The sequence below is a fragment of the Micromonospora sp. LOL_014 genome, from assembly GCF_048060245.1.
In the GTDB taxonomy this organism is placed as follows: Bacteria; Actinomycetota; Actinomycetes; order Mycobacteriales; family Micromonosporaceae; genus Micromonospora_E.
Map to the genome: position 1 here is coordinate 114,945 of NZ_JBHMIP010000001.1, position 57,319 is coordinate 172,263.

The 57,319-nt window shown below is 70.0% G+C and carries 52 protein-coding genes (2 of these 52 only partly in view); 34 read left to right on the top strand and 18 right to left on the bottom strand.

Going from position 1 to position 57,319, the window contains the following annotated elements; genetic code table 11:
- Positions 1–236: the 5' end (the start) of a TetR/AcrR family transcriptional regulator gene (locus ACFHW1_RS00510; protein ID WP_416551197.1), read on the bottom strand. The gene continues 370 nt to the left of window position 1, outside the view; only the first 236 of its 606 coding nucleotides appear in the window; it begins with the start codon at positions 234–236; its stop codon lies off the left edge, out of view.
- Between the two features lie 63 nt (positions 237–299).
- Here ACFHW1_RS00510 and ACFHW1_RS00515 point away from each other — a divergent pair, with 63 nt between their 5' ends.
- From ACFHW1_RS00515 to ACFHW1_RS00560, 10 genes are all read left to right on the top strand, one after another.
- On the top strand, positions 300–1,142 hold the full coding sequence (locus ACFHW1_RS00515; RefSeq protein WP_416551198.1) for a class I SAM-dependent methyltransferase: 843 nt from the start codon (positions 300–302) through the stop codon (positions 1,140–1,142).
- Positions 1,143–1,515: 373 nt separating this feature from the next.
- The gene (locus ACFHW1_RS00520) at positions 1,516–1,701 is read left to right on the top strand and encodes a hypothetical protein (RefSeq protein ID WP_416551199.1); all 186 of its coding nucleotides are present in this window, start codon (positions 1,516–1,518) and stop codon (positions 1,699–1,701) included.
- A gap of 41 nt (positions 1,702–1,742) precedes the next feature.
- A complete protein-coding gene (locus ACFHW1_RS00525) occupies positions 1,743–2,222 on the top strand; it encodes a sigma factor (RefSeq protein ID WP_416551200.1) in 480 nt (159 codons plus the stop codon).
- Positions 2,155–2,448 carry a hypothetical protein gene (locus ACFHW1_RS00530; protein WP_416551421.1) on the top strand — a complete coding sequence of 98 codons (294 nt, stop codon included), beginning with the start codon at positions 2,155–2,157 and terminating at the stop codon, positions 2,446–2,448. The genes ACFHW1_RS00525 and ACFHW1_RS00530 overlap by 68 nt, the downstream gene beginning before the upstream one ends.
- Positions 2,449–2,669: 221 nt before the next feature.
- A complete protein-coding gene (locus ACFHW1_RS00535) occupies positions 2,670–2,999 on the top strand; it encodes an ArsR/SmtB family transcription factor (RefSeq protein WP_278173557.1) in 330 nt (109 codons plus the stop codon).
- A complete protein-coding gene (locus ACFHW1_RS00540) occupies positions 2,999–3,703 on the top strand; it encodes a cation transporter (RefSeq protein ID WP_416551201.1) in 705 nt (234 codons plus the stop codon). The genes ACFHW1_RS00535 and ACFHW1_RS00540 overlap by 1 nt, the downstream gene beginning before the upstream one ends.
- 10 nt (positions 3,704–3,713) lie before the next feature.
- Positions 3,714–3,860: a hypothetical protein gene (locus ACFHW1_RS00545; RefSeq protein WP_416551202.1), complete on the top strand. Its 147-nt coding sequence runs from the start codon at positions 3,714–3,716 to the stop codon at positions 3,858–3,860.
- Between the two features lie 20 nt (positions 3,861–3,880).
- Positions 3,881–4,192: a methyltransferase family protein gene (locus ACFHW1_RS00550; protein ID WP_416551203.1), complete on the top strand. Its 312-nt coding sequence runs from the start codon at positions 3,881–3,883 to the stop codon at positions 4,190–4,192.
- A gap of 45 nt (positions 4,193–4,237) precedes the next feature.
- Positions 4,238–5,173, top strand: a complete 936-nt coding sequence (rsmI, locus tag ACFHW1_RS00555; protein WP_416551204.1) for a 16S rRNA (cytidine(1402)-2'-O)-methyltransferase — start codon at positions 4,238–4,240, stop codon at positions 5,171–5,173.
- 162 nt (positions 5,174–5,335) lie between these two features.
- The gene (locus ACFHW1_RS00560; RefSeq protein ID WP_416551205.1) at positions 5,336–7,600 is read left to right on the top strand and encodes a glycoside hydrolase family 9 protein; all 2,265 of its coding nucleotides are present in this window, start codon (positions 5,336–5,338) and stop codon (positions 7,598–7,600) included.
- Positions 7,601–7,647: 47 nt separating this feature from the next.
- Here ACFHW1_RS00560 and ACFHW1_RS00565 read toward each other — a convergent pair whose 3' ends face one another.
- Complete coding sequence (locus tag ACFHW1_RS00565; protein WP_416551206.1) at positions 7,648–10,062, bottom strand: M28 family peptidase; 2,415 nt, start codon at positions 10,060–10,062, stop codon at positions 7,648–7,650.
- Positions 10,063–10,270: 208 nt separating this feature from the next.
- Between ACFHW1_RS00565 and ACFHW1_RS00570 the strand changes: the two genes are divergently transcribed.
- Genes ACFHW1_RS00570 through ACFHW1_RS00585 form a run of 4 tightly spaced genes read left to right on the top strand, consistent with a single transcriptional unit; the run spans position 10,271 to position 14,375 of the window.
- Positions 10,271–11,497, top strand: a complete 1,227-nt coding sequence (locus ACFHW1_RS00570) for a PP2C family protein-serine/threonine phosphatase (protein WP_416551207.1) — start codon at positions 10,271–10,273, stop codon at positions 11,495–11,497.
- 23 nt (positions 11,498–11,520) lie between these two features.
- Positions 11,521–13,122, top strand: a complete 1,602-nt coding sequence (locus ACFHW1_RS00575) for a sensor histidine kinase (RefSeq protein ID WP_416551398.1) — start codon at positions 11,521–11,523, stop codon at positions 13,120–13,122.
- Entirely contained in the window at positions 13,122–13,571 is a 450-nt protein-coding gene (locus ACFHW1_RS00580) for a response regulator (RefSeq protein WP_416551208.1), read from the top strand. Before ACFHW1_RS00575 ends, ACFHW1_RS00580 begins: the two co-directional genes overlap by 1 nt.
- A gap of 3 nt (positions 13,572–13,574) precedes the next feature.
- Positions 13,575–14,375 (top strand): inositol monophosphatase family protein, encoded by an 801-nt coding sequence (locus tag ACFHW1_RS00585; RefSeq protein WP_416551209.1) that lies wholly within the window; start codon positions 13,575–13,577, stop codon positions 14,373–14,375.
- Here the strand turns inward: ACFHW1_RS00585 and ACFHW1_RS00590 are convergent, their stop codons facing one another.
- On the bottom strand, positions 14,376–14,705 hold the full coding sequence (locus tag ACFHW1_RS00590; protein WP_416551210.1) for a DUF2218 domain-containing protein: 330 nt from the start codon (positions 14,703–14,705) through the stop codon (positions 14,376–14,378).
- A 325-nt stretch (positions 14,706–15,030) separates the two neighbouring features.
- On the opposite strand from ACFHW1_RS00590, the gene ACFHW1_RS00595 reads away from it, so the two are divergent.
- The 3 genes from ACFHW1_RS00595 to ACFHW1_RS00605 all read left to right on the top strand — a co-directional run bounded on the left by ACFHW1_RS00595 (position 15,031) and on the right by ACFHW1_RS00605 (position 19,350).
- Positions 15,031–16,020: a coiled-coil domain-containing protein gene (locus ACFHW1_RS00595; RefSeq protein WP_416551211.1), complete on the top strand. Its 990-nt coding sequence runs from the start codon at positions 15,031–15,033 to the stop codon at positions 16,018–16,020.
- Positions 16,021–16,116: 96 nt separating this feature from the next.
- The gene (locus tag ACFHW1_RS00600; protein ID WP_416614608.1) at positions 16,117–17,694 is read left to right on the top strand and encodes a fused MFS/spermidine synthase; all 1,578 of its coding nucleotides are present in this window, start codon (positions 16,117–16,119) and stop codon (positions 17,692–17,694) included.
- 48 nt (positions 17,695–17,742) lie between these two features.
- Positions 17,743–19,350 (top strand): protein kinase domain-containing protein, encoded by a 1,608-nt coding sequence (locus ACFHW1_RS00605; protein ID WP_416614609.1) that lies wholly within the window; start codon positions 17,743–17,745, stop codon positions 19,348–19,350.
- A gap of 23 nt (positions 19,351–19,373) precedes the next feature.
- Here ACFHW1_RS00605 and ACFHW1_RS00610 read toward each other — a convergent pair whose 3' ends face one another.
- Together ACFHW1_RS00610 and ACFHW1_RS00615 are read right to left on the bottom strand one after the other, a co-directional pair.
- A complete protein-coding gene (locus ACFHW1_RS00610) occupies positions 19,374–20,048 on the bottom strand; it encodes a potassium channel family protein (protein WP_416614611.1) in 675 nt (224 codons plus the stop codon).
- Entirely contained in the window at positions 20,041–21,375 is a 1,335-nt protein-coding gene (locus ACFHW1_RS00615; RefSeq protein WP_416567828.1) for a TrkH family potassium uptake protein, read from the bottom strand. The genes ACFHW1_RS00610 and ACFHW1_RS00615 overlap by 8 nt, the downstream gene beginning before the upstream one ends.
- A gap of 169 nt (positions 21,376–21,544) precedes the next feature.
- Here ACFHW1_RS00615 and ACFHW1_RS00620 point away from each other — a divergent pair, with 169 nt between their 5' ends.
- Entirely contained in the window at positions 21,545–22,654 is a 1,110-nt protein-coding gene (locus tag ACFHW1_RS00620) for a glycerophosphodiester phosphodiesterase (RefSeq protein ID WP_416551216.1), read from the top strand.
- Between the two features lie 55 nt (positions 22,655–22,709).
- On the top strand, positions 22,710–24,971 hold the full coding sequence (locus ACFHW1_RS00625; protein ID WP_416614613.1) for a DEAD/DEAH box helicase: 2,262 nt from the start codon (positions 22,710–22,712) through the stop codon (positions 24,969–24,971).
- 35 nt (positions 24,972–25,006) lie between these two features.
- Here ACFHW1_RS00625 and ACFHW1_RS00630 read toward each other — a convergent pair whose 3' ends face one another.
- Positions 25,007–25,972, bottom strand: coding sequence for an NlpC/P60 family protein (locus tag ACFHW1_RS00630; protein WP_416551218.1), 966 nt, complete (start codon positions 25,970–25,972; stop codon positions 25,007–25,009).
- A gap of 125 nt (positions 25,973–26,097) precedes the next feature.
- On the opposite strand from ACFHW1_RS00630, the gene ACFHW1_RS00635 reads away from it, so the two are divergent.
- Positions 26,098–27,048, top strand: coding sequence for a hypothetical protein (locus ACFHW1_RS00635; RefSeq protein WP_416614614.1), 951 nt, complete (start codon positions 26,098–26,100; stop codon positions 27,046–27,048).
- On the opposite strand, the gene ACFHW1_RS00640 is transcribed toward ACFHW1_RS00635, so the two are convergent.
- From ACFHW1_RS00640 to ACFHW1_RS00655, 4 genes are all read right to left on the bottom strand, one after another.
- Entirely contained in the window at positions 27,035–28,219 is a 1,185-nt protein-coding gene (locus ACFHW1_RS00640) for a class I SAM-dependent methyltransferase (RefSeq protein WP_416551399.1), read from the bottom strand. The genes ACFHW1_RS00635 and ACFHW1_RS00640 overlap by 14 nt on opposite strands.
- Positions 28,216–29,940 carry a DEAD/DEAH box helicase gene (locus ACFHW1_RS00645; protein ID WP_416551220.1) on the bottom strand — a complete coding sequence of 575 codons (1,725 nt, stop codon included), beginning with the start codon at positions 29,938–29,940 and terminating at the stop codon, positions 28,216–28,218. Before ACFHW1_RS00645 ends, ACFHW1_RS00640 begins: the two co-directional genes overlap by 4 nt.
- Before the next feature lie 687 nt (positions 29,941–30,627).
- Positions 30,628–30,852, bottom strand: coding sequence for a DUF3107 domain-containing protein (locus ACFHW1_RS00650; RefSeq protein WP_278173586.1), 225 nt, complete (start codon positions 30,850–30,852; stop codon positions 30,628–30,630).
- 66 nt (positions 30,853–30,918) lie between these two features.
- Entirely contained in the window at positions 30,919–31,557 is a 639-nt protein-coding gene (locus ACFHW1_RS00655) for a TetR/AcrR family transcriptional regulator (RefSeq protein ID WP_278173588.1), read from the bottom strand.
- A gap of 236 nt (positions 31,558–31,793) precedes the next feature.
- Here ACFHW1_RS00655 and ACFHW1_RS00660 point away from each other — a divergent pair, with 236 nt between their 5' ends.
- From ACFHW1_RS00660 to ACFHW1_RS00680, 5 genes are all read left to right on the top strand, one after another.
- Complete coding sequence (locus tag ACFHW1_RS00660; protein ID WP_416551221.1) at positions 31,794–34,775, top strand: hypothetical protein; 2,982 nt, start codon at positions 31,794–31,796, stop codon at positions 34,773–34,775.
- Between the two features lie 144 nt (positions 34,776–34,919).
- Positions 34,920–35,837 carry a DUF3152 domain-containing protein gene (locus tag ACFHW1_RS00665; protein ID WP_416614615.1) on the top strand — a complete coding sequence of 306 codons (918 nt, stop codon included), beginning with the start codon at positions 34,920–34,922 and terminating at the stop codon, positions 35,835–35,837.
- A 208-nt stretch (positions 35,838–36,045) separates the two neighbouring features.
- Positions 36,046–36,936: a DUF3152 domain-containing protein gene (locus ACFHW1_RS00670; protein WP_416614616.1), complete on the top strand. Its 891-nt coding sequence runs from the start codon at positions 36,046–36,048 to the stop codon at positions 36,934–36,936.
- 145 nt (positions 36,937–37,081) lie between these two features.
- Positions 37,082–38,242, top strand: a complete 1,161-nt coding sequence (moeZ, locus tag ACFHW1_RS00675) for an adenylyltransferase/sulfurtransferase MoeZ (protein ID WP_416614618.1) — start codon at positions 37,082–37,084, stop codon at positions 38,240–38,242.
- 140 nt (positions 38,243–38,382) lie between these two features.
- Complete coding sequence (locus tag ACFHW1_RS00680; protein WP_416614619.1) at positions 38,383–39,198, top strand: prenyltransferase/squalene oxidase repeat-containing protein; 816 nt, start codon at positions 38,383–38,385, stop codon at positions 39,196–39,198.
- Between the two features lie 35 nt (positions 39,199–39,233).
- Here the strand turns inward: ACFHW1_RS00680 and ACFHW1_RS00685 are convergent, their stop codons facing one another.
- Entirely contained in the window at positions 39,234–40,478 is a 1,245-nt protein-coding gene (locus tag ACFHW1_RS00685) for a glutamate-5-semialdehyde dehydrogenase (protein ID WP_416614621.1), read from the bottom strand.
- A 47-nt stretch (positions 40,479–40,525) separates the two neighbouring features.
- Positions 40,526–41,635 carry a glutamate 5-kinase gene (gene proB, locus ACFHW1_RS00690; protein WP_416614623.1) on the bottom strand — a complete coding sequence of 370 codons (1,110 nt, stop codon included), beginning with the start codon at positions 41,633–41,635 and terminating at the stop codon, positions 40,526–40,528.
- A gap of 61 nt (positions 41,636–41,696) precedes the next feature.
- Between proB and ACFHW1_RS00695 the strand changes: the two genes are divergently transcribed.
- Positions 41,697–42,005 carry an MGMT family protein gene (locus ACFHW1_RS00695; RefSeq protein ID WP_416551227.1) on the top strand — a complete coding sequence of 103 codons (309 nt, stop codon included), beginning with the start codon at positions 41,697–41,699 and terminating at the stop codon, positions 42,003–42,005.
- 81 nt (positions 42,006–42,086) lie between these two features.
- On the opposite strand, the gene ACFHW1_RS00700 is transcribed toward ACFHW1_RS00695, so the two are convergent.
- The 3 genes from ACFHW1_RS00700 to ACFHW1_RS00710 form a co-directional block, all read right to left on the bottom strand.
- The gene (locus tag ACFHW1_RS00700; RefSeq protein ID WP_416614625.1) at positions 42,087–43,028 is read right to left on the bottom strand and encodes a DUF559 domain-containing protein; all 942 of its coding nucleotides are present in this window, start codon (positions 43,026–43,028) and stop codon (positions 42,087–42,089) included.
- A 236-nt stretch (positions 43,029–43,264) separates the two neighbouring features.
- The gene (locus tag ACFHW1_RS00705) at positions 43,265–45,229 is read right to left on the bottom strand and encodes a hypothetical protein (RefSeq protein ID WP_416614627.1); all 1,965 of its coding nucleotides are present in this window, start codon (positions 45,227–45,229) and stop codon (positions 43,265–43,267) included.
- Positions 45,226–45,660, bottom strand: a complete 435-nt coding sequence (locus ACFHW1_RS00710) for a DivIVA domain-containing protein (RefSeq protein ID WP_416614628.1) — start codon at positions 45,658–45,660, stop codon at positions 45,226–45,228. The genes ACFHW1_RS00705 and ACFHW1_RS00710 overlap by 4 nt, the downstream gene beginning before the upstream one ends.
- A gap of 466 nt (positions 45,661–46,126) precedes the next feature.
- Here ACFHW1_RS00710 and ACFHW1_RS00715 point away from each other — a divergent pair, with 466 nt between their 5' ends.
- A complete protein-coding gene (locus tag ACFHW1_RS00715) occupies positions 46,127–46,411 on the top strand; it encodes a winged helix-turn-helix domain-containing protein (RefSeq protein ID WP_281551929.1) in 285 nt (94 codons plus the stop codon).
- A 142-nt stretch (positions 46,412–46,553) separates the two neighbouring features.
- A complete protein-coding gene (locus tag ACFHW1_RS00720) occupies positions 46,554–47,399 on the top strand; it encodes an Eco29kI family restriction endonuclease (protein WP_416614630.1) in 846 nt (281 codons plus the stop codon).
- Positions 47,400–47,401: 2 nt separating this feature from the next.
- Here ACFHW1_RS00720 and ACFHW1_RS00725 read toward each other — a convergent pair whose 3' ends face one another.
- Together ACFHW1_RS00725 and ACFHW1_RS00730 are read right to left on the bottom strand one after the other, a co-directional pair.
- Positions 47,402–48,196: a very short patch repair endonuclease gene (locus ACFHW1_RS00725; RefSeq protein WP_416614631.1), complete on the bottom strand. Its 795-nt coding sequence runs from the start codon at positions 48,194–48,196 to the stop codon at positions 47,402–47,404.
- A complete protein-coding gene (locus tag ACFHW1_RS00730) occupies positions 48,193–49,482 on the bottom strand; it encodes a DNA cytosine methyltransferase (protein ID WP_416614632.1) in 1,290 nt (429 codons plus the stop codon). The genes ACFHW1_RS00725 and ACFHW1_RS00730 overlap by 4 nt, the downstream gene beginning before the upstream one ends.
- 145 nt (positions 49,483–49,627) lie before the next feature.
- On the opposite strand from ACFHW1_RS00730, the gene ACFHW1_RS00735 reads away from it, so the two are divergent.
- From ACFHW1_RS00735 to ACFHW1_RS00750, 4 genes are all read left to right on the top strand, one after another.
- Positions 49,628–50,050, top strand: a complete 423-nt coding sequence (locus tag ACFHW1_RS00735) for a DUF4259 domain-containing protein (protein ID WP_416614633.1) — start codon at positions 49,628–49,630, stop codon at positions 50,048–50,050.
- Between the two features lie 337 nt (positions 50,051–50,387).
- A complete protein-coding gene (locus tag ACFHW1_RS00740; RefSeq protein ID WP_416614634.1) occupies positions 50,388–51,812 on the top strand; it encodes an ATP-binding protein in 1,425 nt (474 codons plus the stop codon).
- An 8-nt stretch (positions 51,813–51,820) separates the two neighbouring features.
- Positions 51,821–52,801 (top strand): PD-(D/E)XK motif protein, encoded by a 981-nt coding sequence (locus ACFHW1_RS00745; protein ID WP_416614636.1) that lies wholly within the window; start codon positions 51,821–51,823, stop codon positions 52,799–52,801.
- Positions 52,798–55,686: a Z1 domain-containing protein gene (locus tag ACFHW1_RS00750; protein WP_416614638.1), complete on the top strand. Its 2,889-nt coding sequence runs from the start codon at positions 52,798–52,800 to the stop codon at positions 55,684–55,686. Before ACFHW1_RS00745 ends, ACFHW1_RS00750 begins: the two co-directional genes overlap by 4 nt.
- On the opposite strand, the gene ACFHW1_RS00755 is transcribed toward ACFHW1_RS00750, so the two are convergent.
- Positions 55,673–56,011 (bottom strand): hypothetical protein, encoded by a 339-nt coding sequence (locus tag ACFHW1_RS00755; RefSeq protein ID WP_416614639.1) that lies wholly within the window; start codon positions 56,009–56,011, stop codon positions 55,673–55,675. The genes ACFHW1_RS00750 and ACFHW1_RS00755 overlap by 14 nt on opposite strands.
- A gap of 96 nt (positions 56,012–56,107) precedes the next feature.
- Here ACFHW1_RS00755 and ACFHW1_RS00760 point away from each other — a divergent pair, with 96 nt between their 5' ends.
- Entirely contained in the window at positions 56,108–56,848 is a 741-nt protein-coding gene (locus ACFHW1_RS00760) for an HNH endonuclease (RefSeq protein ID WP_416614641.1), read from the top strand.
- Positions 56,849–56,972: 124 nt separating this feature from the next.
- A protein-coding gene (locus ACFHW1_RS00765) for an NADH-quinone oxidoreductase subunit B (protein WP_416551402.1) crosses the window boundary here: on the top strand, positions 56,973–57,319 show its 5' portion. 271 nt of this gene lie beyond the right edge of the window; 347 of the gene's 618 nt are visible here — the first part of the coding sequence; it begins with the start codon at positions 56,973–56,975; the stop codon falls past the right edge of the window.

Sequence of the window (57,319 nt, forward strand, 5' to 3'; positions counted from 1 at the left end):
GCTGCCTGCTGCAGGGCAGCGGCCTGGGTGTCGATCCGGGCCATCCGGTCCAGCACGAACTCGGTGACGAAGGTGTCGAAGTCGGCGAAGTAGCGGTGCAGGACGCCCTTGGCGACCCCCGCCTCGGTGGTGACCGCCCGGCTGGTCAGACCACTTGGCCCAGCTTGGAGAAGGACGCGTTCGGCGGCGTCGAACAACTGCTCGCGCGCGTCGTGGATGGCCACACCGGTTGGCACTGTGCGCTCCTCCGCTCGCCTGTCGGGCCGCCGCAATGGGCGATTGCCCACTAGAGTGGGCGCATGCCCACTTCATCGTCCGGGCGTCCACCGGATCCTCATCTTGCCAGGGGCGTCGCCGAATCGTTCGGCGTCGACGCACCGCGCTACGACCGGGCCAGACCTCGCTACCCCGACGCGCTGGTACGGCGGATCGTCGCCGCCAGTCCCGGATCCGAGGTGTTGAACGTCGGCTGCGGCACCGGCATCGAAGCCCGACAGTTCCAGCAGGCCGGCTGCACGGTGCTCGGGGTCGAACCCGACCCGCGAATGGCGGATTTCGCGCGGCGCGCCGGCACCGAGGTCGAAGTGGCGACATTCGAGAAGTGGCAGGCCGCCGGACGGACCTTCGACGCCGTCATCGCCGGAACGGCCTGGCACTGGGTCGACCCGGTCGCCGGGGCGACCAAAGCCGCCCGGGTCCTGCGCACCGGTGGTCTGCTGGCACCCTTCTGGCACGTGTTCCAGCTCCCGCCCCTCGTGGCGGAAGCCTTCACCGCCGCCTACCGGCGGGTGGTGCCCGACTCGCCGGTCACCTTCGAGCCGGACAAGCAAGGTGTCGACGCGTACCAGCCGCTGTTGACCAGAGCCGCCGACGGCATGCACGAGGTCGGCGGGTTCAGCACCCCCGAGCAGCTGCGCTTCGACTGGACGCAGCCGTACACCCGCGACGAGCTGTTCGATCTCATGCTGACCCAGGGCCTCCTCACCCGGCTGGCACCGGACGAACAGGCGGCGATGTTGGACGGCGTCGGACCCGCTGTCGACAAGGCCGGTGGCAGCGTGACGATGTCCGGCACGACCGTTGCCGTCGTCGCGGTGCGTACCCGCAGGGCCGCCGCAACAGCGGTCACGCCGGCAGAGTGAGCCGGGCGGTCGGTCGGGGTGCGGGCGGCCAGCAACGCGTTGGTGCCGCGCCAGACGGCCACCGCGTAGTCGGCCTCGGGCACCTGGCACAGCGGCCTGCCAGCGGGCGTGCTCAACCGCAGACCATGACGGCGGGTACGGCGTACGGCGAAACTCCAGCCGCCGCCGGCACCGGCCAACACGTACCTGGCGTCCGGGTGCGCCAACAGGGTTACGACGCCGTTGAGCATGTCTGCGGCGGCGAGATACACCATCGACAATCCGCGCGATCCGAGGTGGCGGGAACTGTAGGCCCCGCATCAACGGGTGCGTCGAACTGTACGGCGATCACACAACATGATCACGGTGTCCCGCCGTAGCTGACCCCACCGGCGTGCTCGCCAAGGACGAAGACCCGGTCGCCCTGCTCACCACACTCACCTCGATCGGCCGCTGCCGACGCGACGACAGGCCGGGTTCGGCCAGGACAAGCCAGCAACGTCATGCCCTTCCGATGCATGGCGGCGAGGACTGCCTGACCCCGGAGGGACCGGCGGTGGTCAACAAATCGGCTCGGTGACCGCGGTTGGAGTGGTAGGCACTCGGAGGGATACCAGAGCGATGACGTTCGAGGATTGTGTGGTGGCGCGTGGTCCAGCGCTGGTTCGCCTGGCGCGGCTGCTCACCGGTGACTCCCATCGCGCAGAGGACCTGGTACAGGAAGCCCTCGGCCGAGCGTACGCCCGATGGCGGTCGATCAGCCGGATGGACCGGCCGGACATCTATGTACGGCGCATCCTGGTGAACGTCAACTCGTCCTGGTGGCGACGCCGGTCCAGTCACGAAACACCGGTGACGTCGGAGCTGATGACCGCCGCGCTCGACCACTCGGCTGCGTGCCGGGTAAGCGGCGACATGGGCACCGCTGCCGCGAATCGTGTTGCCGTTCCAACTCGGCAACCTGCCGGACGGCACCCGGATGGTCCGCGCATCGGTGGGCTTCATCGACGGCCGGTACGCCGACGGAGGGGTCGTGCTGGAACGGGAAGGGAACGATCGGATGGAGGTGCAAGCTCAGTACGCGCTGGTCCGGTCGGGTAATGCTCGGCAGGCCAATCACGTGGTCGGTGAACGGCAGGCATTCCTGTACCCGGGCCGAGACGAGATGGAGTTGCTCGGTCTGCCGAACCTGGATCTCAGCGCCCGCATCGGCAAGGGCAACTACCAGGGCTTCAGCATCCAGGATGCCGACCTGATCCTTGATTCGGTGCAGGTGGCAACCAACGTGGGCAACCTCTCGACCTGGCCGCAGACCCTGATGCGCTGACGCCATGCCCCCTAGTGTGTACGCAATGTAACCCCAGGGATCGGAGGTACAGGTGCATCTTGATGCCAGAGGTGCATCAAGATGCACCTCTGGCATCAGGTCGGCGGAGACACCCTGCTCCCGGAGCAACCCGAGCGGCCAGGTCGGCCCAGGTCAGCCGGAGCGACCGGAGCAACGGTTCAGTCTTCGCTTTATTCATCAGCTGATGTACTGTCGCGGTCGTGGAGACGCTAACCTACGGGCAGGTGCTGGCGCGCTTCGGGCACGCCCTGTCCGACCCGGTCCGAGCCCGGCTGCTGCTGGCACTGCGCGACGGCCCGGGCTATCCCGCCGAGCTGGCCGACCTGCTCGGCACCAGCCGGCAGAACCTCTCCAACCACCTGGCCTGCCTGCGTGGCTGCGGCCTGGTCGTGGCGGTGCCCGAAGGCCGGCGGTCCCGCTACGAGCTGGCCGACCCCCGGCTCGCCCACGCCCTGGGCGACCTGCTCGGCCTGGTGCTGACCGTCGACCCGGCGGCCTGCCCGACCGCTGACACCGACGGCTGCTGCTGATGTCCGCCCAGCTGCCGCTCATCCCGATCGGCCCAACCCGACCGTCCGAACAGAACCAGCTGACCGGGCATGCCGGCCCGACCCGGCCGTCCGCCGCCCGGCAGGCGACGCTCGCCCGGCGAATCCGATGGTTCGTCGCCGCCACCATCGCCTACAACGTGATCGAGGCGATCGTCGCGATCAGCGCCGGCACCGTCGCCTCCTCCACCGCGCTCATCGGGTTCGGCCTCGACTCGGTGGTCGAGGTGGCCTCCGCCGCCGCGGTCGCCTGGCAGTTCACCGGCGCCGACCACAAACGCCGCGAACGCCGGGAACGCGCCGCGCTGCGGGTCATCGCCGTATCGTTCTTCGCCCTCGCCGGCTACGTCGGTGTCGAATCGGTACGGGCACTGCTGGGCGCACACCGCCCGGACCACTCCACGGTCGGGCTGGTCCTCGCCGCGCTCTCCCTGGCGGTCATGCCGGTGCTCTCCACCGCGCAGCGTCGCGCCGGCCGGGAGCTCGGCTCGGCGTCGGCTGTCGCCGACTCGAAACAGACCCTGCTCTGCACCTATCTGTCCGCCGTCCTGCTCGTCGGGCTGGCGGTCAACTCGCTGTTCGGCTGGTGGTGGGCCGACCCGGCAGCCGCCCTCGTCATCGCCGCCGTCGCCGTCAAGGAAGGCCGGGAGGCCTGGCGCGGCGACACCTGCTGCTGCACGTCCTAACGGAGGAACAGTGATCGCCGGCTTCGCTCTCGTCCTCTACCTGGCCGCACTCGCCATCGCGTTCGGCTGGCGTAGCGTCGTCCAATGGCGGCGCACCGGTGACACCGGGCTGCGCCTGGACGCGGGACGGCCCTGGCCGTCGCGGGTGCCGCGCTGACCCTCGCCGCCCAGCAGCAGATGGGGGCGTCGTGGCGGGTCGGGGTCGACCCGGGTGAACGGACCGCCCTGGTCACCCACGGCCTGTTCGGGATCGTCCGCAACCCGATCTTCACCGCGATGGCGGCCAGCGTCGTCGGCCTCGCCGCTATGGTGCCGAACGCCGTCAGCCTCACCGCAGCCGCCGTACTGATCGTCTCGGTACAGGTCCAGGTACGGGCGGTGGAGGAGCCCTACCTGGTTGGGATGCACGGCGAGGCGTGGACCCGGTACGCGGCCCGGGTCGGCCGGTTCCTGCCCGGCGTCGGCGGCTGGCGACCGCGCTCGGGCTGACCCGCACCCACCGACCACGGCCAGCCGGGTGGCTACCATCGCCGGGTGAACGAGGCAGCCGGCGGCAGCAGGGGCGACCAGGGCGATACGGGTGAGCAGGTCGACCCGAGCGGCCGGGGTGACGGGCGGCGCGGCACTCTGTCGGTGGTGCCGACGCCGATCGGCAACCCGCGCGACATCACGCTGCGGGCGCTGGACGTGCTGCGTACCGCCGGGTTGGTCGCCGCCGAGGACACCCGGCGGGCCAGGCGGCTGCTCGACGCGCACGACATCGACGTCCGGGTGGTCAGCTGTTACGACCACAACGAGCAGGCCCGTACTGCCGAGTTGATCTCCGTGCTGAACGCCGGCACCGACGTCGCGTTGATCTCCGACGCCGGGACGCCGTTGGTCAACGACCCCGGCTACCTGGTGGTCGGGGCGGCGCTGGCCGACGGGCTGCGGGTCGACCCGCTGCCCGGGGCCAGCGCCGCGCTGAGCGCGCTGGTCGGCTCCGGGCTGCCGGCCAACCGTTTCCTGTACGTCGGGTTCCTGCCCCGCAAGTCGGCGGCGCGGCGTACCGCGTTGACCGAGCTCGCCCCGTTGTCCGCCACGTTGATCTTCTTCGAGGCGCCGCACCGGGTGGTGGAGATGCTCGCCGACGTACGCGAGGTGCTCGGCGACCGGCCAGCCGCGCTGGTGCGCAACCTGACCAAGTCGCGCGAGGAGTGGCTGCGCGGCCCGCTGTCCCAGGTGCACGCCGACCTGGCCGGCCGCGACGAGGTCAAGGGCGAGATCACCGTGGTGGTGGAGGGCATCCGGCGGCGTGAGTCGACCACCGGCGGCGGGGTCGGGGCCGGCGGCCTCGACCCGGACCGGGTGATCGAGTTGTTGCTCGGTGCGGGGCTGGACACCCGGACGGTACGGTCGTTGACCGGTCAGTTGACCGGGCTGGCCCGCAACGAGGTCTACGACCGGGTGTCGGCGTTGCGCCCGCGCTGAAGGCACCTGCATAGATCTATTGACATGCTCGAAACACGTTGAGAACATTCGAGTACTGCGGGTGGGAGCGCTCCCACCCGCTGCTTTCGATGCACGACCGCTGACGCGGCGCGCCGGGCAGAGAGCCTCGCCCGCGCCGCACGACCATCGGAAGGACCCGGCGTGTCGATACTCTCCCGACGGCGGACCGTTCCGCTCGCCGTCACCGCAGTGACGGCGCTGACCGCCACCGCACTCACCGCCGCTGTTCCTGCGCACGCGCAGGACGAGGCACCCGAACAGATTGTCAACGGCACCTTCGACGACGGCCACGCCCCCTGGTGGGGCACCCCCAACATCACCCTCGACTCCAGCAGCCAGCAGCTCTGCGCCGACATCCCAGGTGGCACCGTCAACCCGTGGGACGTCATCATCGGCCAGGACAACGTCCCGCTGGTCGCCGGTGAGACGTACGAATACAAGTTCTTCGCCACGGCCACCCCAAACAAGGTGATCCGGGCGCTGATCCAACTGCCGGTCGACCCGTGGACCCAGTTCATGGCGGCCAACCCCGAGGTCAGCGTCTCCGGCAACAATTACACGTACACGTTCACCGCACCGACCGACCTGCCCGACGCCCAGGTCGCCTTCCAGGTCGGCGGCAGCGCCGACCCGTGGCGGCTGTGCCTCGACGACGTGTCGCTGCGCGGCGGCGCCGAACCGGAGGAGTACGTGCCGGACACCGGACCCCGGGTGCGGGTCAACCAGGTCGGCTACCTGCCGAAGGGGCCGAAGAACGCCACCCTCGTCACCGACGCCACCGACCCGCTGCCGTGGAAACTGTACGACTCAGGCGGCAAGGTCGTCGTCAACGGCAAGACCAAGCCGCACGGGCTGGACGAGTCCTCCGGGCAGAATGTCCACTCGATCACGTTCAGCCGCTTCGTCCGGCCCGGCACTGGTTACACCCTGGTCGCCGACGGCGAAACCAGCTTCCCGTTCGAGATCGGCACCAGCTTCTACACGCAGCTGCGCGCCGATGCGCTGAAGTTCTACTACACCCAGCGCAGCGGCATCGAGATCTCCGACGAGCTGCGCCCCGGGTACGGCCGCCCGGCCGGGCACGTCGGCGTCGCACCCAACCAGGGTGACCTGGCGGTGCCGTGCCAGCCCGGCGTCTGTGACTACACCCTGGACGTCTCCGGCGGCTGGTACGACGCCGGCGACCACGGCAAGTACGTGGTCAACGGTGGCATCTCCGTCTACCAGCTGATGAACGAGTACGAGCGGGCCCTGCGGGTGCACCGGGGCAAGCCGTGGCTGCAGCGCGACGGCGTGCTCGACCTGCCGGAGAGCGGCAACAAGCTGCCGGACATCCTCGACGAGGTGCGCTGGCAGCAGGAATTCCTGCTCAAGATGCAGGTCCCGGCCGGGCAGCCGCTGGCCGGCATGGCCCACCACAAGATCCACGACGCGGCGTGGACCGGCCTGCCGCTGCTGCCGCACCTCGACTCCCAGCTGCGCGAGCTGCACCCGCCGTCGACCGCCGCCACGCTCAACCTGGCGGCCACCGCCGCCCAGGCGGCGCGGGTGTTCAAGCCGTACGACGAGGCCTTCGCCGGCCGCAACCTGGACGCGGCCCGCACCGCGTGGGCGGCGGCCAAGGCCAACCCGCAGATGTACGCCGACCCGGCCGACGCCATCGGCGGCGGCCCCTACGACGACACCGACGTCACCGACGAGTTCTACTGGGCGGCGGCCGAGCTGTACCTGACCACCGGGGAGCGCGAGTTCCGCGACTTCGTGCTCGCCTCGCCGCACCACACCGGTGACATCTTCCAGGAGGGCGCCTTCGGCTGGCAGTGGACCGCTCCGCTGGGCCGGATGGCGCTGGCCACGACCCCGAACAGCCTGCCGGGCTGGTGGCAGGTGCGGGCGTCGGTGATCGAGGCGGCCGACCGCTACCTGGCCACGCTCGATGCCCACCCGTACGGTATCCCGTACGCCCCGGTCGGCAACCTCTACGACTGGGGTTCGAACAGCGTCATCGTCAACAACGCGATCGTGATCGCCACCGCGTACGACCTGACCGGTAAGGAGAAGTACCGCGACGGGGTGCTGCAGACGATGGACTACATCTTCGGCCGCAACGCGCTGAACATCTCCTACGTCACCGGCTACGGCACGGTCTCGTCGCAGAACCAGCACTCCCGCTGGTACGCCCGCCAGCTCAACCCCGAGCTGCCGAACCCGCCGCGCGGCACGCTCGCCGGTGGTCCGAACTCGTCGATCCAGGACCCGGTGGCGCAGCGGCTGCTGACCGGCTGCGCGCCGCAGTTCTGCTACGTCGACGACATCGAGTCCTGGGCCACCAACGAGCTGACCATCAACTGGAACGCCCCGCTGTCCTGGATCGCGGCCTTCATCGCCGACCAGGGCCGCGGCTGACCGCCACCGCCCCGGCGCCGTACGGGTTGGCGCCGGGGCGGTGGCGGTCAGAACATGTAGGTCCGGGCGACGGTCACCAGTTCGCTGGTGTGTGAACCGGCCACCCCGACCCCGGTCGGCCGGGGGGTGAAGCCGGGCAGGTCCGCCAGGCCGTCGCTGCCGTCGGCCACCCGCACCCGGACCGGGCCGGTGGCGGCGTTCGCGCCGTCGCCGGCCCGCAGCACCAGCACGACCTCCAGCCCCTGCGGCGGCGGGGCGTGGAACACCGTCCCGAAGCTCCAGCCGTCACCGGACGAGGTGCCGGTCGACTCGACCGGCACCTCCCGGCCGGCGACCGTCGCCGACACCACCTCGGGCCCGCCGGCCGCCACGTGCAGCCCCACCAGCCGGACCGGCCGCTGCTGCAGCAGGCGCAACCGCAGGGTCCGCCGCCCGTCGGCGGCCACCCCGCTGTCGTCGAGCAGGTCCAGCGCCGGCGCCGGCAGGTCCGCCGCCTCGGCCGGCCCGGTACGCAGTGGATGGTCGCCGATCAGCGGAAACTCGTCCGCCACCGACGCGGTCCGGTCGACGTACCCGGCGGTCCACGGCTGCGGTCGGGTTTCCCAGCTCAACCAGCGGGCCTCGCCGGTGTCGGTGTCCAACGCGTACATCAGCTGGGTCGGCACCGGATGGTCGGTGTCGAACCGGTCCACGGCGAGGCCGACCACGGCCAGCACCAGCGCGGCGAGCCCGGCGGCGACCGCCGGCACCGGACCGGCCCGACGGGCCCGGACGGCGGCGACGCCGCGCTGCCCGCCGGCCTGTGGCAGCAGCAGGTCCAGCACCGGCAGCCCGGCCAGCGCCAGCAGCGTCGCGACGAACGCGGCGGCCGCGGCCAGGCCCATGCCCAGCGCCGGGAAGAGCAGTACCACCGTCGGTGCCAGCAACAGCACGCCGACCGTCGCCCCGGCGGCCAGCGCCACCACCGGCCACGGGCCGGTGATCCGCAGCGACAGGGCGACCAGGCAGCCGGCCGTGCCGGCCAGGGCCGGCAGCGTCGCCAGGTAGGACCCGCCGGGGGCGAGGGCGGCGAGCAGCAGACCGAGCAGGGCAAGCCAGGCCAGCCCGCCGACGGCCAGCGCCGCCGGACCGACCCGCCGGCGCAGCAGCGCGTACCAGGTGAGAATCACCGCCGCGGTCAGCGCCAGCACCGCCAGCCGGTACGGCACCGGCCGGTACGGGTCGAGCAGGTCGGCGTACTCCGGCCGAAGCCGGACCACGACGGTCCACAGCAGCTGCGCGGCGACCGGCGCGGCGACCAGCGGGATCGCCGCCAACCCGAACCCGGCGGCGAGCCTCGGCCAGTCGGCCCGGCCGCGTCGCCGGGTCGCCCAGGCCAGTACGCCGACCGCGACGGCGGCCAGCACCGCCAACGGCCAGGTGAGCGCGCCGGGGTAGCGGGCCAGCCCGAGCGGGGTGGGAAAGTAGGTGGCGTCGGAGTCGGCGGACAGCGCCGGGATGTCCGCCACGCCGAATCCGCGGGCCAGCCCGAGGGTGTTGTCGCCGTGGTGCTGCAGGCTGGCCAGGTCCATCGACGCGGGGGTGTCCTGCGGGGTGTGGTAGATGGCCGATCCGTCGATGTACGCCGAGTTCAGCCCGGCGAAGCCGGCGTCCAGGAACGGGGTGAAGTCGGTGTCGTTGGGCAGCAGCCGGTAGACCTCGACGGCGAACGACGTGCCGATCGGGTGCGGGGCGGCGCGGCCGAACACGTCGACCAGGGCGGCGTTGTCGCGGGACGTCTCGAAGGTGACCACCGGCCCGCCGCTGCCCCGCGCCTCCAGGTTGAGCACCACGGTGTCGTCGGCGTCGGCCAGCGGATGCCCGGCGACGAACGCCGCCGCCCCGCACAGGCATGCCTCCTCGGCGTCGGTGAACAGCAGCACGACGTCGTTGCGCGGCCGGTCACCTTCGGTGATGGCGCGGGCCACTTCCAGCAGGGTGCCGACGCCGGCGCCGTCGTCGTTTGCACCCGGACTGACCTGGACCGAGTCGTAGTGGGTGACCAGCACGATCCGTCCGGTCGGGTCGGTCCCCGGGATCTGGGCGACCACGTTGCGTACCCGGGCCAGGGTTGCGCCGCTGGCCGCGCCGCTGAGCTGCCCGGCCTCGGCGCCGATCGCGTCCTGCGTCTGCGGGGCCAGCCCCAGCCCGGTCAGCGTGTCGACCAGGTAGTCGCGGACCTCGTCGTTGGCGGCGCTGCCGGTCGGGTGGGGCCGCTGGGCGATCCGTTCGATGTGCCGGTGGGCCCGGTCGGCGCTGAACTCGGTGGCCGGCGCGTCGACGCCGCGCGGCGCGGGTGGGCGCAGGTCGACCAGCGCGGCGGCGGCCACCAGGCCGAGGGCGGCCAGCGCGGCGAGCGCGGCGGCCGGCCGGCGTCGGGGCCGGGCGAACGCCCGGTGGGCGGCGGCGAGAGGTACGCCCATGGTGCTCTCCTGCGCTGGGTGGGTAAGGGTGGCTACATCCTGCCCAATCTGGGCCGGGCGGGTCACCGGGCATCGGCCGGGTGGCCTAGTTTGTGCAAGTGCTTGCTGTTGTGTGCCTTGTTCGGCTGGGAGACGATCAGCGGGTCATCGAGAAGGAGCTCACCATCGACACTCACCTGGCGCGGCGGCGGACCGGCAGCAGGCCGACATGACCGGTTCGTCACTCGTTCCGCCCCGTTCCGATCCTCGGCCCGAGCCGGGCCCGCCGGTGGCTGTCGCATCGACGGAGCGGCTGCGGGTGCTGCTGGTCGAGGACGACGAGGGCGACGCGTTCCTGGTCGGCGAGTTGCTGGCGGAGGCGCAGGCGGCGGTTGACCTGGTGGTGGCGAACAGCCTGAACCAGGCCCGGGAGCGGATTGCCGGGGTCGACTGCGTCCTGCTCGATCTGGGGCTGCCGGACGCGCAGGGGCTGGACGGTCTGCGCCGGGTGCTCGGCGTGGCCGGCCGGGCGGCGGTCTGCGTGCTCACCGGCCGTCAGGATGAGCACCTCGGCATCGGCGCGGTCGGCGAAGGCGCCCAGGACTACCTGGTCAAGGGTCAGGTCGACGGGGTACTTCTGAGCCGGGCACTGCGGTACGCCGTGGAGCGTAAGCGGGCCGACGAAAACGCCCGCCGGCTGCGTGAGGTCGAGCTGCGGCAGGCCGAGTCGGCCCGGCTGGAGCGCGGTCTGCTGCCGCAGCCGCTGATGGACACCGACGAGGTGTCGGTGCACACCTTCTACCGGCCGGGTCGGCACGCCGCGCTGATCGGCGGGGACTTCTTCGACGTGGTGCAGACCACCCCGGAGCGGATCGACCTGATCGTCGGCGATGTCTGCGGGCACGGCGCCGACGAGGCCGCGCTCGGCGTCGAGCTGCGGGTCGCCTGGCGGGCGCTGGTGCTCGCCGGGGTGGCCGACGACGCGGTGCTGCCGGCGCTGGAGCAGGTGCTGATGAGCGAGCGCCGGCTGCGGGAGATCTTCGCGACGGTGGCCGCCGTCCGGCTGGACCTGGTTGCGAACCGAGCAACTGTACGGTTGGCGGGACATCCGCCGCCGCTGCTGTTCCGCCACGGTCAGGTCGCGCCGGTACCCGCCCCGGGCGGTCTGCTGCTCGGCGTCCACCCCCGCCCGCCCCGCGCCTTCGATGTGGAGTTCGACGCCGATGAGTGGTCCCTGTTGATGTACACCGACGGTCTGATCGAGGGGCGGCTCGGTGACTCCGACGAACGGCTGGACGTGGCCGGGCTGCAGCGGTTGATGGCCGAGCCGGCGGCCCGGGACGTCCCGCTGCCGGCGCTGCCCGGCTGGCTGGTCGGCCGAGCCGAGGAGATCAACGGCGGCCCGCTCGCCGACGACGTGGCGATGCTGCTGGTCAGCCGGGGCGGTGGCCGGTGACCGCTGCTGCGGCTCAGGCCGGGATGTCCCCGGCCAGCCGGCTGACGCTACGCACCCGGGTGACGCTGCTCTGTGTCGTGGTGGGCGGACTGCTGGCGGCCCTGGCCGGCGGCGCGGCGCTGGTCGCCCGGGCCAACCAGGATCACATCGACACCATGCTCACCAAGATCGGCCCGCTGCGGACCGACGCGGAGAGCCTGTTGACCGTGCTGGTCGACCAGGAGACCGGGGTACGTGGCTACGCGGTGTCCGGTGATCCGGCCGATCTCGCACCGTACCGGCAGGGGGCGGCGCAGGAACGGCAGCTGATCGACCACATGCTGAGTCTGATCGCCGAGGACGATCCGCTGCGCGGCCAGATCGAGGCCATCGCCGACCAGGCACGGCAGTGGCGTGACCTGGTCGCCGAGCCGGCGATCGCTGCGGTCGAGTCCGACGGGACCGACGCCGGGCAGGCGCTGCTCGGCGACGCCGCCCGGGAACGGTTCGACGAGCTACGGGCCGACGTCGACCAACTGCAGGCGGACATCCTGACGGTCCGGGACCGGGTCGCGGCGAACGCCCGGAGCACCAGTCGGACCCTGGCCGGCTTGCTGGCCGTGGCGGCGGCGGTGGTGGTCCTGGCCGGGGTGGTCCTGCTGATGTCGCTGAACCGCCTGGTGATCGGCCCGGTCACCGGTCTCGCCGCGCAGGTGCGGCAGGTGGCCAACGGCGAGTACCACCGGGACATCGCCAACATCGGTCCACCGGAGCTGGCCGCGCTGGCCAGCGACGTGGACGGCATGCGACGCAAGATCGCCGCCGATCTGGCCGAGGTGCGGCAGGCCCGGGAGCAGGTCGAGCAGGTGAACGGCCAGCTGCAGAAGCAGGCCGAGGAGCTGGTCCGGTCCAACCGTGACCTGGAGCAGTTCGCCTACGTGGCGTCGCACGACCTGCAGGAGCCGTTGCGCAAGGTGGCCAGCTTCTGCCAGTTGCTGCAGCGCCGGTACGCCGGTCAGTTGGACGCCCGCGCTGACCAGTACATCGCGTTCGCGGTCGACGGCGCGCAACGCATGCAGCGGCTGATCAACGATCTGCTGGCGTTCTCCCGGATCGGCCGGGTGACCTCCGGTTTCACCGACGTCGACCTGAACAAGGTGATGACCGAGGTGGCCGGTCAGACGGAGGCGAGCCGGGAGTACGCCGACGGCGAGCTGACCTGGTCGCAGCTGCCGGTGATCTCCGGCGAAGAGCCGCTGCTGACGAACCTGCTGGTCAACCTGGTGAGCAACGCGTTCAAGTTCCGTCAGCCGCAGGTACCGCCCCGGGTGGAGATCTCCGCCCGTGAGCTGGCCGGCGAGTGGGAGATCACCTGCCGGGACAACGGCATCGGGATCGAGCCCGAGTTCGCCGACAAGATTTTCGTGATCTTCCAGCGGCTGCACTCCAAGGACGCCTACCCGGGCACCGGGATCGGGCTGGCGATCGGCAAGAAGATCGTCGAGTACCACGGCGGCCGAATCTGGGTGGACACCCAGGTCGACCAGGGTGCGGCGATTCGTTTTACGCTTCCGGTGACCGCCCGCCCGGACCCGGTGTCCGCCGCGTCGGCCGACGGCGGCAACGAGAAGGAGGCGAGCGTGTGATGACCGAACCGGACGGCAAGAGCCCGATAGAGGTGCTGCTGGTCGAGGACGATCCGGGTGACGTGCTGATGACCCAGGAGGCGTTCGAGGAGCACAAGGTCCGTAACCGGCTGACCGTCGTCTCGGATGGTGCCGAGGCCCTGGCCTATCTGCGTAGGGAGGGCAAGCACGCCGACGCGGTGCTGCCCGACCTGATCCTGCTCGACCTGAATCTGCCCCGACGGGACGGCCGTGAGGTCCTCGAGGAGATAAAGAAGGACGAGGAGCTGTGCCGGATCCCGGTGGTGGTGCTCACCACCTCGCAGGCCGACGAGGACATCCTGCGTTCCTACCAGCTGCACGCGAACGCGTACGTGACAAAGCCGGTGGACTTCGAGCGGTTCATCGCGGTGATTCGGCAGATCGACGAGTTCTTCGTCAGCGTGGTGAAGCTGCCCCCGCGCGGCTGACACATGATCGACGAGGTGGGTGAGCTGCTGCGGGAGGCGGCGGCGCGGGCGGTGCTGCCCTGGTTCAACCGGCTGTCCGCCGAGCACATCGCCGAGAAGGCCCCAGGTGATCTGGTCACCGTGGCCGACCAGCAGGCCGAGGAGGTCATCGCGGCCGGGCTGCGTCGGCTGGCGCCGGGTTCGGTGGTGGTCGGTGAGGAGGCGGTCGCCGTCGATCCGCGGCTGCTGCGTCGGCTGGGTGACGCCGGCCGGGTCTGGCTGGTCGACCCGATCGACGGTACGGCGAACTACGCGGCCGGTCGTCGGCCGTTCGTGATGATGGTGGCTCTGCTCGCCGGGGGTGAGCCGGTGGCGAGCTGGATTCTCGATCCGGTGGCCGGGTCGCTGGTGTCCGCCGAGCGTGGGTCCGGTTGCTGGGTGGACGGGGTGCGGCTGGCACCGCCGTCGACCATGCCGCCGGTGGGCCGGCTGCGTGGGGCGGTGCCGCTGGAGTATCTGCCGGTGCCCGTGCGGGCCGCTGTGGAGGCCGGCGGTGACCGGGTGGGTGCGGTGCTACCGGGGCAGCGCTGCGCCGGTCGGGAGCACTGGGACATCGCCGCCGGGGAGCAGGACTTCGCGGTGTTCTGGCGGACCCTGCCGTGGGATCACGTGCCGGGCACGTTGCTGGTGCGGGAGACCGGTGGGGTGGCGATGCGGCTGGATGGCAGCCCGTACGACTTCACCGACGACCGGTCGGGGCTGCTGGTGGCCCGGACCGACGCGGCCTGGCAGGAGGTACGGGCGGCGCTGCTGCCGGCCGGGTGATCAGCTGCCCCTGGTTGGATGCTCCGGGGCGGTCGGCTGGTCCGGGTCAGCCGGCTGCCAGTCGACGGCGAGGCTCTCCCGGGCGCCGGCGCGTTCCAGATGCTCGCCGACGAGGTACTCCACTCGGGCGAGCCCGATATCGTCGTCGCTGTCGGCGTGCAGCCGGAGACTTTCGTCGGCGGCGTCGATTCGGCAGGTGCCGAAGCCGAAGTCGATCAGCCCCTGGTCGGCGGTCCATTTGACCGGTACGGCCGTCGCGAAGTGTTCGCACAGCCGGGTCAGGTGGCGCCGCGACCGTGGGGTCCGGACGTGAGCCTCGGAACGTGGCACCAGAATCCTCACAGAAACTGTGGATAAGGTTAGGCTAGCTTAATTCATTGCACCCTGCGGCACCGCCGGGATGACTGTGCGACACGCCAACTGTCACGATCCGTGATCGTGCTGATTTTGCGTGATGAGTTCATTGCTGGCGGTAATAGTTGAGACTCGACTGCGCTCCATCTGCATGATGTGGTAATGCACTCGACGCGCCGGTGTCCCAGTGGTGACGGTGAAATCCGGTAAGCTGTGCCCGGTTTACGGACCGCGACCCGACAAAGTGATCCAGGAGGACGCGACTGTGGTCGGCACGACGGAATTCCGACGGCGCTCTGGTGTGGCGACGTCACTCGTTGCGCTGGTCACCGCGATCGCGCTGGTGATCGGCGCGCCGGTCGCCTCGGCCGCGCCCGACGCGCCGGACGAAGGCGACAACAAGAGTCTGCGCGAGGTCCTGGAAGCCGCTTCCAAGGGGCACATCGAGGCGAAGGCCAAGCTGGACAACTCCAAGAAACGCCAGAAGGAGCTGACCGCCCAGTACGACGCCGTACAGGAGCGGCTCGTCTCGCTCACCGACGAGGTCGGGCTGATGGCGGCCGAGTCCTACCGGGTGGGGCGACTGACCTCGGTCACCATGTTGCTGAACAGCGCCTCCCCGGCCGACATGCTGGACCGCGCCGCCGGGCTGGAGGTGATGGCCCAGCGGGAGGGCCGCAACCTGCGGGCCCTCACCGAAGCTCACGAGCAGGCCGCCCGGGCCAAGGCCGCGATCGACAACGAGGTACGGGAGCAGGAAAAGCAGGTCGCCATCATGGCCCGCAAGAAGCAGGACGCCGAGCGCGCCCTGGCGGCCGTCGGCGGCCAGTCCAGCGGCGGATTCGTCAGCACCACCTCGGCCGCCGCCAAACCCGCGCCCCGCAACTCCGACGGCTCCTGGCCCTCCGAGTCCTGCAACGTCGACGACCCGACCACCTCCGGCTGCATCACCCCGCGCACCCTGCACGCCTTGAACCAGGCGAAGTCCGCCGGTTTCACCCGGTACGTCTCCTGCTTCCGCAACGGTGGCAGCGGCGAGCACCCCAAGGGCCGGGCCTGCGACTTCTCCGCCGAAACCGGCGGCTTCCAGAACCGCGCCGCCACCGGTGGCAACCGCACGTACGGCAACAATCTCGCCAGCTACTACATCAACAACGCCGACCGGCTCGGTGTGCTCTACGTCATCTGGTACCGGCAGATCTGGATGCCCGGCACCGGTTGGCGGTCGTACAACGGCGGCGGCAGCCCGGCCGGCGACCACACCAACCACGTGCATCTGTCGATGCTCTGAACCAACCACGCACATCTGTCGATGCTCTGAAGCACCCGCCCTGCATCCCGCTCGACCGCCCGTCGGGCGGCGGGCGGGGTGCGTACCATCACAGCGATGGACTCGCCACCACCGGCCACGCCGCTGCGGCCCGGCCTGGCCGCCGCGCTGGTCTTCGTCTCCAGCGGCGCTGTACTGGTGCTGGAGATCGTCGCGCTGCGGCTGGTCGGGCCGTACATCGGGGTGACTCTGCAGACCAACAGCGCGGTGATCGGCGTCGCGCTGGCCGCGATCGCCTACGGCACCTGGATCGGTGGCCGGATCGCCGACCGGCGCGACCCCCGCCCGCTGCTGCCGGCCGCGCTGGTCCTCGCCGGGATCACCACCGCGATTACCCTCCCGCTGGTGCGGTACGCCGGTGAACTGCTGCGCGGCAGCGCCGTGGTGGGCATCCTGCTGCTCACCATGGTGGCCATCGTGCTGCCGGCCGCGCTGCTGTCGGCGGTCACCCCACTGGTGATCAAACTGCAGCTCGGCGACCTGAACCGCACCGGCGAGGTGGTCGGCAAGCTGTCCAGCATCGGTACGCTCGGCGCGATCACCGCCACCCTCGGCACCGGCTTCTTCCTGGTCGCCACGCTACCCAGCAGCGTGATCATGATGGCGCTGGCGCTGCTGCTCGGCGGCAGCGGTATCGCCCTCGGGGTGTATCTGCACCGCACCCGGCCACCCACCGCCACCGCCACCGCCACCACCGCCACCGGCGGCGGCGCGGACGGCGGCGCAGCGCCCGGCGGCCGGGCCGGCACCGCCACGCGGTCCGCCGTCGCCGTGATCGGGCTGCTCGCCGTAGGCCTCGCCGTTGCCGCACCCGACCCGTGCGATGTGGAGACCGAGTACCACTGCGCCACCGTGCAGGCCGACCCGGACCGCGGCTCCGGCCGGCTGCTGCTGCTCAACTCGGCCCGCCACTCGTACGTGGACCTCGACGACCCCACCCACCTGGAGTTCGCCTACACCAGATGGATCGGTGCCGCCCTCGACGTGACCGCCCCGCCCGGGGAACCGCTCGACGCGCTGCACCTCGGCGGCGGTGGCTTCACCATGCCCCGGTACCTCAGCGCCACCCGGCCGGGCACCCGCAACACCGTCTACGAGATCGACGGTGGACTGGTCGACCTGGGCGTGCGGGAGCTCGACGTACAGCCGGGTCCCGACCTGGCCGTGGTGGTCGGCGACGCCCGGATCCTGGTCACCGACCTGCCCACGGACAGCGTCGACGTGGTCGTCGGGGACGCGTTCGGGCACCTGGTCGTGCCCTGGCACCTGGCCACCCGGGAGATGGCCGCCGAGATTCGCCGGGTGATCCGACCTGGCGGCAGCTACCTGCAGAACGTGATCGACTACCCGCCGCTGCGGTTCATCCAGGCCGAGGTGGCCACCGTCGCGGCCGAGTTCCCCGAGGTGGCGCTGATCACCCGGCCGGGGGCGCCGACCCGGCTCAGCGGGAGCAACTTCGTCATCCTCGCCGCCGACCGGCCGCTGCCGTTGGACGAGGTACGGGCCCGGTTGACCGCTTCGGTCGGCGCCGAGTTCGATCTGCTCGCCGGGGACGAGCTGACCGATTTCGTGGCCGGCGCGCAGCCGCTCACCGACGACTATGCCCCGGTCGACCAGCTGCTCGTCGCCCCCTGACGCGTTTCCCCAGGTGTAGGTCGGGCCAGATCGGGCAACTCGGGAGTCATGGGTGGGGTGGCGAACGACTGCGGGCAACTGCTCGGTGACCGGTACCGGCTGATCGAACGGCTCGGCACCGGCGGGACCTCGGTGGTCTGGCGCGGCTACGACGAGATCCTCGACCGGCAGGTCGCGATCAAGGTCCTCGCCCCGCAGTACGCCCCGGACCAGGTGTTCCGCCACCGGATCCGGGTGGAGGCGCAGGCCGCCGCCCGACTGTGCCACCCGCACATCACCAACGTCTACGACTACGGCGAAGCCGTCCGGGACGAAGCCACCCTGCCGTACGTGGTGATGGAACTGGTCGACGGCGAGTCGCTGGCGACCCGGCTGCGCCGGGAACACATCCTGTCCTGGCGGGACGCGGTGGTGGCCTGCGCCGAGGTCGCCTCGGCGCTGGCCACCGCGCACGCCACCGGCGTCGTCCACCGCGACGTCACCCCGGCCAACGTCATGCTGACCAGCACCGGAGCAAAGGTCGTCGACTTCGGCATCTCCGCGTTGGCCGGCGAGAGCGACGTCGGCCCGGACGGCAACCTGCTCGGCACCCCGGCATACCTGGCGCCGGAGCGCCTCAACAGCGGCCAGGTCTCCCCGGCCACCGACGTGTACGCCGTCGGCCTGCTGCTCTACCGCTCACTCACCGGCCGGCTGCCCTGGCAGGCCGCGAGCGTGACCCAGATGCTGCGGGCACACCTGCACACCGTGCCCGACCCGATGCCGCCGGTCGCCGGACTGCCGGCGGAGGTGGTCGACCTCACCCTGCGGTGCCTGGCCAAATGTCCGGCGGACCGGCCGACCAGCGAGGAGGTGGCGAAGACGTTGGCGGCAGCCGTCGGGGTCGCCGCCGGGCTGTCGCCGTCGATGGTGACGCCGCTGCCGAACCGGCCGGGCTCCGCCACCGACGGCGCCACCGACGGCGGCCCGTCACCCGTCGGCGTCGACGTCACCTGCGGGCTGGAGGTCACCGGGCTGGATCTGCCGGTCGCGACCGGCATCGGCCGGCGGCGCCGGCTGCGGACCTCGTGGGTGCAGCGCCGGGCGGAAGCCGTGGTGATCGGGGTCGGCCTGATGATGCTCACCGCCCTGGTCTGGGCCGGAGCCGGTGCCACGCCCGCCACCGACCGATTCCGCGAGGCGGTGGCCGCGCCGCCGGACTTCGGGCTCGCCGCCCAGTCCTCGGCGCCCTGCCGGGTCGAATACACGGTGCGCGGCGACTCCGGGCGGGAGTTCGTCGCTGCGGCCACCGTCACCAACACCGGGTCCGCCGAGCTGACCGACTGGTCGCTGCGCTTCACCTTCCCCGGCACCCAGCGGCTCACCGCGGTGCGGGGCGGACAGTGGGAGCAGCAGGGCGACGACGTACGGCTGCGGCCCGCGGCCCACGCCGCCACCCTGGCCCCGGGGGCGACCACGCAGCTCCAGCTGGCCGGTGACTACGACGGGGTCAACACGCTGCCGCTGGAATTCCACCTCGACGAGCTGATCTGCGACGTGTCTGTCGCGGCGGTCGCCGGACGGGCGGCGGGCACGACGACCGAGCTGCTGGAAACGGCGACCGGTCAGCCCGCCACCGACCCGTCCCCGGCCCGGTCGGCCACCGGTGGGCGGTAGGGATCGGGTGACGGGGTACGGGTTCAGGTGGCGGCGGCGAACCGCTGCACCTGTTCGGTGGTGCCGGAGACGATCAGCAGAGCACCTTCGCGCAGTTCGGTCTCCCGGTCGGCGTAGGTGAACCGTTCCCCCGGCAGCTTCACTCCGATCACCGTAACCCCGTACCGCGACCGCAGGTCGGTCTCGCCGAGCCGCCGGCCCGCCGTACCGCTCGGCAGCCGGGTCTCGGCGATCGAGAAGCCGTCGTCGAACTCGATGAAGTCAAGCATCTTGCTGGTGATCAGGTGCGCCACCCGGTCGCCCATCGCGGCCTCCGGGTAGACAACGTGCCGGGCGCCGACGGAACGCAGGATCTTGCCGTGCTTGCCGGAGACCGCCTTGGCCCACACCTCGGTGACGCCGATCTCGGCGAGGCTGAGCACGGTCAACACGCTGGCCTCGACATCCGAGCCGATGCCGACCACCACCCGCTGGAAGTCCCGCAGACCCAGCTGACGCAGTGCCTCGGTATCGGTCGAGTCGGCCTGCACCACGTACGCCAGGCGGTCCGCCCACTGCTGGACCACCGCCGGGCTGGAGTCGACGCCGAGCACGTCGAGACCCATGCGCAGCATCGAGTCGGCGACCTGGCCGCCGAACCGGCCGAGCCCGATGATGACTACGGTCCTGGTGGACCTGGTGCCGGTGCGGTCAGCCAACGATGGGTCGCTCCTCTGGATAGTGGAACCGTCTCCGCTGGGTGTTCAACGCGATCGCCGAACCCAACGTGACGCTGCCGATCCGGCCGACGAACATCAGCACGACGAGCAGCACCTGGGCGGGATCGGACAGGTCACCGGTGATCCCGGTGGACAGCCCGGTCGTGCCGAACGCCGACGTCGCCTCGTACAACGCCTGTTCCCCGCCGATGTCGTCGGTCACGCTGATCAGCGCCAAGGTGCCGGCTCCGACCAGCGCCACCCCGATCAGCGCGACGGTCAGCGCCTGGCGTTGGCTGGCCGCGGCGATCCGGCGCCGGCCGATCACCACGTCGTGCTCGCCGCGCAGTTCCGACCAGATGACGAAGGCGAGCAAAAAGAAGGTGGTCACCTTGATGCCGCCGGCGGTGCTGGCGCTGCCACCGCCGATGAACATCATCCCGATGGAGACCGCCGTCGTCTCCGGGTTGAACTCTCCCGGGTGGACCGTGTTGAACCCGCCGGACCGGGTCATCACGTCCTGGAACAGCGCGGCCAGCAGCTTCTCCGGCAGGTCGAGCGGGCCCAGGGTACGCGGGTTGGCCCACTCGAAGGTGAGCATGCTGGCGAAGCCGGTGCCGATCAGCGCCAGCGTGCCCCATACGGTCAGCCGGGTGTGCACCGACCAGCGCCGCGGCCGGCTGCGCTCGCGGGCCAGCTCGAACAGGGCCGGGAAGCCGAGCCCGCCGACCACCACGCCGACGATCAGCGGCAGGCAAATCCACCAGTCGCCGACGAACTGGACCAGCCCGTCGGAGTAGAGGACGAAGCCGCCGTTGTTGAACGCCTGGACGGCGTGGAACAGCCCGTACCACAGGGCCCGGGGCGGCGGGTAGTCGTAGTGCAGCCACAGCCGGGCGGCCAGGACCAGAGCGATCGCCGTTTCGGCACCGAGCATCGTCGCCGCGATCCGCAGCAGCACCCGCCGGATGTCGGACAACGCGAGGCTGTTGGTCTCCGCCTGCGCGGTGAGCCGGCTGCGCAGCCCCAGCCGGCGCGACACCAGCAGGCCGAGCAGGGTGGCCAGCGACATGATCCCGAAGCCGCCGAGCTGGGTGAGCGCGGTGATCAGCACCAGGCCGAGCGGCGTCCAGTAGGCCGGGGTGTCGGTGACGGCCAGCCCGGTCACGCAGACCGCAGAGGTGGCGGTGAACAGGGCCGTGACGAAGGGCGCCGCGTCGGGTCCCTGGCGGCTGGCCGGCACCATCATCAGTACGGTGCCCACGGCGATCGCCCCGAGGAACGCGATCGGCACGATCCGGGCGGGGTCTCGCAGCGGCCGGCGCATCAATGCTGTCATACCATCGCAAAACCGAAGAACACCAAATATTTATTGACATTCATGTGATGGTCGACCGGTCACCGCCCGCCCGTCGCCCACCGGTCTCCCGCCCGTCGCCTCGGGCGTCTTCACTGCCGCCCGACCGTGCCCGGGGAACCCCTGTGCGGAGACGACGTTGTCGCGTACCCTGCCGATCATGCTGCTCGCCGGCACCCTGTTGGCCACCATGGCGATCCCCACCGCCACCACCACCGACCCGGCAACCCGCGGCAAGCCGCAGGCCGAGTCGAAACCACTGGTCATCGCGCACCGAGGGGCCAGCGGCTACCGGCCGGAGCACACCCTGGAGGCGTACCGGCTGGCGATCCGTCAAGGCGCCGACTACATCGAGCCCGACCTGGTGTCGACCGCCGACGGGGTGCTGGTCGCCCGGCACGAGAACGAGATCTCCGGCGCCACCGACGTCGCCGATCGCGCCGAGTTCGCCGACCGGCGGGCCACCAAGACCATCGACGGGCGATCCGTCACCGGCTGGTTCACCGAGGACTTCACCCTGGCCGAGCTGCGTACCCTGCGGGCCGTGGAGCGACTGCCGCAGGTCCGGCCGACCAACACGGCGTTCGACGGTGAGTTCGCGGTGCCGACCCTGCAGGAGGTCATCGACCTGGCCCGGTCGGAGAGCCGGCGGCTGGGCCGGACCATCGGCATCTACCCGGAGACCAAGCACCCCACCTACTTCCAGTCGATCGGGCTGCCGCTGGAGGAGCCGCTGGTCGACACGCTGCGACGCAACAAGCTGACCCGGCGAACCGACACGGTGTTCATCCAGTCCTTCGAGACCGCCAACCTGCGCAAGCTGAGCCGGATGACCGACGTACGGCTGGTGCAGTTGCTCGGCGGCAGCGGCCGGCCGTACGACTTCGTCGTGGCCGGTGACCCGCGCGGCTACGCCGACCTGGCCACCCCGGACGGGCTCGCCTGGATCAGCCGGTACGCCGACGCCATCGGGCCGACCAAGGACCTGATCGTGCCGCGCGACGCCGACGGCGCGCTGCTGGCCCCGACCTCGCTGATCCGCGACGCCCACCGGGCCCGGCTGGCGGTGCACGCCTGGACGTTCCGGGCGGAGAACCAGTTCCTGCCGACCGACCATCGCATCGGTGCCGACCCGGCCGCCCGGGGCGACATCACCGCAGAGTACGAGCTGTTCTACGGACTCGGGTTGGACGGGCTGTTCGCCGACCATCCGGACACCGCCGTGGCGGTCCGTGCCGCCACCCGCTGAGCCCGGCCCGGGGCCGCCGGTCGGTCGGTTCCGCCAGTCCTTGTACGGTCCAACCATGACCGTTACGCCGGACCGGGCCGAGTTGCGCGACCGCGCCGAGCAGACGCTGCACCGGCTGGCCGGGCCGGGCGCGACGTTGCGCGACGACCAGTGGCGGGCCATCGAGGCGCTGGTCGTGGACCGGCGGCGGGTGCTCTGCGTACAGCGCACCGGGTGGGGCAAGTCGGCGGTCTACTTCATCGCCACCGCGCTGCTGCGCGCCGGCACCGGCGCGGTCGGCACCGGCCCGGCCACCCCGGCCGGGTCGGTGCCGACCACAACGGCCGGGCCGACGGTGATCGTCTCGCCGCTGCTGGCCCTGATGCGCAACCAGGTGGCCGCCGCGGAACGGGCCGGCATCCAGGCCCGCACGATCAACTCCGCCAACCTCGACGAATGGGACACCGTCAGCGCGGAGATCCGGGCCGGCACGGTCGACGTACTGCTGATCAGCCCGGAGCGGCTGAACAACCCGGACTTCCGGGACAACGTGCTGCCCAGCCTGGCCGCCACCACCGGCCTGCTGGTCATCGACGAGGCGCACTGCGTGTCGGACTGGGGGCACGACTTCCGCCCCGACTACCGGCGGATCCGGACCTTCCTGCGCGAGCTGCGCCCCGGGACGCCGGTGCTGGCCACCACCGCGACCGCAAACGCCCGGGTTACCGACGACGTCGCCGAACAGCTCGGCGACACCAGCGCCACCAGCGAGGGCGGGGCCGGCAGGCTCGGCGACACGCTGGTGCTGCGCGGTCCGCTGGACCGCCGGTCGCTGCGGCTGGCCGTGCTCGACCTGCCCGGCACCGCGCACCGGCTCGGCTGGCTCGCCGACCACCTCGACACGCTGCCCGGCTCCGGCATCGTCTACACGCTCACTGTCGCGGCCGCCGCCGAGACCGCCGAGTTCCTGCGCTCCCGGGGCTACGCCGTCGCCGCGTACAGCGGTCAGTCCGACGACGCGCAACGCCGCGCCGCCGAACAGGACCTGCTGGACAACAAGATCAAAGCCCTGGTGGCGACGTCCGCGCTCGGCATGGGCTTCGACAAGCCGGACCTCGGTTTCGTGGTGCACCTCGGCGCGCCGCCGTCGCCGATCGCCTACTACCAGCAGGTGGGCCGGGCCGGCCGAGCCCTGGACGGCGACCGGTACGCCGACGTGGTGCTGCTGCCCGGCCCCGAGGACCAGGCGATCTGGCGGTACTTCGCGTCACTGGCCTTCCCCCGGGAGGAACAGGTGCGCTCGGTGCTCGCCGCCCTCGAAAACGCCGGTCGTCCGCTCTCCACCCAGGCTCTGGAGCCGATCGTCGATCTGCGGCGCACCCGGCTCGAACTGATGCTCAAGGTGCTCGACGTGGACGGCGCGGTGCGCCGAGTGCGCGGCGGCTGGGTCGCCACCGGCGAGCCGTGGCACTACGACGCCGCCCGGCTGCACCGGGTGGCCCAGGCGCGCACCGCCGAACAGCAGATCATGCAGGAGTACGCGGTACCGGCCGACACTGCCCCGCCGGCTGGCCGACCCGGCTGCCGGATGGAGTTTCTCCGCCACTGCCTGGACGACCCGCAGGCCCAGCCGTGCGGGCGCTGCGACCGCTGCGCCGGCGGGTGGCTGCCGTCCGAGGTGAGCCCGGACGCGCTGCGCGCCGCCGAGACCTTTCTCGGCCGCGCCGGAGTGGAGATCCCCCCGAAGAAGCTCTGGCCGACCGGGCTGGAGGCGGTCGGCGTACCGCTGCGCGGCAAGCTCGGCTCCGACGAGCAGGCACTGCCCGGCCGGGCCGTCGGGCGGCTGTCCGACCTGGGCTGGGGTAGCCGGCTGCGGGACCTGCTCGCCGCTGGCCGGCCGGACACCGCGCTGCCGGCCGACGTCGCCGGTGCGGTGATCGACGTGCTGCGCGAGTGGGCGCGCGGCGCCCAGCCCTGGCCGGCCCGACCGGTCGGGGTGGTGGCGGTCGCCTCCCGGACCCGCCCGGAGCTGGTGGCCAGCACCGCCCGCCGGATCGCCGAGGTCGGTCGGCTGCCGCTGCTCGGCTCGGTCGAGCCGGCCTGGGCCGAGCCGCCGTCGGCTCAGGGCCGGGGCAACAGCGCCCAACGGGTCCGTACCGTGCACGACGCGTTCGCCGCACCGCCGGAGCTGGCCGCAGCGCTGTCCGGGCTGACCGGCCCGGTGCTGCTGGTCGACGACCTGGTCGACACCGGTTGGACGTTGACCGCCGTGGCCCGGCTGCTGCGGCGCTCCGGTGCCCCGGCGGTGCTGCCGTTCGCCCTCGCCACCACGAACTGACCCGGTCCGAGCGAGACGGGGTCGCCCAACCCCGGTCAGCCCGGCCGGCCGTAGCCCTTGATCGGCATCCGGTCGATCCGGTCGACGCGGACCACTTCACCGTGCCGCGGCGCGTGGATCATCTGGTCGGCCCCGATGTAGATCCCGACGTGCTGCACGTTGCGGTAAAAGAAGATCAGGTCACCGGGGCGGAGCTGGGCGCGGCCGAGCCGGGTGACGGTGCCGAACTGCCGGCGGGCGTTGTGCGGCAACTGCACCCCGGCCTTCGCCCAGGCCGCCGAGGTCAGCCCGGAGCAGTCGTACGAGTGCGGCCCGGCCGACCCCCACCGGTACGGTTTGCCGAGCTGGGCGTGGGCGAAGGCGACGACGCTGGCCGCGCGGCCGGTCGCCGCCTCGGGCAGTGGGTCGGCCGGGCTGCGGTCGGCGGCGGCGGCGCCGGACCGGTTCAGCAGCGCCTGCTGGCGGTCCCGCAGCTCGGTCAGCGCCCGGATGTCCGACTCGATCTGCCGCTGCGTGGCGGACAGCTGCCCCTGCTGCAGCAACTGCTGCTCGATCAGCGTGTTCGCCGCCCGGCGGGCCGCTTCGCTGCGGTCCCGGGTGTCGCGCAGCCCGGCGATCGTCCGCTCGTTGTCGCGGTTGATCACATCGGCGATGAGCAGTTGGTCGACGAAGTGTTCCGCCGACGCGGTGGACAGCAGGGTAGCGACGGGTCGGGCACCGTTCACCCGGTAGTTGCTGGCCGCGAGTTGGCCGACCTGATCGTGTCGGGCCGCGAGCTGCCGGTCCAGTTCGATGATCGTCTCGCTGAGTCCAGCAGCGCGTTCCTGGTTGTGGCGCAGGTCCAGCCGGATCTCGTTGTACTGCTCGACCACCGTCTCCAACTGGTGGGCCGCCTGGTCGATCCGCCGGTCCAACTCGGCGATCGAGGCCTGCGCCTGGGCCGGAGCCGGCAGCAACGTGGCGGTTACAGCGGTGACGAGGGCGGCTGCCCTACTTGCCAAGCTATTAACGGTCACAGATGGTACAACGACGGTACGTTGCGGAAGCCACGCCTGACGACACAGCCGAAGACCAGCCGACGACCCGACCGAGGCGTTGCCGGCCAGTAGCGACTACCGTCGGCGAGGTGGGAGAAACAGTGACCGGTGCCGGCGATCCGGCGGGGCCGACAGAGCCGGCGGGGCCGGGGACGTCGACCGTGCGGTTGGCGACCGGGGTGGCTGCCGTCGTGCTCGCGATGCTCGCCGGGTTCGCCCTGGGCCGGGCGGTGACCGCCCCGACCAGCATCGGCACCCAGTACGCGGCCGACGCGGCCGACCACACCCACCCGCCCGGGACCGCACCGCACGTGCACGGCGGCACCGACGGCGGTGACCAGATCTCCGGCCTGTCGGTCAGTGCCGGCGGCTACACCCTGGTGCCGGTGCGGCGACAACTGCCGATCGGCGACCAGGTCGACCTGCGCTTCCAGATCATCGACGCCGATCAGCGGCCGGTCACCGCCTTCGACGTGGTGCACGACAAGCCGATGCACTTGATCATCGCCCGCCGGGATCTGACCGGTTACCAGCACCTGCACCCGACGATGGCACCGAACGGCACCTGGAGCGTCCCGGTCCGGCTGGCCGCCGCCGGCATCTGGCGGCTCTACACCGACTTCACCCTGCGCGACTCCGGCGGTTCGCCGGTCGCGTTGACGCTCGGCGTCGACCTCGTGGTGGCCGGCGAGTATCTGCCGGCCGACCTGCCGGACGCCGCCGACACCGCCGAGGTGGACGACTTCACCGTACGAATGCGTGGGGTCGCACAGCGCGGGGTGGTGACGCCGCTGCTGTTCGAGGTGAGCCGGGCCGGCCAGGCCCCGACGCTGGAGCCCTATCTCGGCGCGTACGGGCATCTGGTCGCGCTGCGCGACGGCGACCTCGGCTATCTGCACGTGCATCCGGAGGCCGAGCTGGTCGACGGCGCGGTGAAGTTCTGGCTGACCGCCCCGAGCTCCGGTGACTACCGGCTGTTCATGGACTTTCAGGTGGCCGGCGAGGTGCACACCGCCGAGTTCACCGTCACGGTCGACTGATCACGGTCGCCCCGCCGGCGTCCGGCACCGGCGGCAGCAGGGTCTGCAGCCGGGGGGTCACCGCCCACTGGTCGACCAGCGCCCGGTAGGCCCGGTGCTGCTCGCGCCGGTCCGGTACGCCGCCGCGCCGGGCCCGCAGCAGCAGGTTGCGCGGTGTGTGCTGGGAGTCGATGAACTCGACCACGTCCACCCGGTAGCCGTACGCCCGGAGCAGGGTCGCCCGCAGCGTGTCGGTGAGCACGTCGGCGAACCGTTCCCGCAGGATGCCGGCGGAGACCAGCGGCCCGTACGGCTGCGGTGCCGGCTGCCGGCGCAGCTGGGCGGCGATGTCGTGGTGGCAGCAGGGCGCGGCCAGCACCCACCGGGCCTGCCAGTCGACGGCGCGGGCCAACGCTTCGTCGGTGGCGGTGTCGCAGGCGTGCAACGCCAGCACCAGGTCCGGTGCCGGCTCGACCGGTGCCTGCCGGATCGTGCCGGCGACGAACCGGACCTGCCCGGCGCAGCCGAGCTGATCGGCCAGCGCGGTGTTGCGCCGCCGCTGGTCCTCGCGGACATCGACGCCGGTCACCACCGGCTGCGCACCGCGGGCCACCAGGTAGCGGTAGGCCGCGAAGGTCAGGTAGGCGTTGCCGCAGCCCAGGTCGACGACGTGCAGCGGCCTGGCGGGCAGTGGGTCGGGCAGGCTGGCGGCGAGTGCCCGTAGGAACGCGTCGACCTGGCGTCGTTTCGCGGCGTTGGCGCCGATCGCGGCGAACAGCGGGTCGTCCGGATCCAGCAGGTATCGCTTGGCCCGGTCGTGGTCGCCGGGGCCGGTGTCGGCCCGGTCGGCGGTCGACCGGTGCACCTGCGCCGTGCCCTTCTTGGTCACCCGCAGCTGCAGGGTGCTGGTGCTGGTCTCGACGTGCCAGTTGCCGAACGGCTCGGCGAGCAGCTGGTCGACCGCTGCTTCGGCGGGAGCACCCGGCGGCAGGTTACGGGTCACCGGCCGGGTGCCGTCGTTGGTGACGATCTGCAGATGGGTACCGGCCCGCAGGGCGACCGGTCGGAGCTCAGCCCGAACGACCGACGGGGCGGCGTTGCGCCGACGCCCGGCGGCGACCGCCCGGGTGAGCTGCGGGCTGAGCAGCAGCGCCCGGACGTCGTTGAGAGCGTCGGCGAGGGAGCGGGTCAGTTTTCGCCGCCGCTGCCCTGGTCGGTTCGGCCGGCTCCGCCGACCTGGTCGGCCCGGCCGGCTCCGCCTGAGCCACCCCGGCGGCGCCGACGGCGGCGCGTCGAACCGCCCGAGCCGCCGTCCGACGTGGCGGCGGCCGTGATCTCCGTACCGCCGGTGGACGCCGCACCGGAGTCGGTGCCGGCGCCGCCGTCGACGAGTTGGCCGCCGCGCCGCCGCCGCCGCGGCCGGCGGCTGACCGGGGCACCGTCCTCGCCGGCGGTCGTCGCGGTGGCGGCGGACCGGTCGGTGTCGTCCGGCGCGACGGAACGGCGCGACCGCGATGACCGGCGGGCGCGGCCGTCACCGCGCGCGCCGCGCTCGGCGCGGCCGTCGCCGTCTCCGCGCCGCCGTCGACCGGCGCTGCGTCCGCCGAGATCCTCCTCGACCTCGGCGGACAGCCCGGCGCGGGTCCGATCGGCGCTGGGTAGCGTGCCGGAGACGTCGCGAGAGATGTCCAGGTCTGCGTAGAGGTGCTCAGAGGTGTGGTACGTCTCCGGCGGCTCGGGCATCTCCAGCCCGAGGGTCTTGTCGATGATCCGCCACCGGGTCATGTCCTCCCAGTCGACGAAGGTCACCGCCACCCCGGTCGCGCCGGCCCGGCCGGTGCGACCGATCCGGTGGGTGTAGGTGTCCTGGTCCTCCGGGCAGTCGTAGTTGATCACGTGGGTGACGCCGGAGACGTCCAGACCGCGGGCGGCGACGTCGGTGGCCACCAGGATGTCGATCTTTCCGGTACGGAAGGCGCGCAGCGCCCGTTCCCGGGCACCCTGGCCGAGGTCGCCGTGCACGGCGGCCACCGCGAAGCCACGGAAGTCCAGGTCCTCGGCGACCCGGTCGGCCGCCCGCTTGGTACGCGTGAAGATCATCGTCAGCCCGCGCTCCTCGGCCTGCAGGATCCGGGCGACGATCTCGATCTTGTTCATCGGGTGGGTGCGGTAGACCACCTGACGGGTCAGCGGCGGAACGCCCGCCTCCGTGGTGTGCCCGGCGTGGATGGTCACCGGGTGGCGCAGGAACCGCCGGGACAGAGCCACGATCGGGTCGGGCATGGTGGCCGAGAACAGCATCGTCTGCCGGTCCTCCGGCAGCATCGCCAGGATCCGCTCGACGTCGTCGAGGAAGCCCAGATCGAGCATCCGGTCGGCCTCGTCCAGCACCAGCGCCCGAATCCGGTCCAGCCGCAGCTTTTTCTGCTTGGCCAGGTCCATCAACCGACCCGGCGTACCGACCAGGATCTCCACGCCGGAGCGCAGCGTCTCGATCTGCGGCTCGTACGCGACGCCACCGTAGATCGGCAGCACCCGCACGCCCCGAGTGCTGCCGGCGGCGGCCAGGTCCTTGGCGACCTGCAGGCCGAGCTCGCGGGTCGGGACGACGACGAGTGCCTGCGGCACGCCGTCACCGCCCTCGGCCGGCGCGAGCACCCGGTCGATGAGCGGTACGCCGAAGCCGAGCGTCTTACCGGTCCCGGTCGGTGCCTGGCCGATCAGGTCGCTGCCGCGCAGCGCGATCGGCAGGGCGTACTCCTGGATGGCGAAGGCGTGGACGATGCCGACCTCGGCGAGAGCGGCCACCGTCTCCGGGCGGGCACCCAGGTCGGCGAAGGTGGGGCTGTCCGGCCGTGCCGGTGGGCGTTTCGCCGGCTCGTCACCGGCGTTGTGATTGAGAATGTCAGTCATCAGGTGTCGGGGGTGCCTCTCGTGGTGCGCCCCGCCTGTTCCTGAGGGCGCGTGTCGGATGCGGCGCCGCGATGGCGCCGGTTGTGTGGTGCGCACGGTGCGCGCCGGTTGTCGCCGGTGCCGGAAGGGCTCCGGTTGGGTGACGCGCCGAGCCGGCGCGTCCGATGGTCGTCGGCACCGACGTCGGGTCGGTGCGGTGCGGGTGCTGCGACGTGCCGTCGCGATGCCGGGGCGACGCGTTGTCTGCGGCGTGTCGCAGTGCGTCAATTGACGGCGCTGGCCACACGCGATCAACAGATCGCGGGCCGCACGCGCGCCGCGAACCCCGCTCGAGCATCCTCGACGGCCGCAGCATTGCTGACCATGGTAGCTGACGGTCCGAGTCGACGTGCAGATCCTCGGCGACGGTGGCCGGACCGACGACTCAGCTGTGGTTCTTGTCACGCCGCCGGGGTGGTGCAGGCGCAGCGGCAGTGACGAAGGGCACGGTCGGCGGCGATGTCGGCCGGACAGCTTCGCGGCCGAGTCGAAGTCGCGACCGGAGCGGCGATCTGGCGGGTGATCTGGGCGGACCGATCCGGATCAGGGTGAACCGATCCGGATCGGTGCGGTCGGTGGCCGGCAGTCGGCAGTCGGTGGCCGGCAGCCGGGAGCTGGCTTGGCGGCTTCGGGGCCGGTCCGGCCAGGTCAGCGGACGGTGAAGCCGACCGAGCGGGGAGCGGCCTCGGCGATCTCCACGTACGCGATCTTGCTGACCGGGACGATGACCCGGCGGCCGCGCTCGTCGGTGAGTGACAGAGTCCCCTCGGTCGTGATTGCCTGGGTCACGATCTGCTCGATCTCAGCCGGTGACTGGGCACTGTCCAGGACGAGCTCGCGCGGCGCGTACTGCACGCCGATCTTGACCTCCACGGGTCCTCCTTGAGGTGGGCGAAAACAACGCCAACGCGAAGGTTAGCCGATGCGGACGCGCTGTGGTCAGGATGCCTCACCCTGCAGCGGGAACCCGGCGATGCCCCGCCAGGAGAGTGCGGCGAGCAACGACTCGGCTTCGTCCTTTGGCACCTGTCGACCACCGGCCAGCCAGAACTGGGCGGCGGTCTCGGCCGCGCCGACCAGCCCGGAGGCGAGCAGTTCGGCCCGGGATCGACTCACTCCGGTGTCCGAGATGATGGTGTCGGTGATCGACGCGATGCACTCGCGTTCGACGCGTTCCACCCGTGCCCGTACCAGCGGTTCGTTGCGCAGGTCGGAGTCGAAGACCAGCCGGAAGGCGCCGCTCTCCTCGTCGACGAAGTCGAAGTAGGCCTGCACCGCCCCGCTGACCCGCTCCTTGTTGTCGGTGGTCGCGGCCATCGCGGCGGCGACCTTCGCGATGATCGCGTCGCAGTGCGTGTCGAGCAGTGCCAGGTACAACTCCAGTTTGCCCGGAAAATGTTGATAAAGCACTGGCTTCGACACACCGGCCCGCTCCGCGATGTCATCCATCGCCGCCGCGTGGTAACCCTGTGCGACGAACACCTCCTGGGCGGCGGCGAGTAGCTGCTTGCGGCGGGCGGACCGTGGCATCCGGGCCGGTCGGCCGCTTGTCTGTGCGTCGCTCGACGCAGCGGTCATGTCGAACCTCCGAGTCCGGTCGCGGCCATCTGGTCGGCGAAGATACGAAACGATCAGTGCATTTCACCTGGCCGGTCAATTGGCCCGACGTTGCAACTTATCGCCACTGTCAGCACACGGTAGCCTCAGCGGGGGCGACCGAGGAGCGCACGGTGGACGAATCAGGTGAACCCCGCGGGGGCGCACCGGGACCAGAGGACGGCGGAGCGGATCCGCGAGACCGTCGTGACCAGGGCATGGGCGGTTGGACGGGGTCGCCGACCCGGTGGTCGGACGGCTCCGGTGTCGGGCCGGACACCGACCATGCCGATGCCGGCTGGGCCGCCCGCGACGAACCGGTGAGCGGCCCGCACTGGGATGACCCGCCGTCCCGGTACGCCGAGGTGCTGCCGTTCACCCGTACTCCACGCGGCGGCTCAGCCGCCCGCGGCTCCCGCAGCGCCGACAACGGCCGCGCCGCAGCCGTCAACGGCCGGCCGGTCACCGGGCCGGCCGAGACCGTCGTACCGACCCCACGCCCCGCGCCGGCCGGTGAGTCGATCCAGCCGGGCGGCGCGGACACCGGACGCGCCGACGACGAGCCGGCCGGCCGGGTGGCCGGTGGACCTGCGCACGACCCACCCGCAGCTGGCCGCCCGGCCGAGCGCCGGGGCGGTGACAACCCACGCCCGACCCCGACGCCGGTCAACCCGCCGCCCCGCTGGCAGGAGACGGCCCGGGTGGTGCCGACCGCGCCGCTGCGCGCGGTGCCGGTGGCCTCGGCGGCACCGGTGTCGCCCGCCCGGCGAGCCCGCCCCGGCACCCCACCGGGCTTCCAACCACCGACGACCAGTCGGCCAGGCGGGCAACGATCCGAGCCCGAAAACCGCTCGGTCGAACCCGACCGGCAGCGCACCGCGCAGTCCGACCTCCCGCCCGACCGGCCCGGGATGTCGTCCGACCGGCCCGGTTCCCCGGGCGCGCGGGCCGACCGGTCTGCTGGCGGCCCCGCCAGCCGTACGGCGGACGCAGCTGGACCCGACGACCCTGCCCGACGTGACGATCCTGCCGGACGCGACGACCCTGCCCGACCCGATGACCTTGCCGGACGCGACGACCCTGCCCGACCCGATGACTTCGCCCCGGCACCGCCGCAGCCTGCTGGGCAGCCGTCCAACGCCGGTCTGCTCCGGCAGCCGACCGGCGAATGGCCCGGTCCAGATGCTGGCGGGCCGTGGTCCCGGCAGGTGACCGGCGAATGGGCCTGGCCCGGTGCCACCGACGAGCGGCGACGGCCGGTCCCGACCAGCGCCGCACCGGTCGCCGACCAGTGGCATCGACAGAGCGCCACCGGCGAATGGCCGCGACCGACCAGCTCCGCAGCCTGGGACCGGCCCTCCGGCGACGAGGCGGGCCAGCGGATCCAGCGTGGTCAGGGGTCGCCCTCCGGGCCCCCGGCCGGCGATCCGGACCGGCCGTACGGGCAGCACTGGTCGGCGTCGGAGCCGGGCTGGACGGACGGGCCGACCGATTCGAGCTGGGCGGCCGCGGAATCCGGCGGTCAGGTGTGGGCGGCCGAGGCCGCCGGTGGGCCGGACGACCCGGCGCAACGGGACGACCCCGAGTCGTCGGCCTGGTCCGACGATCGGACCGCCACGGCTGACAGCGGCTGGTCCGGTCCGCCGCCACCGAGCTGGGGCGGCGACGACCGCAGCGGCTGGCCGGGCGCGGCGGGCGGCGAGTCGGGCTGGGCGATGCCAGATCCGCCGACCGTGCCGGAGGAGATGCCGTGGCGCCCCGACCGCCCGGCCGACCTGGGTCAGGCCGCCGGATACCGGCCGGCCAGTGGCCAGCCCCGGTACGAACCGACGGCTCCCACCGGCGGGCAGTACGAACCGACGGCTCCCGCCGGGCAGTACGGACCGGGGCGGGCCGGCCAGGGCGACAGCGGCGGGGATGCCGACGACCTGATGCCCCGCCGCCGGGCGGTTTCCCGCCGCGCGGACGACGAACTGGGCGAGGCGACGTCGTCCGGGCCGGCTGGCGCGTCGGTCCCTGTGGAGCCGCCTGGGGCACCGGTCACTGCCGAGCCGGCCGGTGGCGCGCTGCCGCCGGTCGAACATCCGGCGAATCTGTCCACCACTCCCATCGCGGCCGCCGCGCTGGACGCGTTGCCGCAGCGGGTTCCCGCTGACCCGGACGTGCCGACCGTGCCACAGCAGTTGCCGCCGGTCGAACACGCGGCGGAGACGCCGGAACTCGCGCGGATCGCGTCCCACCTGCGCCGAGGCGACGTCGTCGACCAGCCGCAGGAGCGGCCGGAAGGCTTCGACGTCGGAGCGATCCTGGCAGCGGTACGCGGCGTCGGCGGAGTTCGGGACGCCTCGCTGCGGACCACCGACGCCGGTGCCCACAGCCTCCGGCTCGACCTGGCCGAGGGTGCTGACCCGGCCGAGGTGAGCCGGCTGGTGGCGCGGCTGCTCCAGGAACGGATGGGCCTGGCGGCGGCCCCGCAGAACCTGCCGGGTGTCGAACCCGACCACGGGCTGCCGGCGTTGCCCGGCCGCGCCGATCTGCCGGCGCCGAGTCGGCCGCCGGGCCTGACGGCACCGCCGCCGACGGCGCCGGGCGGCATTCCCGGCTGGGTCGCCCCGGAACCGGCGGACGTACCGCGCCGCCGCCGACAGCCGTTGGGTCCCCGCCCCGGCCAGGACGACCCGCCGCCCCGGCACGCGGGTGCGGCCGCCGCTACATCCGCTGTGCCGTGCCCGGAGCCGGCCGGTACCGCGCCGGAGAGCGGGCCGCCCCGGCCGCTGAACCCGGGTGGCCGGCCCGGCCCCCGGGTCGTGCTGGACCACGTCCAGGTCAGCACGTTCGGCGTGGACGCCACCGTCGAGGTGCGACTGACCGCCGGCCAGCGGACCACGTCAGGAGTGGCGACCGGGCCGGCGGTCGACGGGTACGTGCTGCGGTTGTGCGCGGCGGCCGCCGCCTCGGCGATCGAGAAGCTGTTGGCCGGCCCGGCCGGCGCGGCGGACCGGGGACGGTGCATCGTCGAGCACGCGGCCGTGGTGCCGATGGGCGGCTGCGAGGTGGCGGTGGTCGTCGTACTGCTCGCCTGCGGTGGCTGGGTGGAACAGCTGGCCGGTTCGGCGGTCGTCTCGGGGGACCCGCGGCAGGCTGTGGTGCGAGCCACACTCGCCGCCGTCAACCGGCGACTGGACGCTCTGCTGGCCTGATCGGCACGCGCCTGCGGCCTGATCCGCAGGGGTCCGGCGGCCTGCCCGGTCGCTCAGAGGCCCGGTCGGCGCTCCGGGGTGCCCGGACCGACGCGCCGGTCCGGGGTGCCCGGACCGACGTTGGCTGTGGCACGCTGGTCAGCGATGTCCGACCGCCGTACCCGCCCGACGCGCCGTGGCCACCCGACCGGGGCACGGAGCCGGTCGGCGCACCGCCGGCAGCGGGGGGACGCGTCGCGTACCCGCCGACGGCAGCTGCGGTGGCCGGTGCTGGCGGCGGTGCTGGTGACCGTGCTCGGGCTGGCGGCGATCGGGTTCGCGTTGCCCCGGGTCGGAGTGGGCGGCGACCGGGACGCGGTGGCCGCGCCACCCGGCGGCACCACTGCGGCGACGCCCAGCGTCGAACCGCCCCCGACGACCGGTCCGCCCCCGACGACCGCGCCGCCCGCGCCGGTGCTGCGGCTGTCCGGCACGGCACCGTCGACCGGCAGCGGCGAGTTCGACTTCAGCTCGAAGCAGGGGAAGATCGCCGGTCGGTCCGGCACCCTGCGCCGCTACCGGCTGGCCGTGGAGATCGGGTCCGAGGAGGACGTCGAGGCGTTCGGTGACGCGGTGGAGAAGTTGCTCTCCGACGACCGGAGCTGGATCGGCGGCGGTCAACTGCGCCTGCAGCGGGTGCCGGACCAGGCCGGCCACGACTTCACGGTCTACCTGGCCACGGCGCAAACCGCCGCCCGGATGTGCCAGGCCGGCTGGGTGGACATCCGGATCGACGGCAAGCCGTACACCTCGTGTCGGGCGCAGGGCCAGGCGATCATCAACCTGGACCGCTGGCGGTTCTCGGTCGACCACTACGTCAGCGGCGAGGTCCCGCTCGACGTCTACCGGGCGTACGTGATCAATCATGAGGTCGGCCACGAGCTGGGCTACGGCCACGAGCGCTGCCCGGGGGAGGGCGAACCGGCCCCGGTGATGATGCAGCAGACCCTGTTCCTCAAGGGATGTGTGGCCAACCCGTGGCCGTTCCTGGCCGGTGAGCGGTACGCCGGTCCCCCACTGTGATCGGTCCGCTCGGCGGATCGTCGGAGGATACGGGGCGTACGGTCGGATTGAGTCCCTGAACCGATGGTCCCCGCGCGTCGTTCGGGCCTTACCGACATGACGTGACAATCTGGGCAGGTCAGGCCAGGGATTCGCGCCGGTTCGCCCCCTGCCGTGCACCAGTCCGACCGGCGCGGGTGGCGAAGCACGCCATGAGGGGCGGGCCACGATGCACGACCGACGACGAGTCACCGAGGAGCCGGACCACCGGCCGAGCAACGGGCCGGACCGCCAGGGGACGGACCGCCAGCGGGATCACCGGACAGAGCGTCGACAGGCGGCGCGTCGCCGACGCCGCCGGGCCGGGGCACTCGTCCTGGTAACGATGGCGGCGGCGCTGATCGTCACCGACGTCCTACGAGCCGGTTCCGGCACCACCGGGCTGCTGGCGGCCGCGGTACGCGAGCCCGGCCCCGGCGGCGGGGCGGCGCCCGCCGGCAGCGCACCGTCGGACGGCGCCGGCCTGCCGCCGACCTCATCGCCGGCCAGCTACCCGCAGACCGGGCCAGGCACCTTCGGTTACCTCACCGGGACCGGCCGGCTGCTCGGCTGGGCCGGGGACCTCCGCCGGTTCCGGGTCGCCGTCGAGGACGGGACCGGTCAGCTGGCCGACGAGTTCGCGGCGATCGTCGACGCGACGCTCGGCGACGAACGCAGTTGGATCGCCTCCCGGCAGTTCCGGCTGCAGCGGGTGTCCCGGGTCGACGCCGCCGAGTTCACCATCTACCTGGCCACCCCGGGCACCTCGGAGCAGATGTGCGCGCTCGGTGGGCTGTCCACCGAGAAGTACACCTCGTGCCGACTGCCCGGCCAGGTGATCATCAATCTGGCGCGCTGGCTGGAGGCGGTGCCGCACTACGACGGAACGCTCGCCGAGTACCGCGCCTACGTGATCAACCACGAGGTCGGTCACCAGTTCGGCATGGGACACGAACTCTGCCCGGCACCCGGCCGGCCCGCTCCGGTGATGCAGCAGCAGACGTACGGAATGCAGGGCTGTGTGGCCAACGGCTGGCCCTACCTGGACGGCAGGCGGTACGCCGGCCCACCGATGACCTGACCGATGACCATGACCGTGACCGGGCGACAGCGCCGGCGGCTATTCCCGGATCCCGGATGGCGGGCGGTGTCGCTACTCATGGCCGAGTCGGCGCGAAGCGAGCAACAATAGCGCAGCCAGCATTGCCGATCCCGGGGAGTTCACCGTGTCGTTGCCCCCGCTCGTCGAACCCGCCGCCGAGCTGACCGTCGATGAGATTCGCCGCTACTCGCGGCACCTCATCATCCCGGATGTCGGGGTCGACGGCCAGAAACGCCTCAAGAACGCCAAGGTGCTCTGCGTGGGCGCCGGTGGGCTCGGCTCGCCCGCTTTGATGTACCTGGCCGCGGCCGGTGTCGGGACGCTGGGCATCATCGACTTCGACACCGTCGACGAGTCGAACCTGCAGCGCCAGATCATCCACGGCCAGTCGGACATCGGCCGGTCCAAGGCCGAGTCGGCCGCCTCGTCGGTGCGGGAGATCAACCCGTACGTCAACATCCAGATCCACGACGTGTCGCTGGACAACGACAACGTCCTCGACATCTTCGGTCAGTACGACCTGATCCTCGACGGCACCGACAACTTTGCCACCCGCTACCTGGTCAACGACGCCTGCGTGCTGCTCGGCAAGCCGTACGTGTGGGGGTCGATCTACCGGTTCGACGGTCAGGTCAGCGTCTTCTGGGACCAGCACGGCCCGAACTACCGGGACCTCTACCCGGAGCCGCCGCCGCCCGGCATGGTGCCGTCCTGCGCCGAGGGCGGCGTGCTCGGGGTGCTCTGCGCCTCGATCGGGTCGATCATGGTCACCGAGGCGATCAAGCTGATCACCGGCATCGGTGACCCGCTGCTCGGCCGGCTGATGGTCTACGACGCCCTGGAGATGACCTACCGGGTCATCAAGATCCGCAAGGACCCGAACGGCGAGCCGATCACCGGGCTGATCGACTACGACGATTTCTGCGGCGCCGTGTCGGCCGAGGCCGAGGAGGCGGTCGTCGACTCCACCATCACCGCCCGCGAGCTGAAGGACTGGCAGGACGCCGGCAAGGACTTCTTCCTGGTCGACGTCCGGGAGCCGGCCGAGTACGAGATCGTCAAGATCCCCGGCTCGACGCTGATCCCCAAGGGCGAGTTCCTCAACGGCGAAGCCCTGGCGAAGCTGCCGCAGGGCCGGCAGATCGTGCTGCACTGCAAGTCCGGCGTACGGTCGGCCGAAGCCCTCGCCGCGGTCAAGGCCGCCGGTTTCACCGACGCCGTGCACGTCCAGGGCGGGGTGCTCTCCTGGGTCAAGCAGGTCGACCCGTCGTTGCCCAGCTACTGATCCAGCCCGCCGGCCACCACCCGCTGTGCCGCTGACGACGGCGCCGCCGGGGATCTGGTCCGTCCAGGTCCCCGGCCGGCTAGTTGACCTTGACTGGGTTACCGAGGCGGACCGCCGGACCCGCCGGTAGCCTGTCGTCCGTGGTCGATCTGGATGCTGCCATCGGGTTCGTAGTCGCGCACGGCGACACTGTGGACCGGGCCCGGCTGTCCTGGTTGCGGACCGGGGCCGCCCCGCAGCCCGACGCACTCACCAGCGCCGAGGTCGGGCAGGCCCCGGACGGCGGCTGGCCCGCCTTCTGGGCCGGCGACGTCGCCTCGGTCGACGCCACCTGCTTCCGGCTCGCCGAGCTGGACGACCTCGGTGCGCTCGACCGGCCACCGGCCCGCAAAGCGCTCGACTGGCTGGCCAGCCGGCAACGGGCCGACGGCAGCTGGGAAGAGGACGAGAGCCTGGCCGCCGAGGCACCCGACTGGGCGCGGCCCGGCGACCCGGAAGCCACCTACTACCTGACCGCCAACGCCGGCTACTGGCTGAGCGTCGCCGGTGCCGACGGTGCCGACGGTGCCGGCGGTGCCGGCGACCCCGGTCACCGCGCCGCCGCGCAGCGCGCCGCCCAGTACCTCGGTGCCCAGATGCGCCCGGACGGCACCTGGCCGTCGTACCTGCTGGCCGGCTGGCTGGCCGCCGCCACCCTCTACCGGCAGACCATGTTCTACGAGTCGGCCCGGATGCAGGTGGTGCTCAACGACCGGCTCGCCACCATGGCCCCCGGCGACGTCGCCCAGCTGGCCGCCGCGCTGCGCCGGGCCGGCCTGGCCGACGACGACTGGCTGCTGACCAACGCCCGCCGCCGACTGGCCACCACCCAGCGCAGCGACGGCGGCTGGGACAGCGACGCAGGCGACGCGTTCGAGGTGCACGTCGTCCTGGCCGCGATCCGCGCCTGCCGCTGACCGGGCTGCCGGCGCGCGCCCCGCCGCTGACCGGGTTACCCGCGCAGGTGGCCGTCGCCGGTGACCACGTACTTCGTCGAGGTCAGCTCCGGCAGCCCCATCGGCCCACGGGCGTGCAGCTTCTGGGTGGAGATGCCGATCTCCGCGCCGAAGCCGAACTGCCCGCCGTCGGTGAACCGGGTCGACGCGTTCACCATCACCGCCGCCGCGTCGACCCGGGCGGTGAACTCCCGGGCGGCGCTCGCCGAGTCGGTGACGATCGCCTCGGTGTGCCCGGTGCCGTACCGCTTGATGTGCGCCACCGCCGCGTCGAGCGAGCCGACGACGGCGACCGAGATGTCCGCCGACAGGTACTCGGTGGCGAAGTCCTCGTCGGTGGCCGGCACCACGTCGGCCGAGAACGCCGCGACCTCCGGGGTGCCGTGCACGGTCACATTCGCGTTCCGCAGTTCCTTCAGCATTTTCGGCAGGAACGCCGCCGCCACGTCCACGTGCACCAGCAGCGACTCGGCGGTGTTGCAGGTCGACAGCCGCTGTGTCTTCGAGTTGACCGCCACGGCGAGGGCCTTGTCCAGGTCGGCGGCGGCGTCGACGTACACGTGGCAGTTGCCGACACCGGTCTCGATCACCGGCACCGTCGACTCCTCGACGACGGTGCGGATCAGGTCCGCCCCGCCGCGCGGGATCAGCACGTCGACCAGGCCGCGCGCCCGCATCAGCTCCTTGACCGAGTCGCGCGACGAGGCGTCCAGCAGCTGCACCGCGTCGGCCGGCAGTCCGACGCCGACCAGCGCGTCCCGCAGCACCTCGACGAGGATCGCGTTGGAGTGCGCCGCCGACGACGAGCCGCGCAGCAGCGCCGCGTTGCCCGACTTCAGGCAGATCCCGGCGGCGTCGACGGTCACGTTCGGCCGCGCCTCGTAGATGATGCCGACCACCCCGAACGGCACCCGCACCTGGCGCAGCTCCAGACCGTTGGGCAGGGTCGAGCCGCGTACCACCTCGCCGACCGGGTCGGCCAGGCCGGCCATCTCCCGCAGCGCCTGCGCCATGTCCTCAATGCGCTTCTCGTTGAGCGCGAGGCGGTCCAGGATCGCCGTCGACAGGCTGTTGGCCCGTCCGGCGTCGAGGTCGGCCGCGTTCGCGGCCACGATCTCGGCGGTACGGGCGACGAGCGCATCGGCCATCGCCAGCAACCCGGCGTCCTTGGCCGCCCGGGTCGCGGTGACCAGCTCGTCGGCGGCCACCCGCGCCCGGCGGGCCTGCTCGGTCACGCTCATGGTCAGCTTCTCCTCGAATGTCGTGTGGTCACTCGAATGTCGTGTGGTCATAGGAGCACCAGGTCGTCACGGTGCACGACCTCCCGCTCATATCCTGGCCCCAGCGCCGCGGCCAACTCACCGGTGGACCGGCCGAGCAGCGTCGGCAACTCCACCGCGTCGTAGTTGACCAGCCCACGGGCCACCGGCGCACCCGCCGCGTCGACCAGGTCGACCGGGTCGCCGGCGGTGAACGTGCCGTCAACGGCGGTGATCCCGGCCGGCAGCAGCGACTTTCGGCGGGCCACCACCGCCTGCACCGCGCCGGGATCCAGGTGCAGCCGGCCCCGGGGTGCGGTGGCGTGCGCCAGCCAGAACAGCCGGGCGGCGGGCCGGCGCTCCACCCGGTGGAACAGGGTGCCGACGGTGTCGCCGTTGAGCGCTTCGGCGGCGAGCGGGGCGGCGGTCAGCACCACCGGGATACCGAAGCCGGTGGCGATCCGGGCCGCCTCCACCTTGGTCACCATGCCGCCGGTGCCGACCCCGGCCCGTCCGGCCCTGCCGATCGCCACCCCGGCCAGGTCGGCGGCGTCGCGTACCTCGGTGATCCGTTCGCTGGCCAGCTTCGCCGGGTCGCCGGTGTAGAGGGCGTCGACGTCGGAGAGCAGCACCAGCAGGTCGGCGTGGACCAGGGCGGCGACCAGGGCGGCCAGCCGGTCGTTGTCGCCGAATCGGATCTCGTCGGTGGCGACGGTGTCGTTTTCGTTGACGATCGGGACCGCACCGAGGTCGAGCAGCTTGCGCAACGTCCGGTACGCGTTGCGGTAGTGCACCCGCCTGGTCACGTCGTCGACCGTCAGCAGCACCTGGCCGGTCGTCAGACCGTGCCGGGCCAGGCTGGCCGCGTACCGGCCGATCAGCAGCCCCTGCCCGACGCTGGCCGCCGCCTGCTGGGTGGCCAGGTCATTTGGGCGTCGGGTCAGCCCGAGCGGCGCGAGCCCGGCCGCGATCGCCCCGGAGGAGACGAGCACGACCTCTCTGCCCTGCGTCGTGAGGGAGGCAAGGACGTCGACGAGGGCGTCGACCCGGTCGCCGTCCAGGCCGCCCTCCGCTGTCGTGAGGGAGGAGGAGCCGATCTTGACGACGACCCGCTTCGCCTGGGTAACTGCGGCACGCACGAGCCCCATTGTGCGCGCCGGCGTGCGCGTCGTCGGCGCGAGATCTCATATCGTGGCGCGCGTGACCCCGCAGGAGTACGTCGAGGAAGTGCTGGCGCTCGTCGAACGCATCCCAGCTGGAAAGGTCATGTCGTACGGCGCGGTCGCTGATGCGCTCTCTGAGCTTTCCGGGCGTTGTTCTGCCCGCCTGGTCGGGAACATCATGGCGCGCCATGGCTCCGCTGTCCCCTGGCACCGGGTGGTTTCCTCGGCCGGCCGGCTGCCGCCGGGGCACGAAGCCCGGGCCAGGGCGTTGCTGCGCGCCGAGGGTTGCCCGTTGCGCGGTGATGGCGTCGACATGAAAGCCGCCGCCTGGTACCCGCCGCAGTAATGCCGGGTGAGACCCGCGAGTGGAGGGCTGGGGTACGTAATTCCGCGAGAATTACGTACCCCAGCCCTCCACTCGACGCGGTCACCCGGCACGCTCGGCGATCGCCTGCCGTACTGTTTGGGGGATTTGTTCGCTTCGCCGGAGTACGTCGTCGGCGGTGAAGCGCAGCGCCAGCCAACCGGCGGCCCGCAGGGCGTTGAACCGGTGCACGTCCTTGCGGAAGGTGGCCTGCTCCCGGTGATGGTCGCCTTCGTACTCGATGGCGATGCGCCACTGCGGGTACGCCAGGTCGACCCTGGCGATGAACCTCCCGCTGCCTGCCGAGCCTGTTGAGCTGGTTGTTGGGGTGACGACTTTGAACTGCGGGGTGGGCTTCGGCAGGCCGGCGTCGTGCAGCAGCAGCCGGAGTCGGCTCTCCATCGGTGACTCGCTCAACGGCTCAGCGAGCAACAGCAACTCGCGGAGCTGCTTCACCTGTCTCCACCCTGGGTGGGCGTCGACGTACGCCGATAGTTGGGCCTTCGTGCAGGTCCGGCGGCGCAGGAGCGCGTCGAGGGCGACGAGCGCGTCGGCCCTTGGCAGCCGCCTGCCCAGGTCGAAGGCGGTCCGGACCCCGGTGGTGATGGGCATCCCGGTGAGGGAAGTGACGTCATGCTCCCAGTTGAGGGCCAGGTTGGCGTACCGGATGCGGGGGTGCGGGTCTGGTCGAGCCTTGCTCGGTACGGCGACGTGCACGGGTGCTGGCACCGTGCCCTTGTGCGGCAGCAGGTCGACGCCCCAGAGAAAGGCGGCGCTCAGGCCGTAGATAGTCGCAATGGGTGGGAGACGGACTGCGACGGCGAGGCACCACATCCGGTGGTCGTTTGGCTGGTACGCGTCAGCATGCACGTAGACGTCGTGGAGCAGGCGGCGCCAGGTCGGGCCGGCGAGCATCCGCTTGGTGAGCAGGCCGGCGGCGACTGCCTGGCTGCCGGCGAACGGTTCGACGGTCAACTCGCGGGGCACCTTGACGGGGCGGGCCATCCGGCAGAGCCTGCCGGCACATGTGCATGCTTCGCTGCCCCGATTGTCGATCTGGTCGCGAATCCGACTCAAGAGTGCGGGGGAGCGGGCTGGAAGGCTCCGGCCCGGTGCGGACGGTGGAGGGGCGGGAGCCGGCGGTGGTGGTGCAGGCGGGGCAGTCGATGACGGTGACTGCCCCGCCTGCGGGTGGGGTCGGCGCGGTCTCCCGCTGGTGGCGCCGATCCGGCGGCGTCGGGTCAGATGTCGGCAGTCACGGCGGTGACTGCTCCGTCGAGGGTGGCGGCGGTGGCGATCAGTCTGGTGTGGTGTGGGCCATCGGGCAGGTGGACTTCGCATCGCTGCGGGGTGAGCAGGACGGTGACGGCGGTGCCGGGGTGGTGGGTGGCGAGTGCGGTGAGCGCCGGCACCGGGTCGGGTGTGCCGTTGTCGGGCTGGGCATCACCTGCGCCGTCGGGCTCACCCGCGTGGTCGTCGAGGTTGGTCGGCACCGGTATCGGGGTGGTCGGGTCGGTGGGCACGGTCTGGTCGCTGGCGTTGCGGAGGAACTCCAGGGCCTGTGCGATCGCCTTCGGCAGGCTGGGTTGGTGCGCCCCGGGACCCCAGCGGTCGAGGTGGCTGGTGGTGTCGGGTGGGGCGAAGCGGACTCCCCAGCGCAGGCCCTGGACCTGGTAGGGGATGCCGTCGTTGCGGCGGTGGTCAGCGACGGAGACGACCAGGGCCAGGCCGAGGGCGTACGCCAGTTTGACCACTGTGGCCAGGGGCGGCACCTTCGGTGGGCTGGCGCGCAGCAGGATCCGGCCGCCGGGGTGCCCGTTGGTGACATTTTCGAGGTACGCCGTGACCGGGTCGCCGCCGGGCCGGTGCACGGTGGCGTAGCCGTGCAGCAGCTCGTGGTCGCGCAGGTGCATGATCAGGCCGTCGAGGGTGGCCAGCTCGGTCGGGTCGAGGCCGAGCGCGGTCAGCTGGTGGGTGAGCTGGTACTCCGGCGGGAGCTGGTGGATGGCTTTGCCGCCCGGGTGGTAGCCGATCCAGGGCGGTGCGGCTGGCGGCGTACCGCCGAGGGGTGGCCAGTTGAGGTGCCGGACCCGGCGGCGACCGGCGGCGATGGTGACGGTCGCACCCTGATAGATGCGGTGGCTGCCGCCGCAGGTGCGGCAGCCACCGATCGGTTCGCAGTCGCAGTCTTCCCAGTGCGGCAGGTGGGTGCAGTCGGGGCAGCGCCGGTGCGGGATCGGCGGTCCCTGCCACGATGGTGGGGGTGGCTGCCAGGAGCGGGCCGGCCGCCCGCCGGAGCCGGTGCCGGTGTTGGTGTTGGCGTCGCGGAGGGTGGTGTGCCACCAGCGGCCGTCGCGCCAGATGGCGTGCGCGCCGGGGGTCGGCTCGCCGGTGAGCAGCGCGGTGCAGTCGGCGACGATGCGGCGTTCGAGCTGGTCGACGTCGACCGGTGGCGGGCCGAGGCTGATGCCGTTGGCCGGGCGCGGGGTGACGTAGTGGGCGGGGGCGTGCTGGCCGCGGTCGACCAGCTGGTAGCAGGCGCGGGCGACACTGACCCGGGTGGCGGCCTCGGCGAAGCTGCCGTAGCGGCCGGTGCCGGTGGGGACCGGGCTGCCGGGCAGTTCGAAGCGGACGTCCCAGCGGAAGCGGTCGCTGTCGGGGGCGAGTGGGTCGCGGCGGGCTTCGACGACCAGGTCGAGGCAGAGCAGTTCGGCGGTTTCGCAGAGTTCGCCGAGGCGGCGGGCCGGGTCGGGTGGTGGTGGGGCGGCGGTGCGGCCGTACCAGATCCGCCATGGTTCGTAGCCTTCGCCGGCGATCGGTGCGGCTTCGAGGGCGTGCCGCTGGTGGTCGGGCAGGTCGGGCTGCCAGCCGGCGGGCAGCTCCGCCCACGGGGCGAAGATCGGTTCGCCGGGTAGTTCGGGGTCGTAGACGTGGGCGGCGCCGACCCGGGCGGCGAGGTCGTCGACGACGGGTGCCAGGTCGAGGCACCAGAAGCGGCCGTCGTCGGTGCGGGTCGGGGTGACCGCGCCGGGTACGACGTTCGCCGACGCGACGGCGGCGGTGTCGATGTTGGCGACGGTGAGCACGAACTGGGCGCGGCGTTTGCCGGCCCCGCCGCAGCGCGGGCACGCTGCGGCGGGGCTGCCGTCGCAGCGGGGGCAGCTGACGACGGTGACAGTGTGGTGTGGGGTCGGGTGGTGGGTCACGACTGCCCCGCGTACGCGCTGGTGGTGGTGCCGGCGCCGGTCCAGGCGGGCAGGTTGACGGCGGCCTGCGCGGCGCGGGCCTGGCTGGTCTGCCAGCGGCGGAGCGCGTCCTTGATCCGGTCGTTCTGCTCGTAGGTGCGGTCAAGTTCGGCGTAGACGACGCCGAGGTCGTGGGCGACCCGTTCGAGGAAGGCGGCGACTTCGCCGGGGTCGAGGCCGGGTCCGTGCGCCTTGCGGGTGACGGTCGGGAAGCGGTGGGCGCGGATCTGCCAGGGCCGGATCGGCCGGTACGCGGCGGGCCGCTGGTTACGGCGACGACCATCGGCGGGTACGCGGTAGACACCGCTGCCGTTCGGCCAGTCGCGTGGTGGCGTGCCGGCCATGGTGCGGCGTTGCCGGCGCAGCCGCCAACGTCGCCAAAGCTCTCGCATCACGTGTTCCTCCCCATTCCTTCGCTGCTGGTGTTCGGGTCTGGCGGTGTCGTGGGTGTGCCTGGACGGGGGTGGCCCTGCCGCTTGCCGAACCGGCGGGGCCACCCCCCACCCCGATCGCCGCAGCCCTCCTCGGCAGTACGGCGACCAGGGCAAACCTTCGGGGCCGGGACGCCCAACGGCGTGACCCGCTGACCGCCCCGACCGGGTGGATCCACTCAGCGCCGACCGAGTAGTTCCGCCTAGAACCTACGTTACCGGGTACTCTGGCGCTACCCCGTAACGTTAGTTTCTTTGATCGATGTCACCCGAGCCTCGTCGACCAGGCGATGGGCGGAGGCGTCCGACAAGGGCTGCATGCGAGAGTGCGATGCCAGCCTGCGTTACCCAGTAACTATTCAGTACCCCGTAACGCATGTTCTCCCCGGCGTGTGGTTTCTTGGACTTGCCGACCGAGGGAGTGCCGATGGCCACGCCGCTCTACCAGCAAATCGCCGACGACATAGCGGAACAGATCCGTGCCGGGGTACTCAAGCCGGGTGACCGCCTGCCGTCGACCCGGCAGCTGATGGCGAACTACGAGGTGAGCGAGACCGTCATCCGCTTCGTGATGATCCAGCTCAAGGCACAGAGTCTCGTCTATGGGCAGCCTGGACGTGGTGTCTACGTTCGTGGCCCGGCCGATGGCGACGAAGGTCCGCGCAAGCACGTGTCGCTACGGCCTGCCGAGGACCCCGAACCGGAGCAGTGAAGTTGTTCGGCATCCTGGCTACTGAGCACTGCTGAACCACAACCGGCGACGGGGTCGCTCTCCATCGTCTGTGGACCCGCATGCGTACTCGATCGACGCTATGTCAGAATCCAACCTCGTTCAGTCATCGGAGGTGGCGCAGGTGTCAACGTGGACGGCAGAGTTCCGGCTCAGCATCACCAAGGCGTTGGCTGACCAACTGGAAGCCACCCTGCGGCCGCTCACCCCCGCCACGCTTGACAAAGACCACCTGGAGCGAGTCCAGTCCCGTCCCGGCGTGTACTGCCTGTTCCATCAGGGCAGACGGGTGTATGTCGGCAAGGCCGCCAAGTCGTTGCAAGAGCGACTGAACCAGCACCAGCGGAAAGTGACCGGTCGCGCCGGGCTTGACCCGGCTGACATCCGTTTCGTGTGTGTCTACGTCGACGAGGACCTCGACGCCGCCGCGCCCGAAAAGCTCCTGATCAAGAACTATCGGACGCACGACAGCATCCCCTGGAATACGAACGGCTTCGGCAACAACGATCCTGGGCGGAACCGGGACGGCAGCAAGGTCAGGAGCGGACACTTCGACGCCCTGTACCCGGTCGACTTGGACTTCAGCATCCGATGCGCTGAAGGTGTCAGGTCCGTTGATGAGCTGCTTGAGCAGGCGAGAACTGATTTCCCCTTCCGGATCCGCTGGGATAGCGGCGCTGCCGCGAAGGCCGCCTACCAGGCGAGCAACGTCCGCATGGACGACGAGGATCTGACGGTGCGCGCCTGGGCTGCCAGGCTGGTCGCCGCTCTGCCAGAGGGCTGGCAGCTCACGGCGCTTCCGGGCTACCTCATCCTGTACCGCGAGGAGCGCCGTTACGAAAGCGCACTGGGATGGTGGCGTCGTAGCGCCGATGGATCGGCGCAGTACACGCAGGGTCCAAAGAACTTCGCTGCCGGACCCGCCGAGGATGACCCGGCTGAACCTGGCGATCTCGACCAGGGCCCGTAGCGTCAGGCTGACTGGCGCGTCGTAGCCAGCTGGCGAGTCACCTTCACTACTCGCTCGGCTGCCTCCGCTGGGTCCTCGTGTTCCCAGATGCGAATCACCGTCCAGCCGGCCTCGGCAAGGAGCCGGTCGGTCTCTCGATCGCGTACCCGGTTGCCCTCTATCTTCTCCCGCCAGAACTGAGCGTTTCGCTGCGATGGCCGGTGGTGATCGGGGCAGCCGTGCCAGAAGCAGCCGTCGATGAACACGGCGACGCGGACTCGTGGGAACGCGATGTCGGCAGTGCGGCGGACCGATGGGATAGGCCGGAAGTTGACCCGGTACCGCAGGCCAGCCTTGTGAAGGAGCGAGCGAACCTTCCTCTCGGGGCGGGTGTCACGTCCCTTGTTGGCCCGCATGATCGCCTGGACGGCTGGGCTCGACGCCCAGGACGTGTCGCTTGCGGTCTCCTTCACCGCCAGCAGCTCACGCGACCAGGCGAGTCGCCAACCCTCGGCGAGGTTTTCCGCCCTGGTGGCGTGACTGACCTCGCCCAGGTAGCGGGCGGGAGACTTGCCGCGGTCGGACCAACGGAGATAGGCGCGGATGCGCCTGGACTTGGGCAACAGCTTGAGCTCCACCGACGCGCGGGCCCAGCGTCCGTCGCCAAGATCCACCCATCGCCGGTCGTGGCCGCCAGCGGCGCGGTCCTGCTCGGCGACGACCGACTGCCGACTCCGACCCTTTCGGCCCTTCCACGCACTTGCGCTCGGGAGCTTGTCGGCCCAACGATGATCAGACTGTTGGAGATCCTCGGTCATGGCTGCTGGTCGGCCTCGTCAAGCGCGTCGGCGATCTTGCGGGCGAAGAACTCGCCGAGAACCACGGGGACGGCGTTGCCGAGCTGCCGCATCTGCTCGCCCCGAGGCCCAGCGAGCTTCCAGTCGTCGGGAAACGTCATCACCCTAGCCGTCTCCCGTACGGTCATGTATCGGTGTCGGTAGGCGTCCGCCGAGGGGTCGAGATCGTCCGTGAGCATTACGGACTCCCCGCCTGGCACACCGTGCACGCCGGCCTTGACGGTCTTCGCTGGCCGGTCGAGCTCGTTCGGAGTGTGGCCGGCGTAGATCCGCGCACCGGGCCAGCCGATGTGGTCGGTGACCCCACCAAGCAGATACTCCTGTCGGTCGAGTCGATTCCATGGCACCGGAGGTAGGGGCGGCTGGCCATCGGTGCCAGCGATCGCGTCGCGTAGCGTGCGCCAGGGGAGAGTGCCGTCAGCGATGGTGATCGCACCGGACAGCCGCGACATTACGCGCCGGCGGACATGGCTGGGCACTCTTGGATGCCGATCCCAGTAGGTCCCATCCAGCATCGTCCGCGCCAGGGCCGACTCCGAATGCGTCGGCCTGACTGACTGCTCGAAGCGGTCGAGGTCGACCCCGAGATCAGTCCTGAAGGCCACCAGGATGATCCTGTTGCGAATCTGTGGCACTCCGTAATCAGCGGCGTTCACCGGAAAGGTCCGGACCTGGTAGCGCTGCTTCGGGTCGGATGGCGTCTCGCCGAGCCTGCGACGGAGGATCTCGTCGTGCTCCTGCCAGGACGCCGCCTCATCGCGCTCCTCGAAGGGGAGCTGCAGCTCCCGCTCGATGTAGTCGAAGTAGGGACGGAACGACGGCCGGAGTAGCCCGCGCACATTTTCACAGATCACGGCTTTGGGCTGAATATCCCGGATCGCGCGGAACATCTCCGGGAACATGTTGCGCTTGTCCTCGTCGCCCTTGGCGACGCCGCCCAGGCTGAAGGGCTGGCAGGGGGGACCTCCCGCGAGGAGATCGACGCGATCCCACAGGTAGCGGAAGTCGACCTCGCGTACGTCACCCTCGACCAGTGGCCACCGGTCCCCGCGCGTCGGTATCCGCTCCTCCTCGCCGCGCGTCGTGGCGGCGTTGAGCTTCAACGTGTCACAGGCGTACTGGAAAATCTCGTTGACCAGAAGGGGGCGGAAGCCCGCTCCGTGGACGGCCATGGCCAGACCGCCGCCGCCGGCGAAGAGCTCCACCGACGTGCGGTCCACGGTTGGCTCTTCTGGCAGATCAGACATGGCAGAACTATACCGCGGAGTTGTAGATCTTGGAAGTCCGGCTCGCCGGAGGGTCGGTGTGACCGAGGCGGGCGCGTACGGGTACACCCCTCCTTGGCCGCCCGCCGACATGTGGTTGGGTCTACAGGCGTTCGAGGGAGAAACGATGGCGACCTGGCAGTTCGGTCCGTTCGACAACGACGAGGCGGTGGAGTGGTGCGCCACCCTGGAGGACGCCGATCCTGATCGACGCGCCGAGCTGACCCGCGAGGCGCTCGTGAAGGTGGCATCGCCTGCAGACGTCGGTACTGCGGAGGACGCGGCTCGCGCTATCGCCGCTGCGGCCGTGGTCCTCCAGGCGCTCACCGGGAAGCCGGTCTCGACATCGGCATACGGCCCCCGCTTCCTGGCAGGGCGGGAACAGATCCAGGCCAGCCCTGAGCTGCGGGACCTGGCCGCACGCGCACTCGACGCCGCTCTCGCCCCCGGATCGGCATGGCGCCTTCAGTGGCATGACGACGTCGAGGAAGAGGAAGCAATCGCCACGGTGGAGGAGTTGCGACACGCTCTCCTCGCTGTGACTCTCTGACATTGCTCGCCGATGATACAGGCGACTCATGTCTGGGCCCGTTGATGGCCGGCATCGAGGCGTACGGTGGCAGCTGCCAGTGGCTGGCCCGATGACTCCCCCGGCGATGACCGTTTGGGTAGTCCATGTACGGCATGTGCTTCGCTAACATAGTTGCACCCAGTGACCTTCAGTGACTCGCGTCGCTTGGCTATCCCGTCCGTCGGCGAGGGCGCTCGCCGACGGCCCCCTGATGGAGTGAGGCACGATGTCCCACTGGCGTGCACAGGTCCCCACGAGTGGATCGGTGAGCTTGCCGCCTGACCCCCACGCCCTTGACGGCCTCGGTCGTAACCACTTGATCGAGACGGCATTGGCCGATCTGGTCGACAATTCGATCGACGCTGGAGCTAGCGAGGTTTTGATCAGGTTCGTGCAGCAGCAAGGTAGACTGTGTGCGCTGTACGTGGTAGACAATGGACGCGGGATCCGAGCCGACCGCGTGAACGCCGCTATGACAGTTGGTGGCGTCGCCGAGTATGGCGCCAAGAGTCTGGGAAAGTTCGGCCTAGGAATGAAGGCAGCTTCCTTTAGTCAGGCCCGCAGCCTGACTGTACTCTCGCGAACCGCAGCGCCAAGTGTTGTCGGACGACGATGGCGGATCGGCAACCGTCGGAACTTCAGATGTGACATTGTCCCCGAGCGCTTCGTCATCGAGGAATTAGCGCGTGACTGGAATATGCGTGCAAGCAAAACGGGAACGGTGATCCGGTGGGACGATGTTACCGGTTTTCCTGCGACTGGCGATCCTGTCCGTGTGCAACGGTTTATAACGGCGACGATCGCGAGGATTTCCGAACACCTCGGACTCGTGATGCATCGGCTTATCGCTGAGGCTCGAATCCGTATTGGAATCGATGTGGAAGATGTCGACCAGGCAACAGTTGGGCCGCGCTTCGATGTCATCGCCCTCGACCCATTTGGCTACCACAAGTCCGGTAACCTAGCTTACCCGAAGAAGTTGACCTCGTTCATCAATGGCCACGCGGTAAACCTGGAATGTCATATCTGGCCTGGCCGGTCGAAATCGGATCTGTTCCGACTTGCGGGCGGTGTCGTGGAACGACAGGGACTGTACTTCTATCGGCGAAACCGCCTCTTGCACGCTGGTGGTTGGGACGGAGTGGCCGTTCCTGATCCGCGATTGCAGCTAGCCAGGGTTGCGATAAATATAGACGATGAAATCGCCGGAATATTCCGGATGAATCCGGAGAAGTCTCGTGTAATAGTTGGTCCCGAATTCGCCCACCTCGTTGAGACAGCTCGTAGCGAGGATGGCACGACCATGGCCGAATACCTGCAAGACGCAGAGGCCGCCTACAAGAAGTCAAGGATGCGCAGTCGCAATCGGCGACGAATGATTCCCCCCGGCCGTGGGTTCGAGCGGGCTGTTAAAGGTGCTATCGCAGATGAGATCCCCTTCGTTGAAGGGGAAGACCCGATCGATATCAGGTGGCGAAGAATGGAGGGCGTGGAACTTCTCGTGGTTGATCGTGACTCTCGGACACTGTGGCTCAACGATCGGTACAGGAACGGTGTGCTCGGTGGCCGGCGTGGTGGCCTTAACGATGCTCCCTTGGTCAAGGCTCTGCTCTATCTACTTGTCGAGGACGCCTTTCAGGGCGAGTATCTCGGCGCCAAGGACAAGGACAATATTGCCCTCTGGCAGGAGATCCTCACCACTGCGGCACAGTGCGAGGCGGCTCGGAGTGAGAAGGAGTGAACCGGAGCATGCGACATTTGAGCCCTGATAGCTTGGACCGGTATTTGAACAGTGGTGCAGTCATCGAGCATCTCATTGCCGGGGAACCTCGTGTTACGCTCCTGATTAATCCAGAAGTGCCAATGATTGGGCTGCGTACCCGCCGTCATCGGGATGAAATTCTACCACAAGTACAGCTCGAAAATGTTGCCGTTGTCGCGGGCCACGGCGTCGAGGGCCGGTACCTTGAGATCCGCGTGACCGACCCAAAGCTTTTCGGCGACGCGCACCCGGTGCTCTGCGCGATCGCTGATCGCATTCAGCTGCAGGGAATGAGTCTAAGCGCTGCGGTTTCGGACACGCTTCATTTTCTGGGACGGTTGTTGCGGCACCGGCAAGAGCTTTCACGGGAGCGGGAAATCGGTCTTTGCGGTGAACTTATCCTGTTTATCGGAGTGTGTCGACAATTGGGTGCAGAGATGGCTCTCGCGACGTGGCGCGGGCCGAATGCCGAGGAGCACGACTTCGGTTTCTGTAGATTCGACGTGGAGGTTAAGACGAGCGCACTCGAGCGTCGCATGCACTGGATCAATTCCCTCACGCAGCTGAGTGCTACCGGCGATCGGCCGTTGTATATTGCCTCGCACTTGCTCACGGAGGCCGCATCTGATGATGGTTGGAAACTTGGGGATCTCGTGACTATCGCCCGACGGGAGGTGGAATCAGCCGGTCTTCGTCAAGATTTAGAACGACGGTTGTCGCGAGCAGGTTGGATTGACTATTTCACGGAAACCTGCCGTACCCGATGGCGGCGGCGCGTCCCCTCCGTCGCATACGTAGTCGACGAAAAATTTCCTCGGCTGACGCCGGGCCTACTTACCGCCGCCGGAGTCGAGCTGAACCGCGTGACCGAGGCTCGCTACCGTGTCGACCTCACCGGGTACTCCACCGCTGACCCTACCCCGCCTATTCTCGCACAGGCGCTTTCAACGGAGATGATGACTATATGAGTGAGCTGATGGCGACGGCCTACCGCGAGGCGTTACGCGCGATGGAGATCAAAGGCCCTCGGCCCTTGCATAGCACCGCAGCCTTCTTCGCTGACGCTACCGTGACGGTGAGCGACGAGTCGCTACGAGAATACCTCGCGACAGCCGATCCTAACGATGCGTTCCGAATAGAGCTTGATATACAGCTCCACATTTGGGATGGCGCCGTCGACGCAGCCTGGATCGACGGTACCGCTCCGCGTACAGCCGAAAGGCGTGTGCACATCCTCTCGCTTCTGAGTGTTGATGAAAAGACTGCGGATTTCCTGACTGATAGGTTCCCTGTTACTGCGTCTACTCATACCCTAATCAACGCGCCATGGACACCTTGGTATACCGTACGAGTTGGCACGAGCCAGGGCTTCTATTGGGACCACTATCTCCGCTACCTCTCAGAGAAGGCTGGCTTTGACGGGGGCGCCATCGCTGACCTAGACGCGGCGACGACAAGCGTGGTGGAGCGACTCGCCGATCCTACCCGTTCGGGGAGGCATCAGGCCAAAGGACTCGTGGTGGGATACGTCCAGAGCGGCAAAACCGCCAACTTCACGGGGGTAATTGCCAAGGCTATCGACGTTGGATACCGCTTGGTGATTGTACTTACAGGGAGCACTGTTCTTCTCCGTACGCAGACTCAACGTCGGCTCGACATGGAATTGGTCGGTCAGGAGAACCTCCTACGCGGAATCAGTGAGAATGACACGGACTCGTTCGACTATCACGACGATCCGGCCTGGCATGCTGGGAAATTCTTGCGTCATGGTGTCCAGCCGTCGGAGGTCGGTCAGCCCGATATTATTCGCCTAACCACCCGCGATTTTGACTACCGTAGCCTATTGCAAGGAATTACGGCTCTGGACTTCGACCCGCGGGACCGAAGAAAGCCCTACTTCCATCCAGATAATTTGATGCCAACTCCGGCTCGACTTGTCGTTGTTAAGAAGAATGGACCTGTCCTGCGGAAGCTTGTCAAGGATCTGGGTAAAATAACGGCTCGGCTAGGCGAGATCCCCGCTATTGTTATCGATGATGAGTCTGATCAGGCGTCTCCTAATACCAGTAACCCAAGGAAGTGGAAAGAAGATCAAAAGCAGCGCACCAGCATCAACCGACTCATCGGAGACTTGCTCACCCTTCTGCCTCGGGCTCAATATGTTGGCTATACGGCAACGCCGTTCGCTAATGTGTTCATCGACCCCAGCGATGCTGAGGACATTTTTCCGAAAGACTTCATTATCGCGCTAAAGGAGCCCCAGGGGTACATGGGGGCAAAGGATTTCCACGACTTTGACGCGGATTCGTCGAAAGCATCGCGAGTGGCGACCCACGTCCGGTATCTGTCGGACGATGACGATGATGATGACACGATGCTGTTGCGGGCGTTGGACACGTACGTCTTGACTGGCGCTGTCAGGTTGTTTCGAGAGGACCGTGGAGTTAGTGAGGTGCCGCACCACACGATGCTTGTTCATGAGGCGATGAATCGGGATGTTCATCGTGAACAGGCTAACGTTTTGCGCGAGTTGTGGCAGGCTGCAGGCTACTACTCATCCGCCAGTTTGAGCCGGCTTCGCCAACTTTACGAGAACGACATCCTTCGGGTTAGCCAAACTACCGGGCGCGACCTTCCGACGCCGCACAATTACCAGGACCTCGTTCCGTATATAGCGCGAGCGGTACAGAGGATCGGTGGGACGGGTGACCCAGTCCTTGTGGTGAACAGTGAACCAGCGCTTGAGCGGGCAAAGAAAGAGGTCGACTTCGACAAGCGATCTGTCTGGCGCATACTTGTTGGAGGCAATAAGCTCTCTCGCGGGTTTACGGTGGAGGGGCTAACGGTTTCCTATTACCGAAGAATGACTAAACAGCAGGACACCCTTATGCAGATGGGCCGGTGGTTTGGCTTCAGGAGCGGCTACCAGGATCTGGTCCGTCTGTACATCACGCGAAACCTTCATGAGGCATTCCAGGCCAGTTGCCTTGACGAAGAGTCGTTTCGGGCAGAGCTACGCCGCTATGCGGTCCCGGTTGGAGGAGTTCCCCAGGTTACACCCGCTCGTATTCCGCCGTTGGTCGCCCAGCATCTCCCCTGGCTCAAGCCGACTGCTACAAACAAGATGTATAACGCTGTGCTGACTGAGAGGCGGTCACCAGGTACCCCCATTGAGCCACGGTGCTATCCATCGGATCCGACGCTGATACGACACAACACCGAAGCATTTAAGCCCCTCCTTCATGCTGCACAAGATGAGACTCACCTATATGGTGGATTCGAAGCCTGGGACTATCGGGCCCTAATCGGTTCCGTCAGCCACCAAATAGTTCTCGGAGCGCTGAGTGTGCTTGAACTAGCCGTGCCGAATTATCTCACACCCGATCTTCGTTGGCTGAGTTCTCTGACGGCGAATCATATCGATGAGTGGGTCATCGTACTTCCGCAGCATGTCGCAGACGCGAGCAGGCGAAGGATCCTCGGCCATAGACCAACTAGCGTATTCGCTCGAAGCCGCTCACGGACGAACTACTACAGCACGCTCAGCGAGGTCCGTCACCGCAAACCGATTGATCTCATTAAAGCAGGAGTTGCCAAGATTGGCGACGATACCGCGAACGCACTTGTGGGTCCTCGCACTGGCACGCTCCTCCTGTATCCGACCGTAGACCTTGCGGTCGGCCGGGCGGCGAAGGCGGTATCCGGCGAACCAGGTGGTGAGTTGCCCCCCGGAGCGGTTACCCTGGCGTTTCATCTCGTCGCGCCTCTTACTGCGATCGGAGATGACCGTCGGCTGGTTACATTTGCAACGATCGACAGCTCCCGTGATGATGAGGCGATCATTGAAAAGTGAAGTATCTGGCCCTTATGCCTCCATGGAGCGGCTGAATAGGTTTGGGTGATGAATGGTGCATTTTCGGCCGGCAGAGCGGGTCAATTGGGTTTGTCGAGATGCGGATTAAGGCGTCCTGCAGGTTGGTTTCTGTATCTTCGTTGCCCGGTAAGGAGTTGTCTCGATGCCAAATATTGAAGAATACCTCGATATTCAGCATTCTTCGGCTAGGTGGCAATGGAATCTGGTCATTGGTCGGATGCCTGTCGTTACAGGTAGAAGGCAGGTCGCCTTTCTGCCGGTCGAGACTCTCGTTTGCCTGGCTGCCAGCCTGTTGGTCAACCACCGCAGATATGGGGGCTCCACCGCTCATCTGGCGGTCGAACCGGTACCCACGCTCGCGCGGCTATTTAGGAGACCCAACAGTAGTGTCCTAGCCAAGATGGCGAACCTCGACGGAAGTCGACGTAACGGCGCGAAACATGAGGTCGAAGTAGCCGCACGGCTCCTCGCGGAGCCTGGACAGCTTGGTGAGGTCTACCGACTCCTTATCACCTCCGCGCGGAGTGTTGGTATCGGCCCAGAGGCTCTGCCCGATTTCCTGCGCCTCGCAGACGATGAGGACGATCTTCTCCTGCTCGGCCAGAGCGAGTTAGATGAGGCGGATATCGCGTCCGCTGTTCGACCTGCAGTGGAGGTCTGGCGCGCTTCGCGGGCTGGCTTGGACGAGCGGACGACGGAACGCCTGCTGATGGCGGCCGTTCGCGTCGGTCAGCATCGGTTTGCGAGCGAGGTGCTGCGTAACCACGGGCATCGCTGCGTCTTCTGTGGCCTCTCGACCGCGCTGCCCGAGAAGCGGGCAGCCCGGATGCTCATCGCCAGTCACATCAAGCCCTGGCGGGAGTCCACCCATGCTGAGCGGCTTGACGCCCGCAACGGTCTGACCGCCTGCCCAACGCACGATGTCGCGTTCGACACCGGCCTGATGGCCGTCAACGGTGGGCTGCGGATCCACCTCAAGCCTGCGCTTGCCGCCGCCGTCCAGGCGGATCCGGCCGCGCGTGCCGCGTTCGGGCGCCCGCCCTTGGCCGAGCGGCTACTCCTGCCCGACGACGCGACTCCTCCCGATGCCAAGTATCTGGCGTGGCATCGACAGCACATCTTCGATGACGCGGTGGCGTGAGGAGGCAGGTGTACGGCGATCGATCAAGGCCGGCACGACACGACTGGTTCCGTACCACCGTTGTGGTTGACTGGGGGGCGCGTACGTGTGGGGGAGCGGGGTCGGAGGAGGTGGTGGGGCGGTGGTGCAGGTGCCGGCGGTGCTCGGTGAGCCGATCCGGTTCGTGCTGAACTGGGGTCGCCGCTACTCGCTGTGGGTGTTCAACTTCGGCCTGGCCTGCTGCGCGATCGAGTTCATCGCCACCAGCATGGGCCGGCACGACTTCATCCGGCTCGGCGTCATCCCGTTCGCCCATGGGCCGCGCCAGGCCGACCTGATGGTGGTCTCCGGCACGGTCACCGACAAGATGGCGCCGGCGATCAAGCGGCTGTACGACCAGATGCCCGAACCCAAGTACGTCATCTCGTTCGGTGCCTGCTCCAACTGCGGCGGCCCGTACTGGGACTCGTACTCGGTGACCAAGGGCGTCGA

Excerpts from the sequence above, each read along its gene's own strand:
- ACFHW1_RS00515 (WP_416551198.1), top strand. The coding sequence starts at position 300 with ATGCCCACTTCATCGTCCGGGCGTCCACCGGATCCTCATCTTGCCAGG.
- ACFHW1_RS00735 (WP_416614633.1), top strand. The coding sequence starts at position 49,628 with ATGGCGACCTGGCAGTTCGGTCCGTTCGACAACGACGAGGCGGTGGAG.
- ACFHW1_RS00540 (WP_416551201.1), top strand. The coding sequence starts at position 2,999 with ATGTCCGCCCAGCTGCCGCTCATCCCGATCGGCCCAACCCGACCGTCC.
- ACFHW1_RS00525 (WP_416551200.1), top strand. The coding sequence starts at position 1,743 with ATGACGTTCGAGGATTGTGTGGTGGCGCGTGGTCCAGCGCTGGTTCGC.
- ACFHW1_RS00645 (WP_416551220.1), bottom strand. The coding sequence starts at position 29,940 with ATGACTGACATTCTCAATCACAACGCCGGTGACGAGCCGGCGAAACGC.
- ACFHW1_RS00580 (WP_416551208.1), top strand. The coding sequence starts at position 13,122 with ATGACCGAACCGGACGGCAAGAGCCCGATAGAGGTGCTGCTGGTCGAG.
- ACFHW1_RS00725 (WP_416614631.1), bottom strand. The coding sequence starts at position 48,196 with ATGACCGAGGATCTCCAACAGTCTGATCATCGTTGGGCCGACAAGCTC.
- ACFHW1_RS00750 (WP_416614638.1), top strand. The coding sequence starts at position 52,798 with ATGAGTGAGCTGATGGCGACGGCCTACCGCGAGGCGTTACGCGCGATG.
- ACFHW1_RS00625 (WP_416614613.1), top strand. The coding sequence starts at position 22,710 with ATGACCGTTACGCCGGACCGGGCCGAGTTGCGCGACCGCGCCGAGCAG.
- ACFHW1_RS00760 (WP_416614641.1), top strand. The coding sequence starts at position 56,108 with ATGGCGAACCTCGACGGAAGTCGACGTAACGGCGCGAAACATGAGGTC.
- ACFHW1_RS00665 (WP_416614615.1), top strand. The coding sequence starts at position 34,920 with ATGTCCGACCGCCGTACCCGCCCGACGCGCCGTGGCCACCCGACCGGG.
- ACFHW1_RS00615 (WP_416567828.1), bottom strand. The coding sequence starts at position 21,375 with ATGCGCCGGCCGCTGCGAGACCCCGCCCGGATCGTGCCGATCGCGTTC.
- ACFHW1_RS00575 (WP_416551398.1), top strand. The coding sequence starts at position 11,521 with ATGTCCCCGGCCAGCCGGCTGACGCTACGCACCCGGGTGACGCTGCTC.
- ACFHW1_RS00565 (WP_416551206.1), bottom strand. The coding sequence starts at position 10,062 with ATGGGCGTACCTCTCGCCGCCGCCCACCGGGCGTTCGCCCGGCCCCGA.
- ACFHW1_RS00585 (WP_416551209.1), top strand. The coding sequence starts at position 13,575 with ATGATCGACGAGGTGGGTGAGCTGCTGCGGGAGGCGGCGGCGCGGGCG.
- ACFHW1_RS00660 (WP_416551221.1), top strand. The coding sequence starts at position 31,794 with ATGGGCGGTTGGACGGGGTCGCCGACCCGGTGGTCGGACGGCTCCGGT.
- ACFHW1_RS00710 (WP_416614628.1), bottom strand. The coding sequence starts at position 45,660 with ATGCGAGAGCTTTGGCGACGTTGGCGGCTGCGCCGGCAACGCCGCACC.
- ACFHW1_RS00550 (WP_416551203.1), top strand. The coding sequence starts at position 3,881 with ATGGGGGCGTCGTGGCGGGTCGGGGTCGACCCGGGTGAACGGACCGCC.
- ACFHW1_RS00605 (WP_416614609.1), top strand. The coding sequence starts at position 17,743 with ATGGGTGGGGTGGCGAACGACTGCGGGCAACTGCTCGGTGACCGGTAC.
- ACFHW1_RS00715 (WP_281551929.1), top strand. The coding sequence starts at position 46,127 with ATGGCCACGCCGCTCTACCAGCAAATCGCCGACGACATAGCGGAACAG.
- ACFHW1_RS00570 (WP_416551207.1), top strand. The coding sequence starts at position 10,271 with ATGACCGGTTCGTCACTCGTTCCGCCCCGTTCCGATCCTCGGCCCGAG.
- ACFHW1_RS00700 (WP_416614625.1), bottom strand. The coding sequence starts at position 43,028 with ATGGCCCGCCCCGTCAAGGTGCCCCGCGAGTTGACCGTCGAACCGTTC.
- ACFHW1_RS00730 (WP_416614632.1), bottom strand. The coding sequence starts at position 49,482 with ATGTCTGATCTGCCAGAAGAGCCAACCGTGGACCGCACGTCGGTGGAG.
- ACFHW1_RS00745 (WP_416614636.1), top strand. The coding sequence starts at position 51,821 with ATGCGACATTTGAGCCCTGATAGCTTGGACCGGTATTTGAACAGTGGT.
- ACFHW1_RS00655 (WP_278173588.1), bottom strand. The coding sequence starts at position 31,557 with ATGACCGCTGCGTCGAGCGACGCACAGACAAGCGGCCGACCGGCCCGG.
- ACFHW1_RS00670 (WP_416614616.1), top strand. The coding sequence starts at position 36,046 with ATGCACGACCGACGACGAGTCACCGAGGAGCCGGACCACCGGCCGAGC.
- ACFHW1_RS00600 (WP_416614608.1), top strand. The coding sequence starts at position 16,117 with ATGGACTCGCCACCACCGGCCACGCCGCTGCGGCCCGGCCTGGCCGCC.
- ACFHW1_RS00685 (WP_416614621.1), bottom strand. The coding sequence starts at position 40,478 with ATGAGCGTGACCGAGCAGGCCCGCCGGGCGCGGGTGGCCGCCGACGAG.